Genomic DNA, 57,671 nt, shown 5'->3' with positions numbered 1-57,671 from the left:
AGCATAAATTTTCCTTTCCTTCACTGCCAACCTGAACAGGAACATATAAGTCCTTATCGTCTGGCATTTGAAATCTTTTATGAGTAGCTACTATAATTTTATACTTTTTTGACATTTCTACATCCTAACTCCAATTCCTAAAATCTTGCCTCACTGGACAATTCTTTAGATTGAATTCCCATTCATTTTTTCAAGCAAAAAACACTAGATCAAATCCACTTATTCATAATGCTTCCTTCACTTGAAAAAATGAATACGAATACCCAAGAAACGTTATTCGTATTCAACTTCATCTTTCTATCTATTTTTTGCTAGATGATTTAGCTCATACATCAATGAGCCCCTTCTCCAGACAGAACTTTTTTTATTGTCAAAAAGAAGATTTTGACATCCAACAAAAAGGATTGGTTCCGAGGATAGTACAGCTCCATTTCACAGCGTTCAGGATAATATACCTCACTCCTACCAGAAACTTGCCACATCCCTGTAATACCTGGTCGTACAGATAACAAAACTTCCTGTTCTTCCTTAGAATACTCCTCTAACTCATTCTCTAAAATCGGTCTAGGTCCAATAAGACTCATATCACCTAACATTAAATTTATAAATTGAGGAATTTCATCAATACTCGTTTTTCTTATAAAATCTCCGATATTGGTAAGACGAGGATCCTCATTTGGAGGTAATTTATAACTGTTATTTATATATTTTTCATAGAGTGCTTTATTTGCGGTCAAAACTTCTTCAGCATTTTCAACCATTGATCTAAATTTAATAATTTTAAATTTTTTCCCTCTTAACCCCACTCTGTATTGTGTAAAAAATATACTCCCTTTATAACCTTTTATTTTATAGATAATATAAATTATTAGAAAACAGGGCAAGACTATGAATATTGTTCCAAACAAGCCAATAAGAACATCCATAACTCGTTTTATGCTAATATAGATAATGCTGTTTCTTTTCACCTTAACCCCTTCCCCATGATAAGTATCTCAATTAGTTTTGCTACTACAAACTGGTTTACTCTTTCCCGTAATCTCCATAATTTCCATAAGAACCGTATTTGTCTACTGAAGTATCGAATTTATTCAACACAACTCCCAAAAACGGCTTCTCTGTGTGTTCCAACTGTTCTTTCGCTTTTTGAATATCTCGTCGATTTGTTTCACCTGCTGCTGTCACTAAAATAGAAGCATCACATTTTCGCGTAATGATAGCCGCATCAATCACGACACCGACAGGAGCAGTATCTACAATGATGTAGTCAAAATATTTACGCAAGGTTTCAAGCATTGTACTGAAATTCTTACTTTGAAGAAGAGCTGTCGGATTCGGTGACACAGAGCCAGCCTGAATTACAAAGAGATTTTCGATATTGGTATCACAAAGCCCTTGTGACAGGTCTGTAGTTCCTGATAGAAATTCTGTCAGACCTGTAATTTTATCCCTTGCTTTAAAGACACCTGACATAACAGAATTGCGAATATCTCCATCAATCAGCAGCGTTTTGTAACCTGCACGCGCAAAAGCCCCAGCGATATTAGTGGAAGTCGTTGATTTTCCTTCTCCTGGTTTCACAGAAGTGATAGAAAATACTTTCAAATCATCTCCACTTAACTGTAGGTTCGTGCACAAAGCGTTATAATATTCCTCCGCCTTTTTTACAAGATCCAATTTTGCCTGTGAGATTTCTAACGTTGGCATAACTTCCTCCTATTTCATTTTGTCCAAATCTGGAACGACCCCTAGAAGTGGAATTTGTAGTACATCTTCGACATCTTCAGGACGTTTCACACGGGTATCGAGTAACTCAATCAAAAGAACAGTAATTACTGTTACGACGACTCCTCCAAGAAAACCAAACAAGGTGTTGCGTCGAACATTTGGAGAAGAGGGAGTCGTAGCTGGTCGCGCTTCTTCAAGTGTCGTTACATCAGATACTCGCGTAACAGTGATGATCTTTTCTGCAGCAGCTTCTCGTAGAGAATTAGCAATGCGACTGGCTTCCTCTGGTTGTTTATCCTTGACAGAAATTGAGACGATACGAGTGTCAGCTGGTACAGTCACTTGAACTTTGCTAGCTAACGTTTTTGCTGGCATATCCAATTTCAAATTTGTCGCTACCTTTTCCAATACATCTTGCGAAAGGATAATTTCGCGGTAGTCTTTTACCAGATAAGATCCTGCCTGCAAGTCCTGATTCGTTAGTCCTGGCTTATCTCCTTGATTACGGTTGACTACGTAAATACGCGTGGTACTCGTATATTTTGGCTTAACAATAAAAGTGCTATATGCAAAAGCTCCCGCACCTGTCACAAGTGCCACTAATAAAATTATTAGCTTGCGTTTCCACAAGGTTTTAAGTAATTGAAATACATCAATTTCTATCGTGTTTTGTTCTTTCATCATTTCTCCTAAATTAGTTGATCCATTACAATTTTTCGAGGATTGTCTATAAAAAGTTCCTGAGCCTTCGCTTCTCCGTAGTTTTGGGAAACAAGGTCATATGCTTTTGCCATATGAGGAGGTCTACCGTCTAGATTGTGCATATCACTTGCAATCACATGAACCAAATCACGCTCCAAGAAATACTGCGCTCTTTTTTTCATGAATTTATAACGTTCTCCAAAAAGTTTGGGTTTGAGGACATGTGAACTATTTACTTGCGTGTAACAGCCCATATCGATCAGCTCTCGAACGCGTTTTTCATCATTTTCAAGTGCATCATAACGCTCAATGTGAGCAATAACTGGAGTAATCCCCAACATCAATATTTTACTCAAGGCACTATGAATATCGCGATAAGAAGTATTCATACTAAACTCTATCAAGGCATAACGACTATTATTGAGGGTCGGAATCCGATTTTTTTCCAGCTTATCCAAAACATCTGGTGTGTAGTAAATTTCAGCCCCATAAGCAATGACCAAGTCACTCGCGACTTCCTTAGCTATTTCCCGAACCTGAAGAAAGTTTTCTGCTATCTTCTCTTCTGGAGTTTCAAACATGCCCTTGCGACGATGAGAGGTAGAGACAATGGTTCGCACCCCCTGCCTGTAGGCTTCCGTCAAGAGAGCCTTGCTTTCCTCTCTCGACTTGGGACCATCATCTACATCAAAGACAATGTGCGAATGAATATCAATCATTTCATCTGCCCTCCAACACGTCCTGAATAGCAGTTTTGACAGATGCAAGGCTACTGTCGTTAATTTCCATCATATAGAGGTTACTATCTGGCATCGCATAGGAAGGAAGATCCATCCGTCCCGTACCCTTCAAGTCTTGCGAATTCACTTTGTAAGTTCCACCACTTTCTAACTGAGCATTGACCAAGTTCATCATGGTCTCAAGTGGCATGTTTGTTTGGATAGAATCTTGCAAGCTATCAATGATCGTACTATAATTTTTCAGTGCTTCGGTCGAAGTTAATTTTTGAAGGATAGCCACAATCACCTTTTGTTGATTGCGCCCGCGGTCACGATCACCATCTGCTAGGGAGTAGCGCTCACGAACAAATCCCAGAGCCTGCTCAGAATCTAAGTGGACATTTCCAACTGGATAGTACTTCCCATTAGTGTGTGCGGTAAATTCCTGATCATTATAAACATCTACCCCACCCAACAAATCAATCAATTTCAAAAATGAAGTAAAGTTCAATCGGACATAGTAATTGATATCAACCCCATATAGGTTTTCCAGGGTATGAATCGACGAGTCTACTCCATAAATGCCTGCATGGGTCAATTTATCCTTTTGATTATTTCCACCATCTGCGATTGGTATATAAGCATCACGTGGCGTTGTGGTCAAGAGGATTTTCTTGGTATCTCGATTGACAGTCATCAGGATATTGACATCTGAACGCGACACCGAACTAATTGGACCATAAGTATCAATTCCACTAACATAGATATTGAAAGACTGATTCTTAGACGTCTTAGGAGCTTCTACTTTTTTAGTGAATCCCTTGGTATAAATCTTTTTTATCTTCGATGCGTAATCAGGATACTCTGACTCGATGATATTTTCAAAGACACTATTTAGGACAATGGCTTTGGTATCTCCTGCAATCAAGCTCTTGTAAGCTGCCAAGTAAGACGAACTCTGATTGACCGTCAAATCGGTATTCTGACTCGATTTGATATCAGCTAGTAGTTTTTGAATATTTTCATTATCAGTCCCAGTCGGTGCTGTCACACTCGTCAGTTGCGTAACATTCCCAATCTCACTATCTGCTAAAACAGCGACACTGATCGAATATTCTGAGTAATTAGAAGTCGCATTTAAACGATTGGTCAGTCCAACAAACTGCTGTACTGCAAAGAGCGACACAGAGCTGGCAAGGATAGAGAGCACCAACAGAAAAATGGTAAACTTTTCAGCTTTTTTATAGATAATCAAGAGCAACCCTACTAAGGCAACTAGTAGAACTAACGCAGTTGCCACTAGATTAAGATATCTAAAAGCAAGGATATGGTATTTAAAAATCAAAAACAATAAAAAGCCAGCCAACAATAGATAAATAGCTAACAAGGCTATGTTAACGCTTCGCTTTACTTTTCCTGAGCGAGATCTCTTTGAACGTTTCGTCATGACACTCCCCTATACTATAATAATTAAAGTAATTATATCACAAAAGTAGAGTAAATTCCATTCATTCCCACAATTCTCAGCGTTTTCATTCATTTTTTCTTAGCTATATTTTGAAGTAGCCGCTTTCATTATTTAGGAGCTTGAGCAAACAAAAATAAGGTTCCTTGCAAGAGACCTTATTTAACTTTTTATTTGATATGATTTTTAAACTCTTTTTGGCTCTTTTCGATAGCTTTTTTACTTTCTGCTTCCCACTTAGCCTTGGCTTCATCAAATTGTTTCTTGGTAACAGGATCTTTTTGTAATCTCATGTACTTGTAATTATTTCCGTCACCCTTGATTCCCACTAGAGAGTAGGCACGTGTAAACGGAGTTACTTTGGTTACAGAGGCTGTACCACCATTTGACATAGCAGACATGACCAGAGAATTGTCGATCATCCAAGCTTGAGCTTCAGCGTATTTTTCATAACGCTTAGCGACATCTTTGTTCTCAGCATCTGCTTCTTTCAGGAGTTGTGTATAGGTATCTAACCCTAGACTCTTGATGAGCTCTTGGTCATCCTTGGCGTCAATACCAAAAATCTTGAGATAGAAGCCAGTTTCAGCGTTGAAGGGATCTAAATAAGTTGATGGATCCTGGTAATCACCAACCCAACCATCAAAGTTTAGGTCGTAATCACGAGCTGCTGGATTTGGTGCTAGGAAGGCGACATTTCCAAAGTCATCTGTCGAAAGCTGTTGAACATCAATGACGATATTGTCAGAACCTAGTACTGTTTCAAGGGTTTGTTTAACCGAGTTCATACCAGAGACCGCATTTTTATTCGTCTGATCAACAGGGACATCCAAATGGATTGGGAAAGTCACGCCTTGGGCTTCCAATTCCTTTTTGGCTTCCGCAAATTTTGCTTGGGCCTTTTCCTTGTTAAAGTAGGCATCTTGAGCATCTGCCAAATTGATACCTGACCACTCAGTTCCGTAGTTCACAAGCTTAGAAGCTGTTACTTCTCCAAAAGTCTTATCTCCCACCTGGACAAATGTTAGGGGAACAAGGGTATTTCGAAGGGTCTTACTTGCCGCTTCTTCACCGTTAGATTGGGCAGAGTAGGCTGTTCGATTAATACCAAAGTTGATAGCCTGACGGAAATTTTTATTTAAGATAGCTGTTTGCGTTGAGTTCTTTTGTTGATCTGATGTTTTTGCAGTATGGTTATAGGCTTTACGGTTAACGTTAAAGTTGAAGTACCAAGAAGTCTTGTCCTGCAAGCTATAAACGATATTGTCTTGGTATTTTTCTTTCGTCTTAGCATAGTTCGAACTATTTGGATAGACTCCTGCAATCGAGTAAGCACCACTTTCAAAGTTTCGAATGGTCATCTCCTGATCAGAGCCATCAAAATAAGCCAGTTTAACTTTTTCAATGGTTACTTTATCATGGTCATAATAGTGTGGATTCTTCACATATTCGATCGAAGATTTTGATGTAAAATCTTTTAACAGATATGGTCCATTATAAAGGATACTGTCTGGTGTCAAGGTACCAAAATCTTTATCCTTTGATTTCAAGAACTCTTCGTTGACTGGGAAAAGGATACTATTGGTTGTTTTTGAGTTCCAATAAGGTTCTGGCCGTGTCAAAGTATACTCGACTGTGTAGTCATCCAAGGCTTTGACACCAACTGTTGTGAAGTCATTGGTCGCACCTGTCACATAGTCATTCAATCCCTTGATAGAATTTTGAATGAGATCCATGGCTTGCCCCTTGTTGTCCGCAGCATATTTGATCCCAGCGACAAAATCCTGAGCTTTGACTGAAGCATATTCCTCACCATCAGCCGTATACCACTTGGAATCTTTTCTGAGTTTGTAGGTATAGGTCAAACCATCTGCTGAAACAGACCAATCTTCAGCTAGAGCTGGCGTTAGATTGCCATAGCTATCATTTTCCAGCAAACCATCTACAAGATTGGTAATAACGGCAGTGTTATCCGCATAATAATCTAGAAGATAGTTAAAAGTTGTCGGATTCGCACTAAATGTGGATGAATAAGTGCTTGTATCTGTGTTGGACTGTCCACATGCCGAGAGCAAAATCCCTGTCGCTAAGACAAGACCTGTCCCGATAAGTCTTTTTTTCATTTTCATCATTCACTCCTTTATGTCACTTTTTATAACATAGGCATATTTTATCAAATTTATTCAAAAATGTAAAGTTACTGCTTTTATGACAACTGGTATCTCAAAATAAAAAAGGAAGCACAGTTTCTGCAACTTCCTTTTCTATTTATAGATTACTTGACGTGTTTTTCTAGCTCTTTTTGGTATTTGGCATTTGTTTCAATCTTTTCTTTCTGCCATTTCTTGAGAGCTTCTTCGTATTCTTTTGTAGTTACGACATCCTTTTGCAGCTCCAAACCTTTGAAGACAAATGGATCTCCCTTGATTCCGACTTGTGAGTATGCTTTTGAGAACGGTACAGTTCGGCTAACAGTTGGAGAACCACCTGAAGAAGCTACTGGGATTAAGAGTGAGCTATCTGATACCCAAGCTTGAGCTTTAGCGTATTTCTCATAACGCTTATTGAGGTCACTGGTTTCAGCTGCGGCATCATCCAAGAGTTTCTTGTATTCGTCTAGACCGACTTGAGCCATCACTTCTGGGTCTTTTCCACGGGTGATACCCAAGTGTTTAAGGGCAGAACCCTTCTTAGCATCAAGAATGTTTAGGTAGGTAGCTGGGTCCTGATAGTCTGGTCCCCAACCAGTTCCGTTCAAGTCATAGTCTTTTTGTGCTGGAACCTTAGCTTGAGACGTAATACTCATTTTTTCATTATCTGTCATTTGAAGGACATCGACGATGACATTCTCTGTACCAAGTGTTGACTCGATAGACTGCTTGAGTGAGTTAGTCTGTTGAACCGCGATTACATCTGTTTGTTCAACGGGGATGTCCAAACGGATTGGGAAGGTCACACCCTTGGCCTGCAATTCTGCCTTAGCCTTTGCAAAGGCTGCCTTAGCTTTTTCAGGACTATAAATCGTATCCTTGCCATCTGTAAGGGCTACATCTTTCCACTGGTCACCATAAGAAACGAGCTCTGCCTGAGCCAACTCTCCAAAGGTCTTTTCACCTACTTGAACGTAGTCATGAGGTACTAGGCTATTACGGATAATCTTGTCCGCCCCTTCTTCACCATTCAACTGAGCAGTGTAAGAGTGACGGTCAAGGGCAAAGTTCAGTGCCTGACGGAAGTTCTTGTTGAGAAGAGCTTCTTTGGTTGATGTTTTTTGAACTTCGTCTGTTTTGGCTGTTTTATTGTAAGATTGACGGTTTACGTTAACAGTGAGATAGTAGCTTGTCGCTTCTTGTGGACTGTAGACAATCTTATCGCCGTACTCTTTTTTAGTTGATTCAAAGTTTGAGCTTGTTGGGAAGAGACGAGCTGTTGTATAAGCACCTTGTGTAAAGCTGCGAATCAAAGATTCTTGGTCGGAACCATCATAGAAAGTTAGTTTGATGTTGTCAATCTTAACATTGTCCTTATCCCAGTAGTTTGGATTCTTTTCATATTCGATGACTGATTTTGAAGTCAATGATTTCAAGAAATAAGGACCGTTATAAAGAATACTTGATGGTGTTGGCGCACCGTAGTCGCTCCCTTTAGAATTCAAAAACTCTTCATTAACTGGAAGCATGGTTGCAGTTGTAACTTTAGAGTTCCAGAAACTTTCTGGTTTGTTGAGCGTGTATTCTACCGTGTAATCATCAACAGCCTTAACTCCTACAGTAGAAAAGTCATTGCTTTCACCACTGATGTAGGCAGCCAAGCCTTTGATAGAATCTTGAAGGAGAGAGAGGCCGTCTGATTTACCGTCAGCTGCGTGTTTCAGACCTGTAACAAAGTCTTGAGCCTTGACTTCAGCGTATTCTTCTCCATCAGAAGTATACCATTTTACGCCCTTACGAAGTTTGTAGGTATAGGTCAAGCCATCTTTAGAAACGGACCAGTCTTCTGCAAGTGATGGAATTAAGTTCCCATACTTATCATTTTCCAAGAGGCCATCGACAACGTTGGCTATAACGTCAGAAGTTGAGCTCTTGCTCGTCACGCTGTAGTCCAAAGATGATGGATCTATTGCATAGACATAAGAAAATGTCTTGGGAGCATCAGCCTTCTTTTCGCTTTGCCCACAAGCAGTTAACAGAAGGGCTGCACTCAAGACAGCACCTGCTCCTAAGAGCCACTTTTTCGATTTCATAAGTAATCTCCTTAAAGATAGTGTTTTCACCATTATACCCTATTTTTTCATAAAAGCAAGGACTTTCGCCAGATTTTTTAGAAAATTCTAACAAATATTTTTTTAAGATTTTTCTACACAATTTTTAGTAAAAAACCTCAAGCTTTTGAAACTTGAGGTTCTCTCATTTTAGTCAGTCATTTCCACACAGAAGGCATCCCATGGAGCCAAGGTCTGTTTCTCAAGCGCTTCTTGAGCCACAGTGTTTTCAATCAAGACAGATTTCACTTTTCCTTCTACTGAAAAATCTTGTTTTTCATTGGACAAATTAGCCACGACTAGGAAACGACGGTCTCCGTCCTTGCGGATATAGGCAAAGACCTTGTCAGCCGTATCAAGTAGTTCAAAGTCAGCTCGAATCAGCCAGCTATTTTCCTTACGGATCTGAACCAGCTTCTGATAGGTATAGAAAATAGAATCTGGATTTGCCAGTGCTTCTTGAACATTGATTGCTTGATAGTTCGGATTAACTGCCAACCAAGGTTGACCTGTTGAGAAACCAGCATTTTTGCTCTCGTCCCATTGCATTGGGGTACGAGCATTATCACGCCCGATGACACGGATGCTGTCCATGATTTCCTCTATAGAAACGCCTTTTTCAAGAGCTTCACGCGCATAGTTGAGAGATTCAATATCTTCTACTTGGTCCAGTGTTTCAAACGGATAGTTTGTCATCCCAATCTCTTCACCCTGGTAGATATAGGGGGTCCCTCTCATGAGATGAAGCAAAATCGCAAAGGCTTTAGCAGATTTTTCACGGTATTCTTGGTCATTTCCCCAGATAGAGACAATACGAGGGAGGTCATGATTGTTCCAGAAGAGAGAATTCCAGCCGTCCTCAACTCCTAACTCTGTCTGCCATTTGTTGAAGATTTCTTTTAACTTACTGATATTCAGCTCTTTTTGGTAATACCACTTAGGTTGCCCTTCCTGATACTGAAGACAGATGTGTTCAAACTGGAAGACCATAGACAATTCTTGTCCCTTTGGATCCGAGTAGAGCTTAGCAATCTCTGGCGTTGCTCCCCAGGTCTCTCCTACTGTCAAGAGATCTTTGTCGCCAAAGGTCGCCTGATTCATTTCCTTGAGATAGGGATGGAGCATGGGACCATTGTTCACTACCTTCTCGTCAGGAATTTTCCCAATCATGTCAATAACATCCATACGGAAACCGCCAATGCCTTTATCAATCCAGAAGTTCATCATCTCATAGATTTTCTGGCGCAGTTTTTCGTTCTCCCAGTTGAGATCGGGCTGTTTCTTGCTGAAAAAGTGGAGATAGTATTGCCCTGACTTTTCATCGTATTCCCAAGCAGAGCCACTAAAAATAGACTCCAAATCATTGGGCTCATCCCGCCAGATATAGTAGTCACGCTCAGGGCTGTCAGGATTTTCACAGGCCTCGACAAACCAGGCATGTTCATCTGAGGTATGATTGACCACCAAGTCCATGATAATACGGATATCACGCTTCTTAGCTTCTGCTATCAGCTCATCCATGTCCTCCATGGTTCCGAAAATAGCTGCAATCGCTTGATAATCAGCAATATCATAGCCGTTATCATCCATAGGACTGTCATAAACGGGAGAAAGCCAAATCGCTGTAATTCCTAACTTAGCTAGATAGTCTAACTTACTAGTAATTCCTGGCAAATCGCCAATTCCATCTCCGTTGCTGTCCATAAAGCTCTTAGGATAGACTTGATAGACTACGGCATTGTGCCACCATTTTTCTTGCATCTTCTTACCTCATTATTTTAATAATCTATAGTCTATGATAGCGCTTTTTAAAACTTAGTGCAAGCGTTTGCCTAATCTTTTTGATTTCTTTTTTGACTCCGTAGTTTCCTATCTTCAAATTTTTTATTATAATAGAGGTCAGAGGTAAAAAAATGAAAAAACAAGCTTTTAGTTCTGAACAATATTTGAATCTACAGCGCGACCACATTTTGGAGCGCATCAACCAATTTGACGGCAAGCTCTATTTGGAGTTTGGTGGCAAAATGTTAGAAGATTTTCACGCCGCTCGTGTGCTTCCTGGTTATGAGCCCGATAATAAAATCAAGCTCTTGCAGGAGTTGAAAGAGCAGGTTGAGGTTGTTATCGCCATTAATGCTAGCAACATCGAACATTCCAAAGCACGAGGTGACTTAGGCATTTCCTATGACCAAGAAGTCCTCCGTTTGATTGACAAATTCAATGAGCTGGGAATTTTTGTTGGCTCAGTTGTCATCACACAGTACGCTGGACAACCCGCTGCAGATGCCTTCCGCAACCAGTTAGATAAAAACGGGATTGATTCTTATCTTCATTATCCAATCAAAGGATATCCGACTGATATGGATCACATCATTTCTCCTGAAGGTATGGGGAAAAACGACTACATCAAAACCAGTCGCAACTTGATCGTCGTAACTGCTCCTGGACCTGGTTCTGGAAAATTGGCTACTTGTATGTCAAACATGTACCACGACCAAATCAATGGTATCAAGTCTGGCTACGCTAAGTTTGAAACCTTCCCAGTCTGGAACCTTCCCCTTCATCATCCTGTTAACTTGGCCTATGAGGCTGCCACAGCAGACCTTGACGATGTTAACATGATTGACCCCTTCCATCTCCAAACCTACGGAGAAACAACGGTCAACTACAACCGTGATATCGAAATTTTCCCAGTGCTCAAACGTATGTTGGAACGCATTCTCGGTGAATCTCCATACGCTTCACCGACAGACATGGGTGTCAACATGGTTGGTTTTGCTATTACAGATAATGAGGCTGCTATCGAAGCTTCAAAACAAGAAATCATTCGCCGTTACTATCAAACAGTTCTTGACTTCAAGGCTGAAAAAGTTGGCGAATCTGCTGTCAAGAAAATCGAGTTGCTCATGAACGACCTCGGTATCACACCTGCAGACCGTAAGGTTGCTGTCGCTGCACGTCAAAAAGCAGAAGAAACTGGTGGCCCTGCCCTAGCCCTTGAATTGCCAAATGGGGAAATCGTAACTGGTAAAAACTCAGAGCTCTTTGGCCCTACAGCCGCTGCCTTGATCAATGCGATTAAGAAATCTGCTGACATTGCTAAGGAAGTGAAATTGATTGAGCCTGAAGTTGTCAAACCAATTCAAGGCCTCAAGATTAACCATCTAGGCAGTCGCAATCCTCGCCTCCACTCAAATGAGATTTTGATTGCACTTGCAATCACGGCTATGGAAAACCCTGATGCTGCGCGCGCAATGAAGGAACTTGGTAACCTCAAAGGAAGCGAAGCTCACTCAACCATCATCTTGACCGATGAAGACAAGAATGTCCTTCGCAAACTAGGTATCAACGTTACCTTCGACCCTTACTACCAATACGATCGCTTGTATCGGAAATAATTAAACGAGGCTGGATAAAACTCAATTTGGGTAAAATCCAGTAAATCTTTACATGATAAAAGATAAAACGCATAATATCAAGGCTTTTGAACACTTGATATTATGCGTTTTTATGTTTTTTTCATCCTCATTTATTTCAATGAAATTGCCAACTCAACACAGGCTCCTCCTTGGTCTGGATTGAGCAGGGTCAGACGACCACCGTGCAAGAGAGCTACCTGCTTAGAAAAGGCTAAGCCGATGCCGTGATGGGGATTAGCTGAATTGCGGCTTTGATCACTCTGGTAGAAGAGCTGTTCCGCTCCTAGCAGCATCTCCTCTGAAAATGAAGGACCATTGTTCCAGATAGCAAAAACCAACTGGTCCTGCTGTACTGATACCGCCAGCTTCACTTCCTTTTGGCCCTGGTCAGCATGTTCAAGCGCATTCAGTAAAATATTGAGCAAAGCTCGTTTGAGATAGTCCAAATGAATGGACAAAATCAGACTAAGATCACAATCTTCTTGGAGATAAAAACGATAGCTTTCCTGTTTGCTGAACAGTGCCCAGTCGTCCTGTAGATCAGCCAAAAAGTCCCCTAAGGAAAGTTGACTGAACTGATTAGCATCAATCTGAAAAGTCTTAGCATAATCAATCAAAGAGCCACAATACTCTTCCATCTTGTGACTAGCCTGCAAAATCTCAACAGCATAGTCTGCCTGTGGCTGGTCCAACTGCGCCAATTCCAAGAGCTCAGCATTCCCCTTAATCACAGTTAGGGGCGTCTTCAAATCGTGCGATGTCGCTGATAGCTGTAAAATCAACTCCTGATTATGCTGCTGCTCTCTTTCTAGAAGACGAGCATTTTCTTGATGGCTGCTTCGTAAATCGCTATAAACTTCTAGCATTTCCTCGATCCGAAAAAGCTGGCTTTGATTTTCTTCTAAAAGCTTCTCGCTCCTTAGCATTTTTATTTCCCTGTCGATTTTTCGGAGTAATTTCAAAATATGATAAAAAGTAATCAGCAGCAAGCTCCCTGCCCAGAAGAACAAAGTGAAAAGGGCATAATCGCTGCCTTGTGTAAATTCATAGCCGATAAGCACAAAAATCAAAACATGAAAAAAGACGATTTTTAAACTGGTTGTCCAGACTAAGCTTTTGAAATTTCGGGTTCTAATTGCCATCTATAGCCTACTCCTCTCACTGTTGCGATTGCTTGCAGCTCTTCTTGTTTACATTTTTGACGAATCTGATATACATATTCTGAGATGGAGCGAAGCTGTGTTTCTGAGCTTTCTGGATAAAGCAAGGTATGCAAGCGTTCAGCTGAAAAGGTCTGCTTGGGATTGCTAGCTAGTAAATGTAGCAACTTAAACTCTCGCTCTGAAAATTTCAAGACTTTACCAAAACAGGCAACTTCATAGCGCTCTGGATAAAATTGGCAAGAAGCAATTTCAGAATAGCGCTCCTCCCGTCTTTCCTCCCGCCGAAGATGAGCTCTGACACGCGCCAGCAATTCTTTGGTCCCAAAAGGTTTGACAATATAGTCATCTGCTCCGCGAAAGAGCCCCTCCACTTTGTCAGCCTCCAATTCCTTAGCCGTCAGAAATATGATTGGGCAAGAAAGATGCGGACGAATGTAGGAACACAGCTCAAAACCATTTACAGGCTCCATCATCACATCCAGCAGAATCAAGTCATATCCGACAAAATGCGTCAGCTCTAGCTCTTCTATCTGATCAAGCGTCGTCACATCATAAGCATCAAGCTCTAGGACGTTTTTCACCAGCTTCAAAATGCTTTGGTCGTCATCAACCACCAAAATACGATACTGTCTCATAATTTCCATTATAGCATACCTCTAGCGAACATCTCGTTTCAAGGTTAAGAATATAGCAGAGCTCCAAACCAAAGCTAACCATAACAGCTGTGTTCCCAGCCCTGATAGATCTATTGAATGCTGAAGCCCTTCATACTCAAAAAGATTTAGCGTAGCCAGATCGGGCAGGTATTTTGCTTCCTGGATAAAAGTTGCCAATAAACGGCTGAGTCCAATCAGGAGAGGAAAGAGCACCGACATCGGCACAACCCAAGATTGAAAGAGCAAAGCGAGTCCAGCAGCTAAAAAAGCCAGAAAGAGATTGCTGAGAAGACCAAAAGAGCTGTAATAGAGGAATTCCCCCAGTAAGGACCAGCTGAAGGCTAGGTCAAAACGAGCCAGCATAACAAGGAAACAACTGCCTATCACGACACTGTAGAGAGCCAAGAGCAGCAAGGCCAGAAAAAGGCTTTTCCCAGCCAACCAAGCCTTTCTATTTGATACGGTTAGAAAATTCGTTCGCATCCCTGACTTGACAAACTCCTGGGCAAAATAGAGGGAAGTAAAGATGACGATGACAGGCTGCGCCAGATAGAGGGCATGCAAAGCCTCGCTCAGAGCATTCGTCTGGCCAACTGCTGTCTGACTGTAGTCAAGATTCATCAGAAAAAAAGGAACGACTACCAGAGCCACCAAGGCGGCACCAAGAGCGAGATAGTAAGAACGGAACTTAATCCATTCGCTTCTAAGTAGAGCTTTTATCATCAGTATCGCCCTCCTAAATCCGTCTTCAAAAAGCGCAGAGAGGTAATACCGCCGATGACTAGTAACCATGCACCAAGTATCAACAGTCCTTGTGAGGGATTGTTGGCATATTGGGAAGTTGGCGTTGCAGCAAACAACTCTCCTGCTGGCTGTGGCAAATAAGCCCCCCAACTCGTGTGAGCTGTCAGGTAGTTTCCCAGATTGTAGATCTGGGGTACGAGAAAAAGCAGAGGAACTAGCATGGTCCGAGCCAATAAACCTAATAAAAATGAAAGGATTCCTAATAAGGTTAGAGATAAGTTTTTCCACAAAAGCAGACTCCAAGCAGCCTGATTGAGCAGAATCGGATTAAGCCCTTCCTTTCCTAAAGCCAGATGCATGACCATATAACTAAAGTAAATCGATAAAAAGCTAGTGGCAAGAGAAAAACACGTGAAGGTCATGAGTTTCCCCACAAGCAACTTCAGGCGGTTATTACAGGTCAAAAGACTGGTTCTCAAGCTATGAGACTGAAATTCCATAGCTCCCAAAATTCCAGCTAAAATGACCAAAACCATGCCCGCCATAGAAGCTCCATTGAGGCCTAGATATTCCAGCGGGTCAATGGCTTCTGCCAGACCGGGAACCGTCTTAGGGGTGGCATCCAAGCCAATAGACAAATACTGTCGCCCCTCCAGCCAGGATACAGCAGGCACCAATAGCAGCATGAAGGCCATACTCACTCTGAAAGCCTTGGTTGAGCGAATTTTCAACCATTCTGAATGCAATAAGGACATCGTTTCTTTCATCTTAAACCTCCTCTGTCAAATCAAAGAAGAGATCTTCTAGACTGTCTGAATCTTGCAGTACCTCTTCCAATTGTCCCTGCTCAATAATTCGCCCATGATGAATCAAGACTACATCATCTGTCACCATTTGCACCTCTGATAGGATATGAGAAGATAGAAGTACCGTTTTCCCTAAATCAGCCTGCTGACGGATGAACTTTCTAAACCACTTAATCCCACTTGGATCCAGTCCATTGGTCGGCTCATCTAATATAAGAAACTGAGGATCACCCAGCAAAGCTGCAGCCAAACCCAAGCGTTGACCTTCCCCCAGAGACAGGCTTGACAAGAGGTCCTTCCTCTTATGAGCAATTCCAGTCATCTCCAATACCTCATCAATCCGAAACTTAGGAATAGCATTACTCGCCGCAATAATCCTCAAGTGGTCATAGACCTTACGATTTGGCAAACCGCCAATGCCGTCAAAGGCTGCACCTACCGTTCTGAGCGGATAAGTCATTGACTGATAGATTTGCCCATCAAAAGTCGCCGTCCCTTCTGTCGCCCGATCTAACCCCAAGAGAATCCTCAAGGTCGAACTTTTCCCTGCACCATTTGGACCCAGAAAAGCTGTAATCCGACCGCTTCTAGCTGTAAAAGAAATATCTTCTAAAATCTGCTTACTGCCATGCTTTTTGCAGACTCCTTCTATTTTCACCATATGTTTCATACTGAACTCCTTTATCTTTATTTTCTCCAGTATATCCAATCTAGTTCAGAATTAGTTCAGAGATTAAACAGAAATTTCAGAAAAAGTTGATCCACTTTTCAAAAGTCGCTCTAGCTTCATTAGAAAGAACTCAGTTTTTCTTTTCCTTTACTCCATTCTTTCTTTATAATTCTGAGGTTTATGTATGGAGACTTTGTTATAACGCTAGTCTCAAAAAGTCATTTATCAAACTCCATCAAGGGCAGGCTTTATGATATAATGAAAGAAGAAAACTGAAAGGAACGACCATGTCAAAAGAAGTTATTGTTGAAAGTTTTGAACTTGACCACACCATTGTTAAAGCACCCTATGTTCGCTTGATTGGGGAAGAGATAGGGCCAAAGGGAGACGTCATCTCCAACTATGATATTCGCTTGGTACAACCAAATGAAGATTCTATCCCTACTGCTGGGCTTCATACTATCGAACACCTCTTGGCCAAACTCATCCGCACCCGCATTGACGGCATGATTGACTGTTCGCCATTTGGTTGCCGCACAGGCTTCCACATGATTATGTGGGGACGTCACACCAGCGCTGAGATTGCAGCTGTTATCAAGGATTCGCTCAAGGAAATCGCTGAGACTACTACTTGGGAAGATGTCCCTGGAACAACCATTGAATCTTGCGGAAACTACAAGGACCACAGCCTCTTTTCAGCTAAAGAATGGGCGAAACTCATCCTAGAACAAGGAATCTCAGATGATGCCTTTGAACGCCATGTCATCTAAACACAAAAGGAACCAGCTTTTTAGCTAGTTCCTTCTTTTTTTATTCTCAAAATCTTGAGTTAGGCTTTTTCACGAATAACTAAAACACCATCTTCCATATCTGCTTCTAGGTGTTTGGCATCTAGGTGATCCAAGTGGAAGTCTGTCACCTTATCACGAATTTGTTGTTCAACCACACGACGGAGAGGACGAACACCCATGACTTCATCATAGCCTTCTTCTGTGATAAAGTCCTTAGCTGCTTGGCTGACTTCCAAATCAATGTCTTTCTTAGCCAAGGTTTGGTTGACTTCAGCCAACATCAAGTCCACAATCTTAGAAAGGTCTTCCTTATTCAGGTGTGAGAACTCAATAACTGCGTTAAAGCGGTTGAGGAATTCTGGACGGAAGTATGGTTTCAAACGATCCATCAACTCTGGTTTGTCCGCATCTTCTGTCAAGTTAGCTTCATAGCCAAATCCAGCATTTGATGTCGCGATAATGACAGTATTTTTAAAGTTAACGGTATTTCCTTGACCATCAGTTAAACGACCGTCATCCAAGACTTGGAGGAGAAGGGTGATTACTTGAGGATCAGCCTTTTCAATTTCGTCCAAGAGAATGATAGAGTATGGATTGCGACGAACACGTTCTGTCAAGGTATTGCTATTGTCATCATACCCCACATAACCTGCTGTTGTACCGATCAACTTAGATACAGCTGTGCGGTCACTGTATTCAGACATATCCAAACGAATGATAGCATCCTTAGTTCCAAACATATCCAGTGCCAATTGCTTAGCAAGCTCGGTCTTACCAACCCCAGTTGGGCCTACAAAGAGGAAGCTACCGATTGGGCGATTGCCTTCATCAAAACCAGCACGGTTACGACGGATAGCACGAGCTACTGCTTCAACCGCCTTATCTTGGCCGATTACCTTGTGTTCCAAGCGATGAGCCATATCTTTCAAACGTTCGATGTCTGACGCTCCCATTTGTGACACTGGAATACCTGTCATTCGTTCCACAGATTCAGCCACATCGTTGATGCTTGCAGTCACTTTCATGTCTTCTGTGTGGTTTTCGACTTTTTTCTCTAATTCTGCAATACGTGTTTTAGCATTGAGAGCTGCTTCAAAGTCTTCTGCCTCAACTGCTTTTTCTTGCTTGTCTTTTTCTGCCTCGATTTCACGTTCAACAGCATGAACATCTGTTACAGGATGTTGAGCTGCCAAGTGAGCTGCCGTTACATCGACAAGGTCAATAGCCTTATCTGGCAAGCTGCGTTGAGGAATGTATTGGACAGAATAATCCACTGCTGCTTTCAAAACTTCGTCTGGCAAGATGACATTGTGGTGTTGTTGATAGAGGTCACGAATCCCTTGAAGGATTTTAAAGGTATCCTCTGCCGAAGGAGCATTGACCTTCACCTCGTTGAAACGACGAGCAAGAGCTGCATTTTTCAAGATGGTGTTACGGTATTCATCTTGAGTTGTCGCTCCAATAACAGTCAACTCACCACGAGAGAGAGCTGGTTTGAGAATATCCGCAAGCCCTTTAGAACCACTGTCTCCACCAGTGCTACCAGCTCCGAGAATTTGGTGAATTTCATCAAAGAAGAGGATAATATTTCCTGCTTCTTTCACTTCGTTAACTAGATTTTGCACATTTTCTTCAAAGCTACCACGGTATTGAGTACCAGCCTCGAGACCTGAGATATCAATGGAAATAATTTCCTTATTCTTAATAGCAGCTGGAACATCTCCGTTCACAATGGCTTGCGCTAGGCCTTCGACAACTGCTGTCTTACCAACACCTGCATCTCCTACCAGAACAGGATTGTTCTTGGTACGACGTGAGAGGATTTCAGATGTTTCTTGAATTTCCTTGTTTCGTCCGATTACAGGATCCAACTTGCCCTCACGAGCTTCCGCTGTCAAGTTACGACCTAGTTTAGCAAGGACACCGTCTTGTTTCATACCTGAAGCATGTTGTTGCATTTGCGCATCAGATTCTGCATTTCCTGGTAATTTCCCAGTTGCACGATAGTGAGCAAATTCCTCAGGTGTCACTTCGCGTCCATTAATCAAGTAGCGACGGTTCTCAGAACTGTATCCTCGCATACCACCCATCAATTGGTTAAATAAATCATCCATGTTGTTAAAGTTATTAAAGTTGTTGTTCATATTTTTTACCTCGTTTAATATTGATTAATATTGATTATTTGCGATCTCTGATATTGAATCTCTGATATTGACTATCTTTGACCTTTGTTTTAAAAAATTTAGACTAGCTAGCTTGCTACTCTACGTATAATTTCTGGTTTTTCTTTTTTAAATAAGCCTTTTATCATATTCTTTTCAAAGTCTGTTAGATTAAACATAGGCCTCACCCCTTTCTTGGGACTCTATACCTCATTCTCAAAGACTAATTCGTTGAAAGTGAGCTTTTTAAGGAATTCATTTTCCTTATGTTTCTACTATATCACATTGGTCAGTAAAAGTCAATAACTTTTTTGACCAAATTTGACTATTTTTAAAGAATTTTTATAGTAAAAAGCCAGTCATATCGACTGGCTTTATTTCTATTCTAATTGAATATTAGCTCAATGCATCATCCATTGAAAGAACTTCGTGGAAGACACGTTGTGTCAATTCAGTTTTTTGTTCTGGAGTGAGGTATTTAGTGTTTACACAGTATCCTGAGATACGAACGATGACATCTTCGCCATTCATAATCTTGTCATAAACATCTTTCAAGTCCATAACGTTCAAGTTACAGTGTTGTCCACCGTTTTCGAAGTAACCATCAAGGATTGTTACCAAGTTATCAACTTGTTCGTCACGAGTCTTACCAAGAGCACGTGGTGATACTTGAGTTGTCAATGAGATACCGTCAGCTGCATAGCTGAAGTCAAGACTCGCAAGTGAGTTCAAGTTTTGCAACCATCCACCTTTAGCTTTGTTAGATGGGTTAGCACCTGGTGAGAAGAATTCAAGTTTAGACAAGTTTACAGAACCATCTTCGTTGAGGTATACACCTTTGTGGACTGGTGAGTTACCAGTTTGTTTAGAGTAAGCAACGTTAGATGTGATGGTCAAAAGTGATACTGTAGCTTCTGCGTCTTTGTAAAGTTTGTGGCTACGTAGACGAGTTGTATAAGCTTCAATCAACCATTCTGCCAATTCGTTTGAACGCGGGTCATCTTCACCCCAACGTGGGTATTCACCGATTGTTTCGTAATCGTAGATGTAGCCATCTTCATCACGGATTGGTTTAACGGTAGCGTATTTAATCGCTGACAATGTATCAACAGTGTTAGCAAATCCACAGATACCGAATCCCATGTTGGCACGTTGTTTCGTTGGCAAGAAGGCCATTTGAACAGCTTCGTAGTTGTACTTGTCAGTCATGTAGTGGATGATGTTCAAAGCATCTACGTAAGTGTCAGTCAACCAGTCAAGAGATTTTTCAAAGTTCGCTTTAACTGATTCGAATTCAAGAACTTCGTCACGGATAGGATTGATGTCAAATACTTTGTAGTCTTTATGAACATCGTCGTAACCACCGTTCAAACCAGTAAGAAGGGCTTTCAAAACGTTTACACGAGCACCGAAGTACTGGATGTTGTGGCGTTGATCTTCGTTTTCTGGGTCAAGTGGTGACACACAGCATGAGATACAGCTCATTTCACCGTATCCGTCTTTAGCCATTGTTGTTACACCTTCGTATTGGATAGAAGAGTGTTTGTGGCTCATATGCATACAATAGCGACGGAAGTTGTATGGCAATTTGTCAGTCCAAAGAACTGTCAAGTTTGGCTCTGGAGAGTTACCGATGTTGTCAAGTGTGTTCAAGAAACGGTAGTCCATCTTAGTAACACGGTGACGACCGTCGTTACCCATACCAGCCATAGAAGTTGTGATGAAGGTTGGGTCACCTGAGTACAATTGGTCATAAGCTTTTGTACGAGCAAATTTAACTGTACGAAGTTTCATAACGAAATCATCAACGAACTCTTGGATTTCTGATTCGGTAAATGTACCACGAGCAAGGTCACGTTCTGCAAAGATATCCAATACGATTGGCACACGTCCTAGAGATGTAGCAGCACCGTTGATAACACGGCAGACAGCCATGAAGGCGATGTTAACCCATTGGATTGCTTCTTTCGTGTTCATCGCTGGTTTGCGGACATCAACTCCGTAAAGGTCACCCAAGCGAACAACTTGTTGCAAAGCTTGGTATTGAAGGTTTACTTCTTCACGAAGACGGATTGTTTCTTCGTCAATTTCTTTAATTGCATTCCAGTCGTTGACTTTTTCTTGCATCAAGTAGTCTGCACCGTAAAGAGCAAGACGTGCGTAAACACCGATGATACGTCCACGTGAGTAGGCATCTGGAAGACCAGTTACAGTGTGAGCGTGACGAGCGCGACGGATGTTTGAAGTGTAGGCACGGAAGATACCATCGTTAACTGTTGTTACGTATTTAGTAAAGATTTCGTGAACAGCTGGATCTGGTTCGTATCCATTTTCTTTCAAAGTAGTTTCAGCCATACGGATACCACCTTTTGGCATGAAGTTCAATTTGAAGAGTTCATCGTTTTGGATACCAAAGATCAATTCGTTTTCTTTGTCGATAAATCCAGCAGGAATATCAGCAATAGATGTTGGACGAGTGTCCATTGGGAAACGAGTTTCTTCGTAGTGTGCTTTTGTTTCTTCTACGATTTTTTTGATGTGAAGTGAACGTTCTGTTGGTCCAGCAAGGAAACTTTCATCTCCATCATAAGGTGTGTAGTTAGCTTGAACGAAGCGAGAAATACTTGCTTTTTCTTTCCAATCTACGCCTTTGAAGCCTTCCCAAGCTTTATCAAAAATATCTTGTGCTTCAACAACTGTCTTAACAACCATGTTAATGTCCTCATTTTTCTTTCTAGCAACAGTCATCTGTTACATTCATGAGACCAGTATACCATACAGTAACCGATTTCAACAAGCGAAAAAAGGCTTTTTTATCACTTTCTTTTCTAATACAGTCCGTTTATCGGTACGATCTGTATTATATATTTGAAAGAATGAGTACTCTTTTCCATTTTTTCAGAAAAAAAGGTATAATGAATAAAAAATGACATTAGAAAGGAAGCAAAATGCTCATATTTCCATTGATTAATGATTTGTCCAGAAAAATCATCCATATCGACATGGATGCCTTTTTTGCTGCGGTGGAAATAAGAGATAATCCTAAGTTAAAGGGCAAGCCTGTCATCATTGGGAGTGATCCCAGACAAACAGGCGGACGGGGAGTTGTGTCTACTTGTAGCTACGAGGCACGAGCCTTTGGCATTCACTCTGCCATGAGTTCTAAAGAAGCTTATGAGCGTTGTCCTCAAGCCGTCTTTATCTCGGGCAATTATGAAAAATACAAAACTGTGGGACTTGAGATTCGAGCTATTTTTAAACGTTACACCGATCTGATTGAACCTATGAGTATTGACGAGGCCTACTTGGATGTGACAGAAAATAAACTCGGTATCAAGTCAGCCGTCAAAATAGCTCGTCTCATCCAACAGGATATCTGGCAGGAACTACACCTGACTGCTTCTGCTGGCGTTTCTTACAATAAATTTTTAGCTAAAATGGCCAGCGATTATCAAAAGCCACATGGTTTGACAGTTATCCTCCCTGACCAGGTCCAAGATTTTCTCAAACAAATGGATATTGCTAAATTTCATGGAGTGGGCAAGAAAACAGTGGAAAGGCTTCATGAAATGGGTATTTATACTGGCGCAGACTTATTAGACGTTTCTGAAGTCACTTTAATCGATCGGTTTGGCAGACTCGGTTTTGATCTTTATCGAAAGGCTAGGGGCATTCACAATTCTCCAGTCAAATCCAATCGTATTCGTAAGTCCATCGGCAAAGAGAAAACCTATGGTAAGATTCTCCAGGCTGAAGAGGACATCAAAAAAGAGCTGACTCTTCTATCTGAAAAAGTAGCTCACAATCTCAGCAAACAAGACAAAGCTGGAAAAATCATTATCCTTAAAATTCGTTATACTGACTTCTCCACTCTAACTAGGCGGAAAAGCCTCTCACAAGCAACACAGGACGCTAGTCAGATTTCTCAAACTGCCCTTCAACTCTACGAAGAACTAGCTGAAAAAGAGAAAGGTATCCGTCTACTAGGAATTACAGTGACAGGATTTTAAAAAGCTTGAAGGAAAATTCCCTCAAGCTTTTTCTTATACAAACAAACGCACAAAACTATAGAGCAACAAGACACTACCGAGTACAATACGGTATTTACCAAAGAGTGTAAAGTCGTGTTTCTTCACATAGCTGGTCAAGAAACGAATAGCAACCATGCTGACCGCGAAGGCAACACCCATAGCGACTAAGAGCAGGAATAATTGCCCAATACTCAAGAGTTGACCTGCTTTAATAAATTTGAAAATCTTCAAAGCACTAGCTCCGAACATGACAGGAATTCCGAGATAGAAGGTAAACTCTGTTACGACAGAACGGCTCGTTCCATTCAACAAACCACCGACGATAGTGGCACCTGAACGGCTTGTCCCCGGGAAAAGGGCGAGGACTTGGAAAAGACCGATGTAAAGGGCTGTTTTATAAGGCAATTTGTCTAACTCTGTTACTGTTGGTTCAATAGCTTGCGCCTTATTTCGTTTTTCAAGATAGATAAAGGCAACACCATAGATAATCAACATAATGGCAACCGAAACCATGTTGTGGAAGTTGGCATCAAACCAATCATCCAACTTAAAGACCAACAGTAAGGGCAAGGTCGCAACGAGAACTTTTGACCACAATTGCCAAGTTCGACGAACTTCTACCTTATCCTTTGTTGGTTTAAAAGGATTGAGCTTGTTAAAGTAAATGACCATAACTGCTAAAATAGCCCCAAGCTGAATGACAACATTAAACATGGACATGAAGGCCTCATTTTGGTCCTTGTATTGTACAAATTCTTCAACCAAGATCAAGTGCCCTGTACTTGAAATGGGCAACCATTCTGTAATTCCTTCAACAATCCCAAAAAAGATTGACTTCAAAATTTCAATAAAATACATACATTACTCCTTTTTCTGTCCTCTATTATAGCATAATTTCGGATGTTGCGATAGATTTTTTAGAAGGCGCCAATGCTACCACCGCCTCCGCCTCCTGAGAATCCTCCGCCAGAACTTCCACTTCCAGAAGATACGGAGTAGGTACTTGCTGTGTTTGCAATACTAGCATAGTGACTCATTTGAGCAGTTGAATGATAAAACATACTGTGCCAGCCATAAGCTACGTAAAGATTGATATCTGGGTTCTCAACTTGAATCTGATAAGATTTCATCAAATGACTCACCTTGTCCGCATAACCAAATAAAGTAGCATAGACAAGCAGGCGATTCCAAAGAACGATACTCTCTAATTCTGCCTTGTCTAGGTGAGCGATATCGCGAAGCATGTTTTCAAAACTAGTCCAGAGATAGTACGCTTCTAGTCCTTCTTCGTTTAAAACACCATCACGAGTATCAAATCGAGTCGTCCAATAATAGACGGCAGCTAACATCAAGCTCACAAACCCAAGGATAGGAAGTGGCAGGGAAAGATACCCATGAGCATCCAAACTGTACAAGAACCAGCCAAAACCAACGAAAGCAGGTAGAAGCGTAGAGACACCTATCGTCAATCGCAAGATTTTTTCTCCATTACTCAGTGGACGATAATAATCTGGAAGTTGCAAAGAGGAAACCCGCTTTCTCACCCCATCCTGCATCTGCTTCAGAGCTTGCTCGAAAGAAGACTTAAGCTTACGTCCCGTTTTCTGAATCCGTTTTTCATCAGTTGCTTTTGCACCTTGGTAAAGACTAGTTGACACTTGGTAATCTGCAAACAAATCTGAAACAAGCACTTCTTCTCTTCCTGAAAAGGCCAAATTAAGACAATCTTTTTCAAAACTTACCAATCCTTTTTCTTTTATGACTTTTAGACGGACTTCATCTCCATTTGAGATAATCGAAACATTTCCACGGTCGATTACATCCAATAAAGTTGCTTGAACGAGTTGGTCAAATGTGAACTTCCCTCCTCCTTTGGTCAAGGGGCTGACTTCCTCTAAAGAAGTGGAGTAAACAGCTTCCGATAAAACCATCGGTTCTAAATCCATTGGCGGTTCATAGAGACGGTGATTTTTAGCATATTTCTTCGATGGGGAGGTTTTACTTCTGTAAATGCAGTATAAAATAACACTAAAGACTAAAGAAAGCGAGAGTAGCAAAGGGATGATCCACGTAACCAGAGCTTTGTTTTGAGCTTTTTCAGCGGTAATGGACTCCTCTATTTTTTCAAATTCTGCTAAACGATTGCCCTTCAAGCCCTGATTCAAAGCTGTTCCAAAATCTTTTCTAGGCCAATATGCATGCAATTCAACCCCACGCTGGCGAGGTAGGTTCTTTAAATGAACACGATAATCACCATCTATCTTCTCTATCTTGCCCTCTGTAAAGAGTTTCCCTGTATGAAAGAAAAGTTTTTCTGCTCCATTAAAGCCCATTACTCGAAACTCAAAATTTTCGATAGGTTCTGAACTATCCGTCAGAGGTTGCCAATTAAGTTCCGCGATGTCATCGTATAGGAAAAGGAGATTTTTCAGTTGCCATGTGATTACCACTTCAACAGTATCTCCCCCTTGGCCTGGATTATACACTTTTACAGTATAACCTTCCGATTCTTCTATCACTTCACTATTGACATTCTCAATGGCACTAGCATTTTTCCATACCTGAACCTTCGGACTGGGATCTATTTCAAAGCCCTTTGGCATCTTACCAGAACGGCCAAGTCCTACTAGTTGTCCATTAAAATCCTCATCAAAATGATAGACTACTTTCTCCCTAAATTCTGCTGCATTATCTGCATGAATATACAAATCACCTTGATAAGAGCGAATCTTAAAATCAACCGCAAAAACAGAGAGTGGTAAAATACAAAACAAGCTAAATAAAAGCACGAAAAAAGTCTTTTTCACAACACAATCCCCCTTTTTATCTTTGCTATCATTATATCATTTTTTATAAGTAAAGGCTTACTTGTATTGAAAATATCACTATTTTTCGATACAATAGAGAGAAGTCATTTTTAGACTAGAAATAGGAGAAAACATGAAAAAATTATGCTTATCTATCCTTGCTAGCCTAGCCCTTACACTGGGACTAGTTAGCCAAGTCCAAGCCGACGAATACTTACGCATCGGGATGGAGGCTGCATACGCCCCCTTCAACTGGACCCAAGACGACGATAGTAACGGCGCCGTCAAAATCGACGGTACCAACCAATATGCCAACGGCTACGATGTTCAAATTGCTAAAAAGATTGCCAAAGACTTAGGTAAGGAACCTTTGGTCGTAAAAACCAAGTGGGAAGGACTTGTTCCAGCCCTTACTTCTGGCAAAATCGATATGATCATTGCTGGTATGAGCCCAACCGCTGAACGCAAACAAGAAATTGCTTTTTCAAGCAGTTACTATACTAGCGAACCCGTTCTATTGGTAAAAAAAGACTCTGCCTATGCGAATGCCAAATCCCTAGAGGACTTTAGTGGAGCAAAAATCACTTCTCAACAGGGTGTTTACCTTTATGATCTGATTTCCCAAATTCCAGGTGCCAAAAAAGAAACAGCCATGGGGGATTTTGCTCAAATGCGCCAAGCACTGGAGGCTGGTGTTATCGATACCTATGTTTCTGAACGACCTGAAGCAATGACCGCTGAATCTGCCAACGCTAAGTTCAAAATGATTCAACCTCAACCAGGTTTCAAAACTGGCGAAGAAGATACGGCTATTGCCATTGGACTTCGTAAAGATGACAGCCGCATCAGCCAAATCAATGCTAGTATCGAAACCATCTCTAAGGATGAGCAAGTTGCACTGATGGATCGCATGATCAAAGAGCAACCAGTTGAGGCGACAACAACGGAGGAAGAAAGTAGTTTCTTTAGTCAAGTCGCTAAGATCCTTTCTGAAAACTGGCAACAACTCTTGCGTGGTGCTGGTATCACACTCTTGATCTCCATTATCGGGACCATCGCAGGGCTTATTATCGGGCTTGCAATCGGAGTCTTCCGTACTGCTCCACTATCTGAAAACAAGGCCATCTATGGCTTGCAAAAACTGCTTGGCTGGATCCTCAATGTCTATATTGAAATTTTCCGTGGTACACCAATGATCGTTCAATCTATGGTTATCTACTACGGTACAGCACAAGCCTTCGGTATTAACCTTGACCGTACACTGGCTGCCATCTTCATCGTTTCAATCAACACGGGTGCCTACATGACAGAAATCGTCCGTGGAGGTATCCTAGCAGTCGATAAGGGACAATTTGAAGCCGCAACTGCTCTTGGTATGACCCATAATCAAACCATGCGCAAGGTTGTCCTACCTCAGGTCGTTCGCAATATCTTACCTGCTACTGGTAATGAGTTTGTCATCAATATCAAAGATACCTCTGTACTGAATGTTATCTCTGTGGTGGAACTCTACTTCTCTGGTAATACTGTGGCCACCCAAACTTATCAATACTTCCAGACATTTACAATCATCGCCGTGATTTACTTTGTCCTCACCTTCACAGTGACCCGTATTCTACGCTTCATAGAAAGACGCATGGACATGGATACCTACACTACAGGTGCTAATCAAATGCAAACGGAGGACTTGAAATAATGAATCAACCCATTCTTGAAATTAAACACCTCAAAAAATCCTATGGACAAAATGAAGTCTTAAAAGACATCTCTCTGTCAGTCCACAAAGGAGAGGTTATCTCCATCATCGGGAGCTCAGGAAGCGGAAAATCAACCTTCCTACGTTCTATCAACCTACTTGAAACACCTACTGAGGGGGAAATTCTCTATCGCGGAGAAAACGTCCTTGCAAAAGGCTATGACCTTACTCACTATCGTGAAAAGCTCGGAATGGTTTTTCAATCCTTCAATCTCTTTGAAAACCTCGATGTTCTCGAAAATACGATCGTCGCCCAAACGACTGTCCTTAAACGAGAACGCTCTGAAGCTGAAAAAATTGCCAAAGAAAATCTTGAAAAAGTTGGCATGGGAGAACGCTATTGGCAAGCCAAACCAAAACAACTCTCTGGTGGCCAGAAGCAACGTGTGGCCATCGCACGCGCCCTCTCCATGAATCCTGACGCCATCCTTTTCGACGAACCAACATCTGCCCTTGACCCAGAAATGGTCGGAGAAGTCCTTAAAATCATGCAGGATCTAGCTCAAGAAGGCTTGACCATGATTGTCGTCACCCACGAAATGGAGTTCGCCCGCGATGTCTCACACCGTGTCATCTTTATGGATAAGGGTGTCATTGCCGAAGAAGGCAAGCCAGAAGACCTCTTCACGAACCCTAAAGAAGAACGAACGCGAGAATTTCTTCAGCGCTATCTCAAATAACAAACAAAGACTGCATAAAATATGTAGTCTTTTTACTAACTCTTTTCAAAACAAAAGGCAGATCCATTTTAAGAATCTGCCTGTAAGCCTAGTTTAATCTTCAAATTTTTCATGATTCTTGTCATAAAAATCAATCAAACCTAGGGCTGTTTCAAATGAAATATTTTTCACTTTTGCACGACCTTGTGCCAAAGCAATAATTGACATTTCACGTGCATTTGTTTCCTTAGAGATACGGTAACCTGTGATTTTCTTATCACGAACCCAGCCAACAACTGATTCTACTTTTTCAAAGTTTGATTTAGCCATGTTCTTCTCCTATTTTGTTCTTTACGATACTGAAATATATCCATTCTTTTAGGATTATCCAAAAAACATCTACTTATTGAAAACAAATAATGAATTATTATTACTTAGCTTTTAAAGCTGATAATATGCTTGTTCGTATATCTTCAACTCCATCAGGATTTGCTGGTAGGAAGATGGTGTTATTGCCCTTATTGTCTGCGAAATTATTCAAAGTATCCAAATACTGATTTGTTAATAGAATGGACATAATCTGGGCTTCTGTGAGTTCAACATTGGCTCCTTTTAATTCTTGAATAGAATCAGCAAGTCCGTCAACAATAGCCTTACGCTGTTCTGCAATCCCTACCCCGTGTAGGCGATCTTTTTCTGCCTCTGCTTCTGCCGCGGTCACAATCTTAATCTTATCTGCTTCTGCAAGTTCTTGCGCAGCGACTCTCTTACGTTGGGCAGCATTGATTTCATTCATTGATTGTTTAACTTCAGCGTCAGGCTCAACCTTCGTAATCAATGTTTTTACAATGATGTAACCATATGTAGACATTTCTTCTGCTACTTGCTTTTGAACTTCTAATGCAATTTCATCTTTTTTCTCAAATAGTTCATCCAAGGTCAATTTAGGTACAGACGAACGCAAGGCATCCTCAATATAGGATTTGATTTGAGCTTCTGGTCTCATTAGTTTATAGTAAGCATCTGTGACATTGTTCTCATTCACTCGATACTGAGTCGCCACATTCATGGTCACAAATACATTATCTTGTGTTTTTGTTTCCACGACGATCTCACTTTGCAATAGACGCAACTGCACCCTGGCCGCAATCCTATCAATCCCAAAGGGAGCCCGCAAATGAATACCACTATTGCTCAACTTTTGGTATTTACCAAAGCGTTCTATGATAGCGACAGATTGTTGTCGAACCACATACACAGAACTAATCGTAATCACTGATACAATCACCACTAAAAACAATAAAACAAGTAAAATTTGTAAAACCATGGGAATCTCCCCCTTTCATCACCCTCATTATAACACCATCGTTATCATTACGCAAATAATATGATAATAATTTTATTTTAGTTTAGACTAACATGTTATACAATGTTTCGTTTCCATTCAAATTAATATAAGACGGGTCAAACTTTTCCATACGATGAATCAAGCCAGCATAATCATGCTTATTGGCAAGAGCAATCCCAATCAATACAGGGCCTGTCCCCTTGCTTGCTCGTTTGATATATTCAAAACGAGTGATATCATCATTTGGCCCCAAAATGTCATTTACAAACTCTCGTAGAGCTCCTGGACGTTGTGGGAAATTCACTACAAAGTAATGCTTGATTCCATCGTAAATCAAGGCACGTTCTTCCATCTCTGGCATACGGTTGATATCGTTATTTCCTCCAGAAATGATACAACAAATCGTCTTGCCTTTGATATAGTCTGATAAAACTTCCAAGGCTGCAACGCTGGCAGCTCCGGCTGGTTCTGCAACAATACCTTGTTTGGAATAAAGATCAATCAAGGTTTCAGAAATCAATCCCTCGTCCACCCCAATCAGCGTTTCAACATTCTGACGAGTCGCTTCATAGGTTAATTGTCCAACCTTCTGTACAGCTATCCCATCAGCAAACTTATCAATTTCTTTGAGTTTAACTGGTCCCCCAGCTTCAAAGGCAGCTTTCATAGAGCGAGCACCATTAGCTTCTACCCCAATCACTTCAATAGTCGGGTTGGTTTCCTTAATATAAGTAGAAACACCGGCAATCAATCCGCCACCTCCTACTGGTACAAGTACTGTATCAAAATCGATAGACTCTTTACGGGCTTCTTCAAGAATTTCATAGGCGACAGTCCCTTGACCTGCTTGGACATGAGCATCATCAAAGGGATCAATAAAGGTGCGGTTTTCCGACAGTGTAAACTCTTGTGCTGCTTTAGCTGAGGCATCAAAGGTATCTCCAACTAGTTTAATAGTCACGAAGTCTCCACCAAAAAAGCGGACCTGTCCAATCTTTTGTTGCGGTGTTGTGATAGGCATAAAGATGGTTGCAGGAATCTTCATCTCATTACAAGTATAGGCGACACCTTGGGCGTGATTTCCTGCAGAGGCACAGACTACACCACGCTCACGTTCTTCTTTTGATAGTTGAGAGATGGCATAATAGGCTCCACGAATTTTAAAAGAACGAACACGCTGGGCATTCTCCTTCTTCAAATAAATCTTAGCACCATACTTCTCCGATAAATAATGATCATAATCAAGTGGAGTATTGACTACTACACCACTCAATACTTTGTGGGCTTTCACCACGTCTTTTGCACTTAGCATTGTCTCCTCCTCAAATACTGTTTAAGATAAAAAGCGAGTTAGGCACCCCCAACTCGCCTTCTGTCTCTCTTTACAAGAATTAATTGTAGATTTTGAATGCGTCGTCGTCGTTTTTACCAACGAAAGGCATTGCTTTACGCAATTCAGCACCAACTTTTTCAATTTCAAGGTTAGCTGCTTGTTCACGGTAAGCAGTCAATTTTGGACGTCCAGCCTTGTAGTCATTTACAAAGTCATTTGCAAATTTACCATTTTGGATATCTGCCAAAACAGCCTTCATGTTTTCTTTAACTTGCTCAGTAATCACACGTGGACCTGATACATAGTCACCGTATTCAGCAGTGTTTGAAATAGATTGACGCATTTTCTTGAATCCACCTTCATAGATCAAGTCAACGATCAATTTCATTTCATGAAGAACTTCAAAGTAAGCCAATTCTGGGGCATAGCCTGCTTCTGTCAAGACTTCAAAACCTGCTTCGATAAGGGCAGTCAAACCACCACAAAGTACAGCTTGTTCACCAAACAAATCTTCTTCAGTTTCTTCTTTATAAGTTGTTTCAAGCAAACCTACACGAGCTGCTCCAACACCTTTACACCAGTCCATAGCAATATTTTTCGCATTTCCTGTAGCGTCTTGATATACTGCATAAAGAGCCGGAACACCAAATCCTTCTTCGTAAGTACGACGTACCAAGTGTCCTGGTCCTTTAGGTGCACACATGAAGACATCCACATCTGCAGGAACTTTAATAAATTCAAAGTGGATGTTGAAACCATGGGCAAATCCAACTGCATTTCCAGCTTCCAAGTTTGGAGCGATTTCTGATTCGTACAATTCTTGTTGGATTTCGTCTGGTGCCAAGATCATGATAACGTCAGCCAATTTAGTTGCTTCTGCTACTGTGTAAGTATCAAATCCGTCTTCTTTTGCTTTGTCAAAAGATTTACCTGGACGCACACCGATGATGACATCACGACCTGAATCGCGCAAGTTTTGCGCATGCGCATGTCCTTGTGAACCATAACCGATTACGGCGATTTTTTTACCGTCAAGCGCTGCTACTTTAACATCTTTTTCGTATTCCATTTGAACTGCCATAGTTTTTCTCTCTTTTCTATTATTTATTGCCTCTTAGGCGGTTTTAACAAATTTTAGTTGGATTTTTAGTCGCGGGTAAATCCAGTTGCACCCGTACGAGCGATATTTTTAATACCGTATGGTCGAATCACTCGCAGTAAAGCTTCACTCTTTTCAGCATTTCCAGTCATCTGAATAGTGATGGAGCTTGGCGCCACATCAACTACCGTTGCACGGAAGGGCTGAATAATAGCCAAGATTTCTGCACGTTTTTCAGCACGAGCAGATACCTTCACCAAGATAACTTCTCTTTCCAAGTGTGGCTTATCCGTGATATCTCGAATGCGAATCACATCAATCTGACGATTGAGTTGCTTGATAATTTGCTCCACTTCATCATGAGAAGCCACATCAATAATGATGGTAATCCGTGATACATCAGGATTCTCTGTCGCACCAACTGAGATACTCTCAATGTTGACCTGACGACGAGAAAGGACACCTGTAAAGCGATTGAGGACTCCTGAACGATTTTGTAGTTTTGCCGTTAACATTCTACGCATGGAACTTCACCCCCAACATCTCATGATTGCTCTTACCAGCTGGTACCATCGGTAAGACCTGTTCCTTACGAGAAATATCCACCTCGATAAACATCGGCACATCCTCCAGAATAGCCTCTAGATCTTTTTCTATCGTTTCTGGATTGTCAAATTTATAATTTTTAATTCCGTAAGCCTGTGCCATCAGCTGGAAGTCAGGAAGTGTATCAAAGACTGATTCGGAAGTTCTACCCTCATAGAAGGATTCTTGCCACTGACGAACCATTCCCAGGGAGTGGTTATTCAACATGACAACCTTAATCGGCACCTTGTAGATGTTTAGGATAGCTAGTTCTTGGTTGGTCATTTGGAAACCACCATCACCGACAAAAAGAACTACTTCTTTTTCTGGATTGGCAATCTTGGCTCCGATAGCCGCAGGAACTCCAAATCCCATGGTACCCAAGCCACCAGATGTGACCAATTGACGCTCATTTTGGTAAGGATAATACTGAGCTGTCCACATTTGGTGTTGCCCTACGTCTGTGACAACAATGGCATCTCCATTCGTCAACTCACCGATGCGTTCAATAACGGCCTGAGGTTGAACCACACGTTCTTTCTTATCATAAGAACGAACACGATTCTTGTCCTTGGTAACTTTGTCAATCCACTTTTCAGTATTGTTATGAACAGTTGGTTCTGCCAGTAGCATCTGCAAGGCTTTCTTAGCGTCCCCAACCACTGGAATATCTGCACTGATAATCTTACCAATCTCAGCCGGATCTATATCGATATGAGCAACCTTAGCATTCTTAGCAAAGGTCTTAGGATTGCCAGTCAGGCGGTCATCGAAACGGCAACCAATACTAATCATAAAGTCCGCTTCGGTCATTGCAATGTTAGCTGCGAAAGAACCGTGCATACCTCCCATTCCTAGGAAGAGCGGATGGCTAGTCGCAATCGTACCTTGCCCTAAAAGACTGGTCACCACTGGAATTTGGTAACGTTCAGCAAATTCATTGAGCTCGGCAGCTGCTTCTGCATAACTAACCCCACCACCTGCCAACAAAACAGGTTTCTTAGCCTTAGACAATTGTTTCAAGATTTTCTTGATTTGCATGTCGTTCGGTTCGATCGTAGGTTGATAACTCGGTAAATGCACTTCTGGTGAATAGATGAAGTCTGTCTCTAAGGCGGATACATCCTTAGGCAAGTCAATCACGACTGGACCTGGACGACCTGTGGTCGCGATATGGACAGCTTCCGTAATGATACGAGGAATATCAGCTGTCTCACGGACTTGGTAATTGTACTTGGTAATGGGCATGGTAATACCGACAATATCCGCCTCCTGAAAGGCATCCTTCCCAATTCCCGCTCGAGCAACCTGACCTGTAAAGACCAAAAGGGGAACGCTATCGCTCATGGCATCCGCAATCCCTGTAATGGCATTTGTTGCTCCTGGTCCGCTAGTGACGACGGCAACACCCAACTTTCCAGTTGATTTGGCATAGCCTTCAGCTTCGTGCAAGCATCCTTGCTCATGGCGACCTAGAATGTGGCGAATGCCTTTGAAATTATAAATCGCATCATATAAAGGCAAGACAGCCCCACCAGGATAACCAAATATAGTATCTATCCCTAAATCACGGAGGGTTTCCAAAACTAGGTCCGACCCCGTCTTAGGAGCGTCTAAACTGATTTTCTCCATTGTTCCCCTTTCTCTTCTCTTAAAAATAGCTTGTTACTATCATACCATTTTTTCAAAAATTTTCAAGACAAAAGAAACAATTTTCTGAATTTTCTATCTAAATGTGTTTTTATGAATATTTTTTCTATTTTTATAAATATGAATAGGGAATTGACCGATTTTATTACTTCCAAATTAGTTTAGAGTATATTTTTCAACCTTCTTTGATGTAGAACATAAAAAAGAAGCCACCATAGTGACTTCTTTCTATAGCGAAGATGGATTATTCTTCACCTTTATTTTTCTTAATGATTTCTTCTTGTACTGACTTAGGTACATCTTCGTAGTGGTCAAATACCATCATGAAAGTACCACGTCCTTGAGATGCTGAACGAAGAACTGTTGCATAACCGAACATTTCAGCAAGTGGAACGTAAGCACGAACGATTTGGCTGTTACCGTGTGCTTCCATACCATCTACACGTCCACGACGAGCAGTTACGTGACCCATAACATCACCAAGATTTTCTTCTGGAACAGTGATTGTTACAAGCATCATTGGCTCAAGGATAGCTGGTTGTGCAGTCTTAGCAGCTTCTTTAAGAGCAAGTGAAGCCGCGATCTTGAAGGCAGTTTCAGATGAGTCGACATCGTGGTATGAACCATCGTAAAGCTTAGCTTTAACGTCAACCATTGGGTAACCTGCAAGAACACCGTTAGCCATAGATTCTACCAAACCTTTTTCAACCGCTGGGATAAATTCACGAGGAACCACACCACCGACGATTGCGTTTTCGAATTCGAATCCTTTACCTTCTTCGTTTGGAGTAAACTCAATCCATACATCACCGAATTGACCTTTACCACCAGACTGACGTTTGAAGAATCCACGTGCTTGAGTAGAAGCGCGGAATGTTTCACGGTAAGATACTTGAGGAGCACCTACGTTTGCTTCAACTTTGAACTCACGACGCATACGGTCAACAAGGACGTCAAGGTGAAGTTCACCCATACCAGAGATAACTGTTTCACCAGTTTCAACGTTTGTTTCAACGCGGAATGTTGGATCTTCTTCAGCCAATTTTTGAAGGGCAATACCCATCTTGTCTTGGTCTGCTTTAGATTTTGGCTCAACCATCAATTGGATAACTGGTTCTGGAACGTGGATTGACTCAAGAATGATTTTAGCTTTTTCATCTGTCAATGAATCACCAGTAGTTGTATCCTTCAAACCAATAGCAGCTGCAATATCACCAGCATAAACGGTTTCGATTTCTTGACGACTATTGGCATGCAATTGCACAAGACGTCCGATACGTTCACGTTTACCTTTAGAAGTGTTCATTACGTAAGAACCAGATTGAAGAACACCTGAGTATACACGGAAGAATGTCAAACGACCTACAAATGGGTCTGTTGCAATCTTGAAGGCAAGAGCTGCAAATGGCTCTTCGTCAGATGCTGGACGAGTTTCTTCTTCGTCTGTATCTGGGTTAACACCTTTGATCGCTGGGATATCAAGTGGGCTTGGGAGGTAGTCGATAACCGCATCAAGCATCAATTGAACACCTTTGTTCTTGAAGGCAGAACCACACAATACTGGGAAGAATTCAACGTTGATAGTTGCTTTACGGATAGCAACTTTCAATTCTTCGTTAGTGATTTCTTCACCTTCAAGGTATTTCATCATCAAATCTTCATCAGTTTCAGCAACTGCTTCAACCAATTTTTCACGGTATTCTTGAGCTTGGTCAAGGTATTCAGCTGGGATGTCTTCTTCAAGGATATCTGTACCAAGGTCGTTAGTATAGATTTCAGCTTTCATCTTGATCAAGTCGATGATACCACGGAAGTCATCTTCAGAACCGATTGGCAATTGGATTGGGTGTGCATTTGCTTGAAGACGATCATGAAGTGTGCTTACAGAGTAGAGGAAGTCAGCACCGATTTTGTCCATTTTGTTAGCAAATACGATACGTGGAACTCCATATTCAGTTGCTTGACGCCAAACTGTTTCAGTTTGAGGCTCAACACCTGATTGTGAGTCAAGAACGGTAACCGCACCATCCAATACACGAAGAGAACGTTGTACTTCGATTGTGAAGTCCACGTGTCCTGGTGTGTCGATAATGTTTACGCGGTGGTTGTTCCATTGAGCTGTTGTCGCAGCAGATGTGATAGTGATACCACGCTCTTGCTCTTGCTCCATCCAGTCCATTTGTGACGCACCTTCGTGAGTTTCACCGATTTTGTGGATTTTACCAGTGTAGTAAAGAATACGCTCAGTTGTAGTTGTTTTACCAGCATCGACGTGAGCCATGATACCGATATTACGAGTTTTTTCAAGTGAAAATTCGCGTGCCATGAGGTTTGTTTCTCCTATTTATTTTAATTTCTATTCTATTATAACATGATTTTAATAAAAACGGATAGGCAGGACCCACCCGTTCTCAATCTTTTCATGTTATATGTTGGCTTCAACTTGTGAGATGGGAAGTTGGGTTGAACTCAAGCTAAAGTTAGTTAGCCGATGTGAGCTGGAACGGGATGCTGGGTGAAAAAGATAAACTTCCTTGTATTCATCGAATACTGCGTCAGTTTCCTATTTTCACCTTGCATCCTTACCGTTCCTAGCATCATGATTTAGTTGAGCTCAAGCTAAAAGTCTGGAGAAAAAGATGAATCTCATTGGTTGCAATCGCAACCTGCTTCGATTCCCTATTTTCTCTGGGACTTTCTTAACGCTTTCGCATCCTATATTACCAACGGAAGTGTGCGAAGGCACGGTTAGCTTCTGCCATACGGTGAGTGTCTTCACGTTTCTTAACTGCTGCACCAGTGTTGTTAGCAGCATCCAAGATTTCTTTTGCAAGACGGTCTTGCATTGTGTGTTCACCACGAAGACGAGCGATTGTTACCAACCAACGAAGTCCAAGTGTTGTACGACGTTCTGGACGAACTTCAACTGGGACTTGGTAGTTAGAACCACCAACACGACGTGCACGTACTTCAAGTACAGGCATGATGTTTTCCATAGCTGTTTCGAATACTTCAAGTGCATCGTTACCAGTAGCTTCTTTGATTTGCTCAAAAGCACCGTAAACGATTGAAGCAGCTGTACCACGTTTACCGTCAAGCATAACGCGGTTGATAAGACGAGTAACTAGTTGTGAATTGTAAAGCGGATCTGGCAATACGTCACGCTTTGGAGCTCTATTTTTACGACTCATTTCTCTTTATCCCCTTTCCTTATGCTTTTTTCGGACGTTTAGTACCGTATTTAGAACGGCCTTGTTTACGATCGTTAACACCTGCTGTATCAAGTGCACCACGGACGATATGGTAACGTACCCCTGGAAGGTCTTTTACACGTCCACCACGAAGAAGCACCACGCTGTGCTCTTGCAAGTTGTGTCCGATACCTGGGATGTAGGCAGTAACTTCGATAAGGTTGCTCAAACGTACACGAGCGAATTTACGAAGGGCAGAGTTAGGTTTTTTAGGCGTCATTGTTCCAACACGAGTTGCAACACCACGTTTTTGTGGTGAAGAAACGTTTGTTTGAACTTTTTTATGACTGTTGTAACCAACGTTCAAAGCTGGTGATTTAGATTTTTCTACTTTTGATTTACGCGGTTTGCGAACCAATTGGTTAATTGTAGGCATCTACATTCTCCTGTGTTTTTTTATTTTTGGTGATGATACACTTGGTGACAGCTACCATCTGTGTGTACTTTTGCAACATTTGTCAGCACGTCCCTGTACACTTTTGAGAGACCAAAAGTAAAAAGTACCGTCTATTATTGTAACACAATTTTTCCTTCATTGTCAAGATATTTTTCATTTTTATTCTGATCTTTTAACTCTTTAACACTAGCTTTCACCGCTTTTCTAAACCAGAAAAGGAGGCAATTTGCCTCCTCCTTTCTGGTATGGATTTCCTTCGATTCAAGTTATCGTTTCGGAATTTTTTAACCCTTCTTATCAAAGCCAACCAGATTCTTTTGCGATGTTGGCTGCCTCTGTTCGATTACCAGCATCTAGTTTCGAAAGAATATTGGTGACATAGTTTCGGACGGTTCCATTTGATAGATAAAGCTGATCCGCGATTTCTTGATTAGACAAGCCCTGAGCGATTCCCTTTAAAACAGCAATTTCTTGCTCTGTTAACGGATTGGGGTGCGTCATCACCACTTCCATCAATTCAGGCGAATATTCCTTACGTCCTTCGAGAACAGTGTGCAAGGTTTGCATGAGGTCTGCAATGCTTCTTTCTTTTAAGACATAAGCATCCACTCCAGCCTTGACCGCACGTTCAAAATAGCCAGGGCGCTTGAAGGTCGTCACCACAACCACCTTTGTTTCTAGCTTTTCTGCTCGTATCCACTCCAAGACTTCGAGACCTGTCTTAACAGGCATTTCTACGTCAAGAATGGCGATATCTACTGTCTCTTTTTCTAAGAGTTGGATTGCTTCTTGGCCATCCTTGGCTTGTAGGACAGACTCTACATCTGGTTGAAAGGTAAGCAACTGGCACATCGCATCTCGCAACATACTTTGATCTTCTGCAACAAGTAGTTTCATCTTAGTTTCTCTCCTTATAAGGTAGTCGAACCTGCACTTCAGTCGGCTGTTTCTGACTAATCACTTTTACTTCTCCTGAAAAAGGAAGGACACGGTCTCGAACGGTATGGAGTTCATCCCCTTTTAGAGAAGCAAAGCCACAGCCATCATCTCTCACTGTTAGAATGAGTTCTTTCTCTGTTCGTTCTAATTTCAAGTAAGCTTTCGATGCTTTGGCATGTTTGATGATGTTGGTCACTAACTCAAGTAAAATCATGGAGGCCGTTGATTCTAATTCCTGAGTTAGGCTAGCCGTATCTAGTTGGTGATTGATTTCCGTTTCAATTCCTGCAATTTCCAGCATTTTTTTAACAGTCGCAAATTCGGAAGCTAGGGTTCTGGTTTTAAGATTTTCAATAATTGTACGAACTTCATTCATGGATTCTTTACTGATTTGATGAATTTCTTTTAATTCTTTTTCCACTTGTGGATAGGCCTGCATTTGAAGAAGCTGGAGGGCAAGATCCGTCTTCACACTCAACATGGCAAAGGTATGACCTAGACTGTCATGGAGGTCCTGACCAATACGACTGCGTTCATTTTCAGCCAAAAAAAGATTAAGCTTAGCATTTTGCTTTCTCTTTTCTTCTTTTATTTCCTCCGACACTCGAATCCGATAGAGACCAAAGGTGAAGGCATCAGAAAAGACAAAGGTCACCAAGAAAAAGAGCAATTGCCAAGGACTAACATGATTGACCATATAAATCCCTGTCAAAATCAAGGGTTGCAAGACAACAAAACTGACAAAACGCCAAGAGTGAAGAGAAATCTCATCAAGCTCATAAATAAGGAGATTAGATAAATAAAAAATAAACCATGTGAAACCCGAATTCAGCCAAACCGATGTATAAAAAATGTAGGCAATCATGACCCACCAAGCCAGCCACTGCACAGTACGGTTTTGACTTAATAAAATCGAATAAAAGGCTAGGACAAATAATAATGTCCAGAACAAGGTCAAAGGCGGGTACTCTCCACTGATGACACCCGCTATAGGAAAGATGATAAACACTAATGAAATATGAAACATATAATGAGTGTTTTTAAATTTTTCCAACATAGATTTATTTTACCTCAATCCGTTTTTTCAGCTGGATTACCAGTACACCAAAGAAAACCGTATAGCCTAGTACAACCAAGGAAGAAAGAACGTTAAACTCGTGGTGCTCCATATAAGTAGAGACGACCTGCATAAGCTGGTAGGTTGGGGTCAATTTTCCAATGGATTGGAGCCATTCTGGGAAGGAACTCAAGGGGAACCATAGTCCACCTAGGACAGCCAAAGCAATATAGGCAATATTTCCAATAACCGTCATCAATTGAGCACTGGGAAGTAAGCTCACCAAGACACCCATGCTGATAAAGACCACGCTTCCGACCAGCAACATAACTCCGATCACCAACCAGTCAAGCCAAGGTAGAGTCACTCCACGGACAAAATGACCAACCGAAAAGACAACAATAATTGATAACAAGAAAGTCAGCAGAGTACTGAACAGTTTTGATACATAATATTCTACCATAGATACTGGAGAATGTTGAATCAATTTTTGCCAGTTGTTTGTCTTATCAGACTCGAGTGTGCTAGGGATACTGAAAAAAGCACTTGACATGATACTAAAGAGCGTCATAGCAAAAAGATAGGCTTGAAGAGCAATCTCTGGAATGTCTGACCCTGACATCATACCAGAAAAAATAAGGTAAAACACACTTGGGAGTCCAATGGATAGCAAGTAATAGACGGCCTGCCGTTTCATCAGAATGATTTCCACTTTCATGAGACTTGTCATATTTTTCATCATCAATCTCCTTTAGTCTTGAGTCGTTTCGAAGATACTGTCTAAGAGAGTTCGATTACGAACTTCAATTTCTTCGATCGTGCAGCCCCGTTCTTGCAAGGCTTTCCATACATGGTTGGCTTCTTTGGTTGTGAAGGAAAGAGCATTTTGCTTAATTTCAATCTCTTGAACCTGGTCCAAAGTTCTGATAAATTCCTGATAAGTTAGAGGTACCGTAAAATGTTTTTCTTGTTCTTCACCACGCATAGCATAAGGCGTCGTATCGCGAATCAATTCTCCCTTGTGGAGAACCAAAATGCGGTCAGCCGTATGCTCCACCTCTTCGATATAGTGGGAAGAATAGACAATGGTGACACCATTTTTCTTTAATCGATTAACAATTTCCCAAAAATGCTGACGTGTCGAGGTATCCATTGCAGCAGTTGGCTCGTCTAAAAATAGAATTTTCGGACGACCTATTAAAGCCAACACGAAAGAGAACAAGCGTTTTTGCCCACCAGACAACTTGCCCGCTAGCTGATTTTTCTGCTTATCTGAGAATCTTAACAAGTCATCAATTTCTTTGTCTGAGAGACTGTCGGGATAAAGTGACTTGAAAAATGATAGAAGTTCTTTCACTTTCAAGCTTTGAACAACTGCATTTTCTTGGGGCAAGACAGAAATAAGCTGCTTTAATCGAGGATCTGTTGGTGCAAAGCCTTGAATGGCTATCTGACCTGAGCTCATGAACTTGTCGCCCAAGAGGCAATCAATCAAGGTTGTTTTTCCTGCTCCATTAGGCCCAATCAAGGCAACACATTCACCGTCATTGATTTCAAAAGAGATGTTACGCAAGATTTCCTTGTCTTTTATTTTCTTACTCAATTTCTCAACTTTAATCACAGTCATGAGATTCTCCTTTCAACCACTTCATTCCCATAGGGAAAACAACGAAAATCATAAATCCAAAACCCCAAGCACCACGAATGAATTGGCGAAGTAAGGTTTGGTCAAACCAACCAGTAAACATTTCCACTAACCATACCAGGAGTGACAGGCCGATAAAGAGATAGATGATTGCTTTTTTCATTCCTCAAACTCCTTTTTCACATCTCTGACTAATTTCAGGCCTTCTCTGACAAGCCAAGACATCATTCCAAAGCCAGCAAAGAGCTCCCAAGGAAAATGATAGAAACCCTCGTCCAATCCTGAAAACATGAGATAGGTCATAACTCCTGCTGCTACTAAACTCACTGCGACAATCATTTTATTTTTCATTTCTTCTTCCTCCAGTTTCTACTTCAATTATAGTCTTTTGAAGTTAGCGGAGCTAGATGCTTCTGTCACCAGGAAATATGACAAATGTCATAAAAAAAGAAAGTTGCAAAATCAACTTTCTTTTAATCTATTAAATTTTCATTCCACACTGAAAAGATATGGATATACAGGTTGTTGACCTTGGTGAATCTCTACTTCAACATCTTCAAATTCTTCTGCGATTTCTTGGGCAATTTCATTGGCAAGTTCTTCGCTTCCATCTTCACCGACATAGAAAGTCACGATTTCACTATCTTCGTCCAACATATGTTTCAAAGTTTCAGTCAAGGTTTGGTGCATGTCAGGGTTTGACACAAGGATTTTCCCATCAACCATACCAAGATTGTCATTTTCATGGATTTCCAAACCATCGATAGTTGTGTCGCGAACGGCAGTCGTTACACTACCGCTTACGACATCACCGAGGGCTACAGTCATGCGTTCTTTGTTTTCTTCGATTGATTTGCTTGGATCAAAGGCAAGCAGACTGGTCAACCCTTGAGGAATTGTACGTGCTTCTACCACAACAGCTGGTTGTTCCAATACCTCTGCGGCAGATTGAGCTGCCATAAAGATATTTTTGTTGTTGGGCAAGAAGATGATGTTACGAGCATTAACTTGCTCAACAGCCTTGATAAAGTCCTCTGTTGAAGGGTTCATAGTTTGCCCACCTTCGATGACATAATCCACACCTTGGGCACGGAAGATATCTGCTAATCCTTGACCAGCTACTACTGCGATAAGGGCATATTCCTTCTCTTCAGCTGGCTTGCTGATTTGTGCTGCTTCTTTTTCAACTTGTGCTTCGTGTTGGTTACGCATGTTGTCCACTTTAACCTTGACCAAGCTACCATATTTAAGTCCTTCTTGCATGACAAGACCTGGATCTTCGGTATGGACGTGAACTTTGACAATCTCATCATCGTTGACAACAAGGAGCGAGTCCCCAATTTCATTCAAGTAGTTACGGAATTCATCATAGTCAAAGTCCTTAGAATAAGTTGGGCCTTGTTTGAGAGCAACCATGATCTCCGTACAGTAACCGAAGGTAATATCCTCAGTTGCCACATGACCTGCTACAGACTTGTGGTGCTCTGCATTGATCATTTCACTCATGTTGGCAGGGGTCGCTACAAAGTCTTCTGAAGCACTGTATTCACCAGTAAGAGCTGAAAGGAATCCCTCGTAGATGAAGACCAAACCTTGACCGCCTGAGTCCACGACACCAACCTCTTTCAAGACTGGGAGCATATCAGGAGTCTTAGCCAGAGCTCTCTTAGCACCTTCCAAGGCTGCACGCATGACCTCAACAGCATCATCTGTCTCCTCAGCTTTTTTCTTGGCACCGATAGCCGCTCCACGAGAAACTGTCAAAATAGTTCCCTCAACTGGTTTCATAACTGCTTTATAAGCTACTTCGACACCGGATTGGAAAGCAAGAGCCAAGTCTTGACCTGTTAATTCGTCTTTTTCCTTAATAGCTTGGGAGAAGCCACGGAAAAGTTGAGACGTGATAACTCCTGAGTTTCCACGCGCACCCATCAAGAGCCCCTTAGCAAGAATGCTCGCCACTTCTCCAACTGTAGAAGCTGGCTTGTCTGCTACTTCTTTAGCACCATTTTCGATGGTCATTCCCATGTTTGTCCCAGTATCTCCATCTGGAACTGGAAAGACGTTTAATGAATTGACATATTCAGCTTGCTTATTCAAACGAGTTGATGCAGCCTGCACCATCTCTTGAAATAAGCTGGTAGTAATTTTTGACACGATTATTCTCCTACAACTTTGATATTTTGAATGTAGACATTCACAGTCTGAGCGGTGATTCCTAGTTGGTTTTCCAAACTAAAACGAACACGCTCTTGGATGTTTTTTGAGACTTCACTAATCTTTGTTCCGTAGCTCAAGACGGTATAAACATCAACTGCAATGCTGCCATCTTCGGCTGCCTTCACGACAACACCTTTTGCATAATTTTCCTTACCAAGGAGGGCTTGGAAATTATCTTTGAGGGTATTTTTGCTAGCCATACCGACCACACCAAAAATCTCAGTTGCTGCACCACCTACAACGGTTGCAATCACTTCATCTGTCAGTTCGATTTGACCATCTTTTGTATTAATTTTTACAGTCATTTTTTTTACCTCAACTAGTTGATACTCTATTTTATCATATTTCATTCCAAGTGTAAAAGCAGAATGCTGTATCGGCGGATATTTACTCTATTTTTCAAATGGTTTTATCCTTAGAGCAAAAGAAAAAGACCTAAGCGGTCTTTTCATTTTTATTAAACGCGTTCAACTTTACCTGATTTCAAAGCACGAGCTGAAGCCCAAACTTTTTTAGGTTTACCATCGATAAGAACAGTAACTTTTTGAAGGTTTGGTTTTACGGCACGTTTTGTTTGGTTCATCGCGTGTGAACGGTTGTTTCCTGATACAGTCTTACGACCTGTAAAGTAACATACTTTAGCCATTATGTTTTCCTCCTATTAGATCTAATATAGCGGATGTGCTAGCACCACATACCGTACTATGTTATCACACTTTCTTGAATTTATCAAGAGAATTAAAATATTTTTTTATTTGACGTAAACAACACCAAGTTTACCAAAAGCGACTTCTCCACGGATAATCAAGGTTTTGTTAGTCGGCGCTACAGGAGCGTCCGCCTTGGCTGCACCAAAGGATGTTTCTACTTTCAAGTCTACACGCCAGTGTTGTGGAACATAGACAGTTGCATTACCAAAAGCCACTTCGATATTCAGAGTGGCAAAATCACCTAACATCTCTGCGTTATCATAGTAGATTTTTGCGTCACCAAAAGCGACTTCCACTTGGTCGGCTACAAGATCTTGATCCTGCTTATAGAAGGTTCCACTACCAAAAGCGACTTCCTTATCCGTGATGACTGTTCGCTCACCACTGTACCACCATTTTTTGCCATACCAAAACTTACTTGAGTGAGTGAGATAGCCGACACCTAGCACTGCTAAGATGCTAGCCCAAAACAAGGACTGGTTTGGAATAGGAAAAATTTTATAAAAATGATTCGCAATCATTAAGGCTACTAGAGCGGTAAAAACTGCCGATGTCAGGTGACGACGAAGCAAAGCTTCAACTGATTGGTAGGCAAAAAAGACGATACCAAGTAAAGGCCATATTTTACCATCCAAAGAAGGAATGCCAAAATTTCCTTGCAGCAAGATCCAAGCTGCTAAAACCAATAAAACAATACCAAATGCTTTCTTTTTCATCTTTTTTACCTCATGTTTCTTAGATTTTCTTTTAGGAGGGATTGGTAATGCCGTGAGACATGAACCTCCTTGTGCGTCTGATAAAAGGAAATGGTGCCCGTTCCTGAAAAGGACTTGTCCACTGAGTAAATCTGACGGATGTTTGCGATCGTTGACTTGGACACTCGGCTAAAATAGCGAGGCAATATGGACTCCAACTCATAAAGTTTGAGGCGAACCTCATAGGCTTCCTTCTGGTTATGAGCGTAGATCTTGCTCCCTTCTGTTTCAAAGAAGAGAATTTCTGACAGGTCTAGATAATATTCACCTGTCCCCTTGTAAAAAGTCAACCTCGGAGCCTTTGACTCTTGCAAGAGCCGTTGCAAGTCTGCAATTTCATCTGTCAAAGTGGGTGTCTTGATGACAATTTCAGTCTCCTCTAAATTGCCGTCAATCTCAATTCGTAACTTCATCACATCTCCTTTCTGACTCTACTATATCAAAGCTAAGTTAGGAATACAAGGGCAAAAAAGCAAGTGGTCAATATGAAGCAGTAAGTGGTTGTAGGACCAGCCTAACTTACATGTCAGAATAGGAAGAAAAAGAACCCCCACAACAGACCGCAGACATAGCCAACCAAGACGTCCTTTGGATAATGCACACCACCTAATACTCGGACCAAGGCTAAGACTCCTGAGCAAATAAGCAAGATCATTCCGATCAAAGTCCAAGCATGGAAATAGGCCATGGAGATGATAGTTGCCGAAAAGACATGACGACTGGGCATAGACTGTCCCGAACTATCCTTGTCAAGCAGGGGACGGATGTCCCAAGTTTCATAAGGCCGCGGGTGGTTGATTTTCTTACGAAAAAGAGACAAAATCACAAAACCTGATGCAGGAATAAGCACATAAACCCCAACTTGCTGACCCAGTCCTAGTTTCAGGTAAGTGGTGACTAGCAAAATCAGATAGACCAAGGGCATGGCGACTGTCATCAAACGATTGAAACTGCATAACAGAAATAAAAGAGGGGGATGGCTGGTGAGTCTGGAGCTGATATTTTGATACCATTCTTGATAATTTTTCATTTATAATTCTCATTCATTACCTTGTTTTCGTCTACTGGTGAGACGTTTGTCTTCTAGTATAGTGCAGAAAAAGAAGGCCGTCAAGCCTTCTTTTGATTTATTCTTCTGCTTCGTCTTCTGTAAATTGGCTATTGTACAAGTCGGCATAGAAGCCAGCTTGGGCCATAAGGTCATCATGGTTCCCTTGCTCAATGATATTGCCATCTTTCATGACAAGAATCAAGTCGGCATTACGGATAGTTGACAAGCGGTGGGCGATGACAAAGGAAGTTCGATCTTCCATCAAACGGTCCATGGCTTTTTGAATCAACTCCTCTGTACGTGTGTCGACTGAGGATGTCGCTTCATCCAGAATTAGGAGTGGCGCATCTTTTAGCAAAGCACGAGCAATGGTCAAGAGCTGTTTTTGTCCGACAGACAAGGTCACGGTGTCGTCCAAAACAGTATCGTAGCCATCTGGCAAGGTCATGATAAAGTGGTGGATTCCCACAGCCTTGCTGGCTTCCATCATTCGTTCATCACTGATGTCTGTCTGATTATAGATCAGGTTCTCTCGAATCGTTCCTTCAAAGAGCCAAGTGTCCTGCAAGACCATTGAAAAGGCATCGTGTACTTCTGAGCGCTTCATATCCTTGGTATCCACACCATCGATACAGATACTTCCCTTATCTATCTCATAGAACTTCATCAAAAGATTGACAATGGTTGTCTTACCAGCTCCAGTCGGTCCAACGATTGCGACCTTTTGACCTGCATGAGCTGTCGCAGAAAAGTCATGGATGATGGTGCGCTCTGGTGTATAGCCAAAGGACACGTGATCAAAGACTACTTCCCCTTTCATGTTGCTCAATTGTCTTTCCTTATGAGATTCATCTTGCATCTCTGCTTCAGCCAAAAATTCTAATACACGAGTCATGGCTGCACTCGCTTGTTGCAAGCTCGTAATCCCTTGGGCAATCTGTGACAGAGGTTGAGAGAAGGTCCGTACGTAAACCATAAAGGCTACAATAATCCCTATAGTGATATGGCCTTCTAACGCCAGCGCGGCCCCAACGATGATGACTAAGACATAACTAAAGTTCCCAACAAAGAACATGGCTGGCATCATGATACCAGAGATAAACTGAGATTTCCAGATACTATCATGCAAGTCCTGGTTTAAATCAGCAAATCTCGCTTTGGAGGTGTCCACTGCGTTGTAGCTGGTCACTACATTATGGCCAGAGTACATCTCTTCCACATAACCATTGACGGCCGCTAGATTATTTTGTTGGGCTTTAAAATAACCCTGTGACTTGGCCATGATTACGGAAACCGCCGCAAAACCAACAAGGGTTGATACAACGGTTACCAATGCCAAAATCCAGTTCATCCCAAACATGGTCACCAAGACAGCAATCAACAAGAAACTAGCTGAAAGAACTGTCCCTAGACTTTGGTTGAGAGATTGCGCTGCCGTATCCACATCATTGGTCACGCGCGAAAGGGTATCTCCTTGTGAATGACGGTCAAAATAGCCAAGTGGCAAACGATTGATTTTTTCAGCGATTGCTGTCCGCAAGCGTTTTGAAAAATGTTGGATACTCGTTGAAAAGATATAGGCCTGTGTATAGTTAAGGATGGCGCCAAATACATAGAGAATCACTAAAAAGCTAGCAATACTTGAAACAGCCTCTAAATCAATTCCAGTCATCAAACCATCTGAAATCAAGTTTGTAATTTCTTTAATCTTAGTTGGACCATAAACGGTAATGATGCTTGAAATGACCGCTGCCACAACTGCTATTAGGAGAGGGAGTTGGAGGCCTGCCATATAAGGTTTGCACTGTTTCCAGACCGAAACTTTTTTATTTTCCATGTTCCAATTCCTCCTTCGATAGTTGTGAGTAGGCAATTTCTTGGTAGACTTCGTTGGTAGCTAGAAGTTCCTTGTGGGTGCCTTGTCCCACGACTTTTCCTTGATTCAATACTAAGATCAAGTCTGCATCCATAATGGTAGAAATGCGCTGCGCTACGATGAGCTTGGTCATGGATTTTGTTTTCTCAGCTAACTCTTGGCGCAGGATACGATCTGTCTTGTAGTCCAAGGCTGAGAAGGAATCATCAAAGATGAGAATCTCTGGTTTACGAGCCAAGGCGCGTGCAATGGCCAAACGCTGTCTTTGACCTCCTGAGAAGTTGGTTCCGCCTTGAGCCACTTCTGATGCAAGACCTGCTTCCTTGTCCTCGATAAATGCTTTAGACTGGGCCAATTCAAGAGCTTGCCACATAGCAGCCTCGCTTAGAGGAGTTTCTTTGCTCTTACCAAAGTCCAAGTTCCCCTTGACATCTCCAGAAAAGAGGACTGCTTTTTGAGGAATATAGCCGACCTTATTGCGCAAATCTTCCAAATCGTAATCTTGAACATTAACTCCGTCCACTAGGATTTCTCCGTCTGAAACATCGTAAAAACGTGGCAAGAGATTGACAAGCGTAGATTTACCAGATCCAGTCGATCCGATGAAAGCCACGGTTTGACCCGCTTCCGCTTTGAAAGTGACATGTTCCACGACTGCTTCTGAGTTTTTAGAGTAGCGGAAAGTTACATCACGAAATTCCACTTGTCCTTGAACGGAAGGATCCGCTGTCTTTGCATGACTAGGATTTTCAATAGAAGAATGCAGATCCAAGACTTGATTGATACGTCCTGCCGAAACCAAGGTACGAGGAAGAACGATAAAGAGTGCTCCCATGAGAAGGAATCCCATCACGACCTGCATAGCATAGGACATGAAGACTACCATATCACTAAAGAGCGGCAGACGTTCTGTCAAACTTGCGTCGTTGATGATATAGGCACCAATCCAGTAAATGGCTAAACTCAATCCACTTGAAATCCCCATCATAATCGGGTTCATAATCGCCATCAATCGATTGACAAAGAGATTGAGGCGCGTCACTTCATCATTGGCTGCTTCAAATTTTTCATCTTGGTAATCTTCCGCATTGTATGCGCGAACAACTCGAATCCCAGTCAAACTTTCACGAGTGATGCTATTGAGTTTATCTGTCAATTTTTGGATGACCGATTGTTTTGGAAAGGCCAGAGTCAGGAGAACAGTTGTCATCAAAACATTGACGATAACAGCGATTACTACTGCCCAGAGCCAGTATTCCGATTTCCCAAGGATTTTTCCAATGGCCCAGATAGCCATAATTGGCCCACGAGTAACTACTTGCAAGCCCATGGTAAAGAGCATCTGTACTTGGGTAATATCATTGGTTGTCCGAGTCAAAAGACTAGGAATAGAGAAACGTTTAATTTCTGTCTGAGAATAATCCAATACACGATTAAAAATATCGCTTCGTAAATGAGTTGTGTAAGACGCTGCGACGCGAGCGGCAAAAAATCCAACAGTAACGGATGAGAGAAAGGCAAGTAGAGACAAGCCTATCATCTTAATGGCTGGTGACCAAAGATCTCCTAGCTCCGTACCTGGAGTTCCAAGTAGTTCTGTAATTTCTGAAATGTAAGTCGGTACTTCTAACTCTAGATAGACCGAGAAACAGGTAAAGAGGACAGTCAAGAGAATCATTCCCCACTCTTTTCCTGTGATACGTTTAGCGAGTTTCTTCATTCTCTCCTCCTATCTTCTCAACATTTTCTTGCAATTGCCCGAGTACCTTTTCAAAGATTGCCAAGTCTGACTTTGAAACACCCTCTAGCAGAATCTGATCGATCCGATCAAAAAATTCCTTAACTTTTTGCATCTGCGAACGCGATTTCTCCGTCAGGCGAACAAATTTTGCCCGCTTATCGCTCGGGCTCGCCTCTAACTCGACCAAACCATTTTGTACCATGCGCTTGACTAGATTACTCGCAACAGATTTAGTAATATTGAGTTCCTGCTCAATATCCTTGATTAACACCGCCTGTTCAGACTCCTCACAATAGTCTAAAAATCGTATGACTTGGCCCTGCGGTCCGCCCATAAATTCAATACCACAGCGTTTAGCTTCTTTCTGTACCATCAGATGAACCTGGTGTCCAAAACGTTTGAACATTAACATCGGCTTGTCCATGATTGCTCCTTTCTTACGATTCAATATAGTTCTCTGGCGAACTATTCAGTTTCCATGAGAACTATTTTATCACTTCCACAAAATATGTCAAGAAAAAAGTTTCCATGAGAACTATTTTAGTTTAAATTGACATTAGGCAATATTTTTTCTATAATAAGCACTAACTACCATGGATAGAAATCCATTCACTCGATGAAGGGAGAAAACTTTCAAATGAAACCAGAAGAACAAAAAGTTTTAGGGATTTTAGCAACTATTTTTGGAGCCATCGCACTTTTAGGGTCTTGGATTCCGTTTATTAACTATCTGTCTTTTTTCATCGCTATTGTCGCTTTGATCTTGGGCATTATCGGCCTTATCGTCAACCTTAAAAAACGGAAAACGATGGCCATTATCGGAACATCCCTAGCAATTGCTTCTGTTGTGCTTTTCTTTACGGCCCAGGTACTGTACGCTAATGTCTACAAAGAGTTTGCTAGGGAGTTTAACCGTTCCTATAGAGAGGCAAGTTCCTCAATGGAACGCGAAGAAGAGAGCGACTTGACAGATGATAGCACCTATTCCATCCCAGAGGAGGAGGAAGAAGATACCTTCACCTGGACCCGAGAACAGTTCGACGCCTTAATCGAAGGTGACCTTGACAACAAAGGAAAAGGTGGTACCAACTACAAGGATATTATCAAAAAACACGGACTACCAGACTCCGAGTTTGACTCCACTATCGGAGGGTACGATACGAGAAAAATCACCTATATCTCCATTGGAGACAAGATCAAGACTGTTACCTTAACTTTTGCAAAACAGGACAATGGACAGCTCTTGCTCGTTCATAAAATAGCTGTAGGCCTAGGAGGAAGCCAGCAGCAAAAAGATTCAGATTCTGGGACCAGAGTCTAGGTTCAAATATCAAAAAAACGAACAGCTAGTAAAACTGTTCGTTTTTCTATTAGAATCCATCTACGTTTGTGTAGATCTTTTGTACGTCTTCGTCGTCTTCAAGGACGCTGTAAAGTTTTTCAAAGGTTTCAAGGTCATCACCTGACAACTCCACTTCTGACTGAGGAATCATTTCCAATTCTGTCACTTGGAATTCTTGGATACCTGACTCACGAAGGGCAACGATTGCCTTGTGAAGGTCTGTTGGAGCTGTGTAAACAGTAATTGTTCCTTCTTCTGCTTCTACATCATCCACATCCACATCCGCTTCTAGCAAAAGTTCAAAGATGGCATCCGCATCTTCACCAGCAAATACGATCACACCCTTGTTGTCAAAGAGGTATGAAACCGAACCTGAAGCACCCATGTTTCCGCCGTTTTTACCAAAGGCTGCACGGACATTGGCTGCCGTACGGTTGACGTTTGAAGTCAAGGTATCCACAATCAACATAGAACCATTTGGTCCAAATCCTTCGTAACGTCCTTCTGTAAAGGTTTCGTCTGTGTTTCCTTTTGCTTTATCAATCGCTTTATCGATAACGTGTTTCGGCACTTGGGCTTGTTTAGCACGGTCGATAACGAATTTCAAAGCAGTGTTTGATTCTGGGTCTGGATCACCTTTTTTTGCTGCTACATAGATTTCTACACCAAATTTTGCATATACTTTAGAGTTAGCTCCATCTTTAGCCGTTTTCTTGGCTACGATATTGGCCCATTTACGTCCCATTAGGAATCTCCTTTTTTCACATTTTAATCTTTCTTATTATAACACAAGTTTTTTCGATTTTCACTAGAGTAAATGGATTTTGTTCAGCAAATCGAGCTATTATGACACTTTTGTTGCCAAGATAGCCTTGCCTTCTTTTATCAAGGGATGACGGAAAAGTGAAAAGTACAGTTGGGTGGTCATGGCAACCCAGATAAGGGGTTCGCAAAGGATTACTCCCTTATACCCTGCCCAAGGGATAATCAAGACCACAAAAACGATTTTCCCGATTAGTTCTATAAAGCTGGAAACTAGAGGAAGGACTTTCTGCCCCAAGCCCTGCAAGCAATTCCGATAAATCAGCAAAAGGCTCAAAATCGGATAAAAGACTGAACTGATTTGCAGGTAAAGACTACCATTTTCTACCAAGTAACTATCTGTCGAACTGGCCAAGAAGGAAACCAAGCTAGGAGTGGCAAAAAAGAGGAAAATACAAACAAAACCTGCCCAGGACATGCTCAAACGACTACCGATTCGAAGTCCTTGAACAATGCGGTCTGGTCGCTTAGCCCCAAGATTCTGAGAAGCAAAGGTCGTCATGGCAGAAGAAATAGCCGTCATCGGAAGCAAAGCAAAGGCCATAATCCGTCGAGCTGCTGTTTGGGCACTTATAATCACGGCTCCAAAAGTATTGACAGAAGACTGTAAAATCACACTACCGATAGACACAATCGAACTCATCAAACCCATGGCCAAACCTTGCTCCAAGAGATCCGCGTACAAGACCTTGTTCCATTTAAAATGCTTGAGTTGAGGAAGCAGTTCTGGAACACTCTTACGGATATAGAAAAAGCAAAGAACCGCTGATAAGCCTTGCGAGATAATGGTAGCAAGCCCCGCAGATTGAACTCCCAGATGCAGTTGCGTAATGAAATACAAATCCAGAACCACATTGACCAAGGCAGAAAAAATCAGAAAGCCAAGAGCTGCTAGACTATCACCAATGGACCGCAACAAGCCTGCAAAGAGATTATAAGCAAAGCTGACACCTACACAAGTCACAATCATAGAAATATATTGATAGGACTGGGGAAGGATTTCTGCAGGGGTATCTAGGTATTGCAAGAGTGGATACAGACCGACAAAGCCCATCAGCATGACCACAATGCTCAAAAGAGCACCTAAAATCCAAGTTGCTGCTACTGCTTCCTTGATTTTGGTGAAATTACGAGCCCCATAATAGCGGGCAATGACGATCCCCATGCCATTTCCAACACCTAGAGTAAAGCCTATAATTAAGTCAAAAATGGCCGTTGTCGCCCCTACTGCAGCTAAGGAATCTTGACCAAGAAAACGCCCAACAATCAAGACGTCAGCTGTATTATAGAGTTGCTGAAAAATATTTGACAGCAAGATTGGAAAGGCAAAGCTTAAAAGCGCAGGAAGAATAGGACCATGTATCAAGTCCACGGATCGTTTCTTATTCATAAAGCTATTATATCAGCTTTCTAGAGGAGCGACAAGGATTGCTTGGATTTCTTGCAATCAATTGCTTACAGAGAGACAATTTGCTATAATCAAGAAAAGGAGGTCACTTATGAGTTTGACCAGTCAATTAATTACCGATGTGTTCCCTGATCTGGATAAGGTTGAAAAGCTAAACAAGGAAGCTTTCCCCGAGGAAGAACGAGTCCCTCTGTCTGAGTTCTTGCGCTATCAGGACCGAGATGACGCCCACTTTTTTGCCTTTTATAACCAAGAAGAGTTTGTCGGCTTTGCCTTCTCCATCTCCAATCCAAAGGCCTTCTATATCAGTTTTTTTGCCATCATGCCCCACTTGAGGAGCCATGGATATGGAAAAGAAATCATCGAAAAGCTAACTGATTTTTACCAGCGAACCATGTTGCTCGAAGTCGAGCGATTGGATGAAGAATGCGATAACTTAGAGCAAAGGAAGGCTCGCATGGACTTCTATCGACAAAATGGCTTTAAAACAGCCAACGCTTTTCTAGAGTACGATGATCTGAGTTTTGAAATCCTCTACCGTGGCGACCATTTTGACGAAGAAGCCTATCGCGACATCTTCCAAAAGTTACAGGATGAACATTATTTTGACTTTCACATCGAATATCGTCGTTTTAGTGATCATTAGTTCTTTCATCTGAAATAAACATAAAAAGTAGCAGTTCCTATCTGCTACTTTTTATGTTATTCTTCAATTTCGATTTCAAGTCCATCACCTAGGTCAAGTGTTACTTCTTGGTTAGAAGTCGTCTCTGCTACTGGACTAGCATCTGAGGTTTCTTCATCTTCAATCAAGCCATATTGAACACGAACTTGATGGTCGATGGCATCAAAGATCTCTGGGTGATCTGCCAAGTATTTCTTAGCATTTTCAGATCCTTGCCCGATTTTTTCACCCTTGTAAGAGTACCATGCTCCCGCTTTTTGGATGATATCGAGATCACTTGCAATCTTCAAGAGCTCACCAGTCTTAGAAATTCCTTCTCCGTACATGATTTCAACAAAGGCTTCCTTAAATGGTGGAGCCACCTTGTTTTTCACGACCTTGATCTTGGTTTCCTTGCCGACATTGGTATCTTTTTGGTCACCAGTTCCCTTGATTTGTGTGCTTCCACGAACATCCAAACGGACTGAAGCGTAGAATTTCAAAGCACGTCCACCAGGTGTTGTTTCAGGATTTCCAAACATGACCCCAACTTTTTCACGTAATTGGTTGATAAAGATAGCAATTGTTTTTGTCTTATTGATAGAAGCTCCAAGTTTACGCATGGCCTGGCTCATCATACGAGCTTGCAAACCAACGTGGCTGTCTCCAATATCCCCATCAATTTCTGCACGAGGTACAAGGGCAGCAACCGAGTCGATAACGACAAGGTCAACTGCACCTGAGTCAATCAATTTTCCTGCAATTTCAAGACCTTGCTCCCCTGAGTCTGGTTGTGATAAGAGTAATTCGTCAATGTTCACACCAAGTGCTGCTGCATAAGCTGGATCAAGAGCATGCTCCGCATCGATAAAGGCTGCGATACCACCTTCTTTTTGTGCTTGCGCGACAGCGTGAAGGGCAACTGTTGTCTTACCAGATGATTCTGGTCCATAGATTTCGATGATACGTCCCTTAGGATAACCACCTGAACCAAGAGCAATATCAAGAGCCAACGACCCTGAACTCATCACTTGCACTTTTTGCTCTGCACGCTCACCCAAACGCATGATTGAACCCTTACCGAAGTCTTTCTCAATCAATTTAAGAGCATCGTCCAAGGCTTTTTCACGATCAGCTCCAAACTTTTTTGAAATTTCATCTAATTTTTTTGGTTTTTTCGCCATTCTATTCTCCTGTATTCTAATAGTCCTAAGACCTATCTACTATTATATCAAAAGTTAGTCACTTAATAAAGCCTTGCGAACTAGGTTAAAGGCATGCATGACCGCAATCTGACGAACATCTGCTCGGCTCCGCCCTGCGATATTAGCCTTGATAACCTCTGTCCCTTTTGCATGTGCCAAGCCAATAAAGACCGTCCCAGCCGGATGCCCCTCTAGGCTATCTGGTCCTGCCACACCCGTCAAACTGACTCCGTAGTCAGACTGAGTCTTGAGTCGTGCCTGCTCTGCCATCTTTTTAGCCGTAAACTCTGAAACGACCCCATGTTTTTTAAGCTCTTGCTCGGAAATATCCAGCATCTTAGACTTTTCTTCTAAACTGTAAGTGACAAACCCTCCATTAAAGATGGCAGAAACGCCTGAAAAGTCTGCTAAAGTAGCCTGAAAGAGACCTGCCGTCAAGCTCTCTGCTGCAGTAATGCTTTTCTTTCTCTTCTTTAGTTCTTCTACAACGACACTTGCTAGACTGGTTTCTTCCCCATATCCATAACAGATGTCTCGCAGTGAACCCCCCTCGAAAGTCTGGCGATCTAAGATTTGATTTTCCAAGGTGTCCAAGGCTTGATCAGCCTTTTCTTGACTAACTGCTTTTGTGGACAAGCGTAAGGTCACTTCTCCCGTTTTGGCATAAGGTGCCAAGGTCGGATCAGTTTGATGGTCAATCAAATCTGCCAAAATGGTTACCAACTGACTCTCACCAATTCCAAAGAAACGGAGCACTCGTGAGTATAACTTGGTACCAGTCATTAACTTAGGTAAGAGTTGATTTAAGACCATGGGTTTCAACTCACTTGGCGGTCCTGGGAGGACCACGTAGGTCACGCCATCTACTTCCGATACCCCTCCTACCGCTAAGCCTGTCTCATTTGGCAGTGGAGTCGCCCCTTCTACAATTTGGGCTTGCCTCTCGTTATTAGGTGTCCGAGCATAGTCTGGCCTTTGAGCAAAAAAGACATCCAGTTTCTCTTGCGCTTGAGGGTCAAACACCAAGGCTTTTCCCAAAAATTTTGCCAATGTTTGTTTGGTCAAATCATCCTCTGTTGGCCCTAAGCCCCCTGTCAAAATCACAAGATTACTACGTTGACTCGCAATCTTAAGTAAGGACAAAAGACGCGCTTCATTATCTCCGACAGCTGTTTGGAAGTAGACATCTACTCCAATTTCTGCTAATTTTTCTGATAAAAACTGGGCATTGGTATTGACAATCTGCCCTGTCAAAATTTCCGTTCCTACAGCAATGATTTCTGCTTTCATATTTCCTCCTACCTATCTATTCGAATTTTTTTGAAAAAATCGCAGGAAAGTCCCACGATTTGATTCTTTGTTTTATTCTACCTCTTCGTTTGAAGCATTTGTGGAAGGTGCTGTTCGACCATAAAGATTTTCATACAGAACAGCGTTGGTCTCCAACTCTGCTACGTCCTCTCTCCCTAGGGAACGACGCAAAAGATTTTGCATTTCTAGCATATGCTCTCTCGTTACGATTTGGTAAGAGATTCCTTGCAACTCGGCATCTTCACCACGAAGTTGATGAGTTTCGATGTTTTTAAAGGAATCTTGGTAACCGAGTAGTTGTGGAATACTGGAGGCAGACAAATCAACATTTGTCTGCATATTATCACTAAGCGCTTTTAAGATAGCTTGATAATGACTGATACTATTGAGGCTCAAGACCTTTTCCATAATCTTTTGAATGACTTCACGTTGACGTTTTTGACGACCATAGTCTCCCTCAGGATCCTGATAACGCATCCGTGAATAGACCAGAGCTTCCTCACCATTCAAAGTTTGCTCACCGACTCCAATCGAGATTTTATTAAATTCTTCCTGATCAGCAATCGAAATTGGAAAACCGAGTGTGTTGTTGACTGTGATGCCCCCAACTGCATCAACTAGCTGTTGGAGTCCTTGCATGTTGACCATCACATAACGATCGATATGAATGTTCATCATTTTTTGAATGGTTGAAATAGCCAACTCTGCACCGCCATTGGCATA

The 57,671-nt window shown here is 41.7% G+C and carries 54 protein-coding genes (2 of these 54 only partly in view); 7 read left to right on the top strand and 47 right to left on the bottom strand.

From position 1 onward, the window contains the following. The 9 genes from GOM48_RS01425 to GOM48_RS01385 all read right to left on the bottom strand — a co-directional run. Positions 1-115: the start of a DUF4422 domain-containing protein gene (locus tag GOM48_RS01425; protein WP_084947230.1), read on the bottom strand. The gene continues 680 nt to the left of window position 1, outside the view; 115 of the gene's 795 nt are visible here — the first part of the coding sequence; its start codon is at positions 113-115; its stop codon lies beyond the left edge, outside the window. Positions 116-332: 217 nt separating this feature from the next. After that, positions 333-926, bottom strand: coding sequence for a sugar transferase (locus GOM48_RS01420; protein WP_394335545.1), 594 nt, complete (start codon positions 924-926; stop codon positions 333-335). A gap of 97 nt (positions 927-1,023) precedes the next feature. Continuing rightward, positions 1,024-1,707, bottom strand: coding sequence for a tyrosine-protein kinase (locus GOM48_RS01415; protein WP_235097899.1), 684 nt, complete (start codon positions 1,705-1,707; stop codon positions 1,024-1,026). Positions 1,708-1,716: 9 nt separating this feature from the next. Then, positions 1,717-2,409, bottom strand: a complete 693-nt coding sequence (gene cpsC, locus GOM48_RS01410; RefSeq protein WP_235098707.1) for a capsular polysaccharide biosynthesis protein CpsC — start codon at positions 2,407-2,409, stop codon at positions 1,717-1,719. An 8-nt stretch (positions 2,410-2,417) separates the two neighbouring features. After that, positions 2,418-3,149 (bottom strand): capsular polysaccharide biosynthesis protein Cps4B, encoded by a 732-nt coding sequence (gene cps4B, locus GOM48_RS01405; protein WP_235097897.1) that lies wholly within the window; start codon positions 3,147-3,149, stop codon positions 2,418-2,420. Between the two features lies 1 nt (position 3,150). Next, positions 3,151-4,596 (bottom strand): LCP family protein, encoded by a 1,446-nt coding sequence (locus GOM48_RS01400; protein ID WP_235097895.1) that lies wholly within the window; start codon positions 4,594-4,596, stop codon positions 3,151-3,153. A 188-nt stretch (positions 4,597-4,784) separates the two neighbouring features. After that, entirely contained in the window at positions 4,785-6,746 is a 1,962-nt protein-coding gene (locus GOM48_RS01395; RefSeq protein WP_235097893.1) for a peptide ABC transporter substrate-binding protein, read from the bottom strand. Between the two features lie 143 nt (positions 6,747-6,889). Beyond that, positions 6,890-8,857, bottom strand: a complete 1,968-nt coding sequence (locus GOM48_RS01390) for a peptide ABC transporter substrate-binding protein (RefSeq protein WP_132972353.1) — start codon at positions 8,855-8,857, stop codon at positions 6,890-6,892. 168 nt (positions 8,858-9,025) lie between these two features. Further along, entirely contained in the window at positions 9,026-10,636 is a 1,611-nt protein-coding gene (locus tag GOM48_RS01385; protein ID WP_235097890.1) for a glycoside hydrolase family 13 protein, read from the bottom strand. A gap of 152 nt (positions 10,637-10,788) precedes the next feature. Between GOM48_RS01385 and GOM48_RS01380 the strand changes: the two genes are divergently transcribed. Continuing rightward, positions 10,789-12,273: a DUF1846 domain-containing protein gene (locus tag GOM48_RS01380; RefSeq protein ID WP_235097888.1), complete on the top strand. Its 1,485-nt coding sequence runs from the start codon at positions 10,789-10,791 to the stop codon at positions 12,271-12,273. A 131-nt stretch (positions 12,274-12,404) separates the two neighbouring features. On the opposite strand, the gene GOM48_RS01375 is transcribed toward GOM48_RS01380, so the two are convergent. The 5 genes from GOM48_RS01375 to GOM48_RS01355 are packed head-to-tail and all read right to left on the bottom strand — an operon-like array spanning position 12,405 to position 16,333. Next, the gene (locus GOM48_RS01375; protein ID WP_084947254.1) at positions 12,405-13,436 is read right to left on the bottom strand and encodes a sensor histidine kinase; all 1,032 of its coding nucleotides are present in this window, start codon (positions 13,434-13,436) and stop codon (positions 12,405-12,407) included. Beyond that, the gene (locus tag GOM48_RS01370) at positions 13,403-14,101 is read right to left on the bottom strand and encodes a response regulator transcription factor (protein WP_235097887.1); all 699 of its coding nucleotides are present in this window, start codon (positions 14,099-14,101) and stop codon (positions 13,403-13,405) included. Before GOM48_RS01370 ends, GOM48_RS01375 begins: the two co-directional genes overlap by 34 nt. 12 nt (positions 14,102-14,113) lie before the next feature. Further along, entirely contained in the window at positions 14,114-14,836 is a 723-nt protein-coding gene (locus tag GOM48_RS01365) for a lantibiotic ABC transporter permease (protein WP_235097885.1), read from the bottom strand. After that, on the bottom strand, positions 14,836-15,624 hold the full coding sequence (locus tag GOM48_RS01360) for a lantibiotic ABC transporter permease (RefSeq protein ID WP_235097883.1): 789 nt from the start codon (positions 15,622-15,624) through the stop codon (positions 14,836-14,838). Before GOM48_RS01360 ends, GOM48_RS01365 begins: the two co-directional genes overlap by 1 nt. Before the next feature lies 1 nt (position 15,625). Then, positions 15,626-16,333, bottom strand: a complete 708-nt coding sequence (locus GOM48_RS01355) for an ABC transporter ATP-binding protein (protein WP_235097881.1) — start codon at positions 16,331-16,333, stop codon at positions 15,626-15,628. Between the two features lie 287 nt (positions 16,334-16,620). Here GOM48_RS01355 and GOM48_RS01350 point away from each other — a divergent pair, with 287 nt between their 5' ends. After that, on the top strand, positions 16,621-17,103 hold the full coding sequence (locus tag GOM48_RS01350) for an S-ribosylhomocysteine lyase (RefSeq protein ID WP_125827416.1): 483 nt from the start codon (positions 16,621-16,623) through the stop codon (positions 17,101-17,103). A 59-nt stretch (positions 17,104-17,162) separates the two neighbouring features. On the opposite strand, the gene GOM48_RS01345 is transcribed toward GOM48_RS01350, so the two are convergent. Continuing rightward, on the bottom strand, positions 17,163-19,268 hold the full coding sequence (locus GOM48_RS01345; protein ID WP_235097879.1) for an ATP-dependent Clp protease ATP-binding subunit: 2,106 nt from the start codon (positions 19,266-19,268) through the stop codon (positions 17,163-17,165). A gap of 414 nt (positions 19,269-19,682) precedes the next feature. Further along, positions 19,683-21,998 (bottom strand): formate C-acetyltransferase, encoded by a 2,316-nt coding sequence (pflB, locus tag GOM48_RS01340; protein WP_235098705.1) that lies wholly within the window; start codon positions 21,996-21,998, stop codon positions 19,683-19,685. Positions 21,999-22,234: 236 nt separating this feature from the next. Between pflB and dinB the strand changes: the two genes are divergently transcribed. Beyond that, the gene (gene dinB, locus GOM48_RS01335) at positions 22,235-23,296 is read left to right on the top strand and encodes a DNA polymerase IV (RefSeq protein ID WP_000904542.1); all 1,062 of its coding nucleotides are present in this window, start codon (positions 22,235-22,237) and stop codon (positions 23,294-23,296) included. Positions 23,297-23,329: 33 nt separating this feature from the next. Here dinB and GOM48_RS01330 read toward each other — a convergent pair whose 3' ends face one another. Beyond that, positions 23,330-24,175: an undecaprenyl-diphosphate phosphatase gene (locus tag GOM48_RS01330; RefSeq protein ID WP_125424875.1), complete on the bottom strand. Its 846-nt coding sequence runs from the start codon at positions 24,173-24,175 to the stop codon at positions 23,330-23,332. 59 nt (positions 24,176-24,234) lie between these two features. After that, positions 24,235-26,124 carry a DUF2207 domain-containing protein gene (locus GOM48_RS01325; RefSeq protein WP_235097877.1) on the bottom strand — a complete coding sequence of 630 codons (1,890 nt, stop codon included), beginning with the start codon at positions 26,122-26,124 and terminating at the stop codon, positions 24,235-24,237. Positions 26,125-26,257: 133 nt separating this feature from the next. On the opposite strand from GOM48_RS01325, the gene GOM48_RS01320 reads away from it, so the two are divergent. Together GOM48_RS01320 and GOM48_RS01315 are read left to right on the top strand one after the other, a co-directional pair. Continuing rightward, positions 26,258-27,820 (top strand): ABC transporter substrate-binding protein/permease, encoded by a 1,563-nt coding sequence (locus GOM48_RS01320; protein WP_235097875.1) that lies wholly within the window; start codon positions 26,258-26,260, stop codon positions 27,818-27,820. Then, positions 27,820-28,560 (top strand): amino acid ABC transporter ATP-binding protein, encoded by a 741-nt coding sequence (locus GOM48_RS01315; protein WP_132972335.1) that lies wholly within the window; start codon positions 27,820-27,822, stop codon positions 28,558-28,560. The genes GOM48_RS01320 and GOM48_RS01315 overlap by 1 nt, the downstream gene beginning before the upstream one ends. 93 nt (positions 28,561-28,653) lie before the next feature. Here GOM48_RS01315 and GOM48_RS01310 read toward each other — a convergent pair whose 3' ends face one another. The 24 genes from GOM48_RS01310 to GOM48_RS01195 form a co-directional block, all read right to left on the bottom strand. Further along, complete coding sequence (locus tag GOM48_RS01310; RefSeq protein ID WP_001130035.1) at positions 28,654-28,869, bottom strand: hypothetical protein; 216 nt, start codon at positions 28,867-28,869, stop codon at positions 28,654-28,656. A gap of 100 nt (positions 28,870-28,969) precedes the next feature. After that, positions 28,970-29,866 carry an SPFH domain-containing protein gene (locus GOM48_RS01305; RefSeq protein ID WP_235097873.1) on the bottom strand — a complete coding sequence of 299 codons (897 nt, stop codon included), beginning with the start codon at positions 29,864-29,866 and terminating at the stop codon, positions 28,970-28,972. Positions 29,867-29,948: 82 nt separating this feature from the next. Beyond that, positions 29,949-31,199 carry a threonine ammonia-lyase IlvA gene (gene ilvA, locus GOM48_RS01300; RefSeq protein ID WP_235097871.1) on the bottom strand — a complete coding sequence of 417 codons (1,251 nt, stop codon included), beginning with the start codon at positions 31,197-31,199 and terminating at the stop codon, positions 29,949-29,951. Between the two features lie 79 nt (positions 31,200-31,278). After that, on the bottom strand, positions 31,279-32,301 hold the full coding sequence (gene ilvC, locus GOM48_RS01295; RefSeq protein ID WP_235097868.1) for a ketol-acid reductoisomerase: 1,023 nt from the start codon (positions 32,299-32,301) through the stop codon (positions 31,279-31,281). A 65-nt stretch (positions 32,302-32,366) separates the two neighbouring features. Further along, a complete protein-coding gene (gene ilvN, locus GOM48_RS01290; protein ID WP_235097867.1) occupies positions 32,367-32,843 on the bottom strand; it encodes an acetolactate synthase small subunit in 477 nt (158 codons plus the stop codon). After that, positions 32,836-34,536, bottom strand: a complete 1,701-nt coding sequence (locus GOM48_RS01285) for an acetolactate synthase large subunit (RefSeq protein ID WP_235097865.1) — start codon at positions 34,534-34,536, stop codon at positions 32,836-32,838. The genes ilvN and GOM48_RS01285 overlap by 8 nt, the downstream gene beginning before the upstream one ends. A gap of 262 nt (positions 34,537-34,798) precedes the next feature. Then, positions 34,799-36,880, bottom strand: coding sequence for an elongation factor G (gene fusA / locus GOM48_RS01280; protein WP_235097862.1), 2,082 nt, complete (start codon positions 36,878-36,880; stop codon positions 34,799-34,801). A gap of 394 nt (positions 36,881-37,274) precedes the next feature. After that, the gene (rpsG, locus tag GOM48_RS01275; RefSeq protein ID WP_000087873.1) at positions 37,275-37,745 is read right to left on the bottom strand and encodes a 30S ribosomal protein S7; all 471 of its coding nucleotides are present in this window, start codon (positions 37,743-37,745) and stop codon (positions 37,275-37,277) included. Positions 37,746-37,764: 19 nt separating this feature from the next. Continuing rightward, positions 37,765-38,181 carry a 30S ribosomal protein S12 gene (gene rpsL, locus GOM48_RS01270; RefSeq protein WP_001142333.1) on the bottom strand — a complete coding sequence of 139 codons (417 nt, stop codon included), beginning with the start codon at positions 38,179-38,181 and terminating at the stop codon, positions 37,765-37,767. A 318-nt stretch (positions 38,182-38,499) separates the two neighbouring features. Next, on the bottom strand, positions 38,500-39,099 hold the full coding sequence (locus tag GOM48_RS01265) for a response regulator transcription factor (RefSeq protein WP_235097860.1): 600 nt from the start codon (positions 39,097-39,099) through the stop codon (positions 38,500-38,502). A 1-nt stretch (position 39,100) separates the two neighbouring features. Beyond that, entirely contained in the window at positions 39,101-40,198 is a 1,098-nt protein-coding gene (locus tag GOM48_RS01260) for a sensor histidine kinase (protein WP_235097858.1), read from the bottom strand. 4 nt (positions 40,199-40,202) lie between these two features. Continuing rightward, the gene (locus GOM48_RS01255) at positions 40,203-40,937 is read right to left on the bottom strand and encodes an ABC transporter permease (protein ID WP_235097856.1); all 735 of its coding nucleotides are present in this window, start codon (positions 40,935-40,937) and stop codon (positions 40,203-40,205) included. A 12-nt stretch (positions 40,938-40,949) separates the two neighbouring features. Continuing rightward, positions 40,950-41,825: an ABC transporter ATP-binding protein gene (locus tag GOM48_RS01250; RefSeq protein WP_235097854.1), complete on the bottom strand. Its 876-nt coding sequence runs from the start codon at positions 41,823-41,825 to the stop codon at positions 40,950-40,952. After that, the gene (locus tag GOM48_RS01245) at positions 41,812-42,006 is read right to left on the bottom strand and encodes a hypothetical protein (protein ID WP_000709174.1); all 195 of its coding nucleotides are present in this window, start codon (positions 42,004-42,006) and stop codon (positions 41,812-41,814) included. Before GOM48_RS01245 ends, GOM48_RS01250 begins: the two co-directional genes overlap by 14 nt. Next, a complete protein-coding gene (locus GOM48_RS01240) occupies positions 42,003-42,209 on the bottom strand; it encodes a hypothetical protein (protein WP_000390701.1) in 207 nt (68 codons plus the stop codon). The genes GOM48_RS01245 and GOM48_RS01240 overlap by 4 nt, the downstream gene beginning before the upstream one ends. Positions 42,210-42,332: 123 nt before the next feature. After that, on the bottom strand, positions 42,333-44,000 hold the full coding sequence (locus GOM48_RS01235; RefSeq protein WP_235097853.1) for a DAK2 domain-containing protein: 1,668 nt from the start codon (positions 43,998-44,000) through the stop codon (positions 42,333-42,335). Positions 44,001-44,002: 2 nt separating this feature from the next. Further along, the gene (locus tag GOM48_RS01230; RefSeq protein ID WP_000216441.1) at positions 44,003-44,368 is read right to left on the bottom strand and encodes an Asp23/Gls24 family envelope stress response protein; all 366 of its coding nucleotides are present in this window, start codon (positions 44,366-44,368) and stop codon (positions 44,003-44,005) included. 152 nt (positions 44,369-44,520) lie between these two features. After that, a complete protein-coding gene (gene rpmB, locus GOM48_RS01225) occupies positions 44,521-44,709 on the bottom strand; it encodes a 50S ribosomal protein L28 (protein WP_001140948.1) in 189 nt (62 codons plus the stop codon). Between the two features lie 105 nt (positions 44,710-44,814). After that, positions 44,815-45,489, bottom strand: coding sequence for a LiaF transmembrane domain-containing protein (locus GOM48_RS01220; RefSeq protein WP_235097851.1), 675 nt, complete (start codon positions 45,487-45,489; stop codon positions 44,815-44,817). A gap of 5 nt (positions 45,490-45,494) precedes the next feature. Continuing rightward, positions 45,495-45,941, bottom strand: a complete 447-nt coding sequence (locus tag GOM48_RS01215) for a LytTR family DNA-binding domain-containing protein (RefSeq protein WP_000776591.1) — start codon at positions 45,939-45,941, stop codon at positions 45,495-45,497. Positions 45,942-46,054: 113 nt separating this feature from the next. Then, positions 46,055-46,558: a phosphatase PAP2 family protein gene (locus GOM48_RS01210; RefSeq protein WP_235097849.1), complete on the bottom strand. Its 504-nt coding sequence runs from the start codon at positions 46,556-46,558 to the stop codon at positions 46,055-46,057. A gap of 97 nt (positions 46,559-46,655) precedes the next feature. Further along, entirely contained in the window at positions 46,656-48,416 is a 1,761-nt protein-coding gene (locus GOM48_RS01205; protein ID WP_235097847.1) for an ABC transporter ATP-binding protein, read from the bottom strand. After that, positions 48,406-50,175: an ABC transporter ATP-binding protein gene (locus GOM48_RS01200; RefSeq protein ID WP_235097844.1), complete on the bottom strand. Its 1,770-nt coding sequence runs from the start codon at positions 50,173-50,175 to the stop codon at positions 48,406-48,408. The genes GOM48_RS01205 and GOM48_RS01200 overlap by 11 nt, the downstream gene beginning before the upstream one ends. After that, positions 50,159-50,620, bottom strand: a complete 462-nt coding sequence (locus GOM48_RS01195) for a MarR family winged helix-turn-helix transcriptional regulator (RefSeq protein WP_235098703.1) — start codon at positions 50,618-50,620, stop codon at positions 50,159-50,161. Before GOM48_RS01195 ends, GOM48_RS01200 begins: the two co-directional genes overlap by 17 nt. Before the next feature lie 192 nt (positions 50,621-50,812). On the opposite strand from GOM48_RS01195, the gene GOM48_RS01190 reads away from it, so the two are divergent. Next, entirely contained in the window at positions 50,813-51,517 is a 705-nt protein-coding gene (locus GOM48_RS01190) for a CD20-like domain-containing protein (RefSeq protein WP_235097842.1), read from the top strand. Between the two features lie 49 nt (positions 51,518-51,566). On the opposite strand, the gene GOM48_RS01185 is transcribed toward GOM48_RS01190, so the two are convergent. Then, positions 51,567-52,283: a YebC/PmpR family DNA-binding transcriptional regulator gene (locus GOM48_RS01185; RefSeq protein ID WP_000532892.1), complete on the bottom strand. Its 717-nt coding sequence runs from the start codon at positions 52,281-52,283 to the stop codon at positions 51,567-51,569. Between the two features lie 99 nt (positions 52,284-52,382). Then, positions 52,383-53,750 (bottom strand): MATE family efflux transporter, encoded by a 1,368-nt coding sequence (locus GOM48_RS01180; protein ID WP_235097840.1) that lies wholly within the window; start codon positions 53,748-53,750, stop codon positions 52,383-52,385. A 109-nt stretch (positions 53,751-53,859) separates the two neighbouring features. Between GOM48_RS01180 and GOM48_RS01175 the strand changes: the two genes are divergently transcribed. Beyond that, positions 53,860-54,414, top strand: coding sequence for a GNAT family N-acetyltransferase (locus GOM48_RS01175; protein ID WP_125449796.1), 555 nt, complete (start codon positions 53,860-53,862; stop codon positions 54,412-54,414). Between the two features lie 56 nt (positions 54,415-54,470). On the opposite strand, the gene recA is transcribed toward GOM48_RS01175, so the two are convergent. The 3 genes from recA to brpA all read right to left on the bottom strand — a co-directional run. Continuing rightward, positions 54,471-55,616: a recombinase RecA gene (gene recA, locus GOM48_RS01170; protein ID WP_235097838.1), complete on the bottom strand. Its 1,146-nt coding sequence runs from the start codon at positions 55,614-55,616 to the stop codon at positions 54,471-54,473. Between the two features lie 54 nt (positions 55,617-55,670). After that, positions 55,671-56,927, bottom strand: coding sequence for a competence/damage-inducible protein A (locus tag GOM48_RS01165; protein ID WP_235097837.1), 1,257 nt, complete (start codon positions 56,925-56,927; stop codon positions 55,671-55,673). A 72-nt stretch (positions 56,928-56,999) separates the two neighbouring features. Continuing rightward, positions 57,000-57,671, bottom strand: the 3' portion of a protein-coding gene (brpA, locus tag GOM48_RS01160; RefSeq protein WP_235097835.1) for a biofilm formation/cell division transcriptional regulator BrpA. The gene runs 363 nt beyond the window's last position; the window shows 672 of its 1,035 coding nt (coding positions 364-1,035); the start codon falls outside the window, past its right edge; it ends in the stop codon at positions 57,000-57,002.

Origin of the sequence: Streptococcus oralis (assembly GCF_021497885.1) — a bacterium.
GTDB lineage: Bacteria > Bacillota > Bacilli > Lactobacillales > Streptococcaceae > Streptococcus > Streptococcus oralis_BQ.
Note: the sequence above shows the minus strand (reverse complement) of the source record. Positions and strands in the feature narration are given on the sequence as shown.

Bases quoted from the DNA above. Each gene is read 5' to 3' on its own strand.
- GOM48_RS01420 (WP_394335545.1), bottom strand. From the start codon at position 926: ATGGATGTTCTTATTGGCTTGTTTGGAACAATATTCATAGTCTTGCCC.
- GOM48_RS01415 (WP_235097899.1), bottom strand. From the start codon at position 1,707: ATGCCAACGTTAGAAATCTCACAGGCAAAATTGGATCTTGTAAAAAAG.
- cpsC (WP_235098707.1), bottom strand. From the start codon at position 2,409: ATGAAAGAACAAAACACGATAGAAATTGATGTATTTCAATTACTTAAA.
- cps4B (WP_235097897.1), bottom strand. From the start codon at position 3,149: ATGATTGATATTCATTCGCACATTGTCTTTGATGTAGATGATGGTCCC.
- GOM48_RS01400 (WP_235097895.1), bottom strand. From the start codon at position 4,596: ATGACGAAACGTTCAAAGAGATCTCGCTCAGGAAAAGTAAAGCGAAGC.
- GOM48_RS01395 (WP_235097893.1), bottom strand. From the start codon at position 6,746: ATGATGAAAATGAAAAAAAGACTTATCGGGACAGGTCTTGTCTTAGCG.
- GOM48_RS01390 (WP_132972353.1), bottom strand. From the start codon at position 8,857: ATGAAATCGAAAAAGTGGCTCTTAGGAGCAGGTGCTGTCTTGAGTGCA.
- GOM48_RS01385 (WP_235097890.1), bottom strand. From the start codon at position 10,636: ATGCAAGAAAAATGGTGGCACAATGCCGTAGTCTATCAAGTCTATCCT.
- GOM48_RS01380 (WP_235097888.1), top strand. From the start codon at position 10,789: ATGAAAAAACAAGCTTTTAGTTCTGAACAATATTTGAATCTACAGCGC.
- GOM48_RS01375 (WP_084947254.1), bottom strand. From the start codon at position 13,436: ATGGCAATTAGAACCCGAAATTTCAAAAGCTTAGTCTGGACAACCAGT.
- GOM48_RS01370 (WP_235097887.1), bottom strand. From the start codon at position 14,101: ATGGAAATTATGAGACAGTATCGTATTTTGGTGGTTGATGACGACCAA.
- GOM48_RS01365 (WP_235097885.1), bottom strand. From the start codon at position 14,836: ATGATAAAAGCTCTACTTAGAAGCGAATGGATTAAGTTCCGTTCTTAC.
- GOM48_RS01360 (WP_235097883.1), bottom strand. From the start codon at position 15,624: ATGAAAGAAACGATGTCCTTATTGCATTCAGAATGGTTGAAAATTCGC.
- GOM48_RS01355 (WP_235097881.1), bottom strand. From the start codon at position 16,333: ATGAAACATATGGTGAAAATAGAAGGAGTCTGCAAAAAGCATGGCAGT.
- GOM48_RS01350 (WP_125827416.1), top strand. From the start codon at position 16,621: ATGTCAAAAGAAGTTATTGTTGAAAGTTTTGAACTTGACCACACCATT.
- GOM48_RS01345 (WP_235097879.1), bottom strand. From the start codon at position 19,268: ATGAACAACAACTTTAATAACTTTAACAACATGGATGATTTATTTAAC.
- pflB (WP_235098705.1), bottom strand. From the start codon at position 21,998: ATGGTTGTTAAGACAGTTGTTGAAGCACAAGATATTTTTGATAAAGCT.
- dinB (WP_000904542.1), top strand. From the start codon at position 22,235: ATGCTCATATTTCCATTGATTAATGATTTGTCCAGAAAAATCATCCAT.
- GOM48_RS01330 (WP_125424875.1), bottom strand. From the start codon at position 24,175: ATGTATTTTATTGAAATTTTGAAGTCAATCTTTTTTGGGATTGTTGAA.
- GOM48_RS01320 (WP_235097875.1), top strand. From the start codon at position 26,258: ATGAAAAAATTATGCTTATCTATCCTTGCTAGCCTAGCCCTTACACTG.
- GOM48_RS01315 (WP_132972335.1), top strand. From the start codon at position 27,820: ATGAATCAACCCATTCTTGAAATTAAACACCTCAAAAAATCCTATGGA.
- GOM48_RS01310 (WP_001130035.1), bottom strand. From the start codon at position 28,869: ATGGCTAAATCAAACTTTGAAAAAGTAGAATCAGTTGTTGGCTGGGTT.
- GOM48_RS01305 (WP_235097873.1), bottom strand. From the start codon at position 29,866: ATGGTTTTACAAATTTTACTTGTTTTATTGTTTTTAGTGGTGATTGTA.
- ilvA (WP_235097871.1), bottom strand. From the start codon at position 31,199: ATGCTAAGTGCAAAAGACGTGGTGAAAGCCCACAAAGTATTGAGTGGT.
- ilvC (WP_235097868.1), bottom strand. From the start codon at position 32,301: ATGGCAGTTCAAATGGAATACGAAAAAGATGTTAAAGTAGCAGCGCTT.
- ilvN (WP_235097867.1), bottom strand. From the start codon at position 32,843: ATGCGTAGAATGTTAACGGCAAAACTACAAAATCGTTCAGGAGTCCTC.
- GOM48_RS01285 (WP_235097865.1), bottom strand. From the start codon at position 34,536: ATGGAGAAAATCAGTTTAGACGCTCCTAAGACGGGGTCGGACCTAGTT.
- fusA (WP_235097862.1), bottom strand. From the start codon at position 36,880: ATGGCACGCGAATTTTCACTTGAAAAAACTCGTAATATCGGTATCATG.
- rpsG (WP_000087873.1), bottom strand. From the start codon at position 37,745: ATGAGTCGTAAAAATAGAGCTCCAAAGCGTGACGTATTGCCAGATCCG.
- rpsL (WP_001142333.1), bottom strand. From the start codon at position 38,181: ATGCCTACAATTAACCAATTGGTTCGCAAACCGCGTAAATCAAAAGTA.
- GOM48_RS01265 (WP_235097860.1), bottom strand. From the start codon at position 39,099: ATGAAACTACTTGTTGCAGAAGATCAAAGTATGTTGCGAGATGCGATG.
- GOM48_RS01260 (WP_235097858.1), bottom strand. From the start codon at position 40,198: ATGTTGGAAAAATTTAAAAACACTCATTATATGTTTCATATTTCATTA.
- GOM48_RS01255 (WP_235097856.1), bottom strand. From the start codon at position 40,937: ATGAAAAATATGACAAGTCTCATGAAAGTGGAAATCATTCTGATGAAA.
- GOM48_RS01250 (WP_235097854.1), bottom strand. From the start codon at position 41,825: ATGACTGTGATTAAAGTTGAGAAATTGAGTAAGAAAATAAAAGACAAG.
- GOM48_RS01245 (WP_000709174.1), bottom strand. From the start codon at position 42,006: ATGAAAAAAGCAATCATCTATCTCTTTATCGGCCTGTCACTCCTGGTA.
- GOM48_RS01230 (WP_000216441.1), bottom strand. From the start codon at position 44,368: ATGACTGTAAAAATTAATACAAAAGATGGTCAAATCGAACTGACAGAT.
- rpmB (WP_001140948.1), bottom strand. From the start codon at position 44,709: ATGGCTAAAGTATGTTACTTTACAGGTCGTAAGACTGTATCAGGAAAC.
- GOM48_RS01220 (WP_235097851.1), bottom strand. From the start codon at position 45,489: ATGAAAAAGAAAGCATTTGGTATTGTTTTATTGGTTTTAGCAGCTTGG.
- GOM48_RS01215 (WP_000776591.1), bottom strand. From the start codon at position 45,941: ATGAAGTTACGAATTGAGATTGACGGCAATTTAGAGGAGACTGAAATT.
- GOM48_RS01210 (WP_235097849.1), bottom strand. From the start codon at position 46,558: ATGAAAAATTATCAAGAATGGTATCAAAATATCAGCTCCAGACTCACC.
- GOM48_RS01205 (WP_235097847.1), bottom strand. From the start codon at position 48,416: ATGGAAAATAAAAAAGTTTCGGTCTGGAAACAGTGCAAACCTTATATG.
- GOM48_RS01200 (WP_235097844.1), bottom strand. From the start codon at position 50,175: ATGAAGAAACTCGCTAAACGTATCACAGGAAAAGAGTGGGGAATGATT.
- GOM48_RS01195 (WP_235098703.1), bottom strand. From the start codon at position 50,620: ATGGACAAGCCGATGTTAATGTTCAAACGTTTTGGACACCAGGTTCAT.
- GOM48_RS01190 (WP_235097842.1), top strand. From the start codon at position 50,813: ATGAAGGGAGAAAACTTTCAAATGAAACCAGAAGAACAAAAAGTTTTA.
- GOM48_RS01185 (WP_000532892.1), bottom strand. From the start codon at position 52,283: ATGGGACGTAAATGGGCCAATATCGTAGCCAAGAAAACGGCTAAAGAT.
- GOM48_RS01180 (WP_235097840.1), bottom strand. From the start codon at position 53,750: ATGAATAAGAAACGATCCGTGGACTTGATACATGGTCCTATTCTTCCT.
- GOM48_RS01175 (WP_125449796.1), top strand. From the start codon at position 53,860: ATGAGTTTGACCAGTCAATTAATTACCGATGTGTTCCCTGATCTGGAT.
- recA (WP_235097838.1), bottom strand. From the start codon at position 55,616: ATGGCGAAAAAACCAAAAAAATTAGATGAAATTTCAAAAAAGTTTGGA.
- GOM48_RS01165 (WP_235097837.1), bottom strand. From the start codon at position 56,927: ATGAAAGCAGAAATCATTGCTGTAGGAACGGAAATTTTGACAGGGCAG.